The following is a 56,222-nucleotide window of genomic DNA, read 5'->3' on the forward strand; positions in this document are numbered from 1 at the left end:
GCGCCCTGATCAACGACCCGCGCATCCTGCTGATGGACGAGCCCTTCTCCGCCCTCGACGCCATCACCCGCGACGAGATGGGGCTGGCGCTGGCGCGGATCTGGGACACCACCCGCAAGACCGCCATCTTCATCACCCACTCCATCCGCGAGGCCATCTTCCTCTCCGATCGCATCCTGGTGATGGGGCGCCGCCCCTCCACCATCATCGAGGACATCCAGGTGCCGTTCGCGCGCCCGCGCGATCCCGCCGTGGAGGCGGACCCGGCCTTCAACGATCTCTATCTGCACCTGAAGGCCTCGATCCACCGCACCCCGCCGCAGGCCCATTGAGGCCCGCCCGCAGCCCCGGAATGCCCGGCCCATGACGGCGCGCCCATGACGGCGACCAAATCACGGCGACCCAAATGACGGCGACCCATATGATGACTCCGACCCTCGAGCCGCCCCACCCCACCGCGCCGCCCGGCCTCGCCGCCCGCGCCCGTGCCGCGCTGCGGGCGCGCGCCCGGCCGCTGCTGCTGCCGCTGATCACCGCCGCGCTGGTGGTCGCCGCCTGGGAGGCGGTGGTGCGGATCCGGCATATTCCCGACGTTCTGCTGCCCGCGCCCTCGGCGGTGGCGGTGCGGCTGTGGGAGACGCTGCCGTTCCTGCTGCAGCAGGCGGTGCCCACCACGCTGGAAACCATCGCCGGCTTCCTGATCTCGCTGGTGCTGGGCATCTCGCTGGCGGTGCTGGTGAGCGCCTCGCGGCTGGCGCGGGAGGCGCTCTATCCCAACATCGTGTTCTTCCAATTGATCCCCAAGATCGCGCTGGCGCCGCTGTTCATCGTCTGGCTGGGCATCGGCAGCCCGTCGCGGGTGACGTTCAGCGTGTTCATCTCCTTCTTCCCGGTGGTGGTGGCGACGCTCACCGGCCTCACCTCGGTGGATCGCGACCTGCTGCGCCTGTGCCAGGCGGTGGGGGCGCGGGGGTGGAAGGTCTATACCCAGGTGCGCTTTCCCGCCGCCGTGCCGCACATCTTCTCCGGGCTGAAGATCGCCATCACCTTTTCCATGATCGGGGTGATCGTGGGCGAGTTCATCACCGCCCAGGCGGGGCTCGGCTACATGATCCTGTTCGCCGCCTCGCAGGCGGAAATGGCGCTGATCTTCGCCGCCATCGTCCTGCTGTGCGTCATCGGCCTGGCGCTCTATGCCCTGGTGGTGCTGGCGGAATCCATTGCCCTGAAGCGCTACGGAGCCTGACCTCATGACCGCCGTGCCCGTCCCCACCGCCCCCGGCGCAAGCGTGGTGATCGCCGCCGCCCCCGAGCCGCTGGCCATTGCCCCGGCCACCACCGCTCTGGTGGTGGTGGACATGCAGAATGCCTATCTCTCCCCCGGCGGCTATCTGGACAAGGTCGGCTTCGACATTTCCGCCAGCCCGCCGGTGATCGCGGCGGCGGCGCGGGTGCTGGCGGCGGCCCGGGCATGCGGACTGTTCGTGGTGCATCTGCAGAACGGCTTTTCCGCCGACCAGATCGAGGCCGGCGGCCCCACCGCGCCGGTCTATTACAAATCCAACGCCCTGAAGCACATGCGTGCCCATCCGCAGGCGCGCGGCACGCTCATCACCCACGGCACCTGGGACCACGCCATCGTCGATGCCCTGACGCCTTTGCCCGGCGAAGCGGTGGTGCCCAAGGCGCGCTACAGCGGCTTTGCCGGCACCCCTCTGGAGCCCTTGCTGCGGGGGCGCGGCATCACCACGCTGCTGCTGGTGGGGGTGAACACCAATGTCTGTGTGGAATCCACCTTGCGCGATGCCTATCATCGGGAATTCTTCGCCCTGATGGTGCCCGATGCCACCTTGCAAGCCGGCCCGCCGCACATCTTCGCCGCCAGCGTGTTCAATGTGGAGCGGTTCCTCGGCTGGACCGCCTCCACCGATGCGGTGGTCGAGGCGCTCACCGCCCCGTGCCCTGCCCCTTGAGGATCGCCATGCCCACCTTGGATCGCCCGGACGGAGCCCTGGTCTATGACGTTGCCGGCAGCGGCCCGCCGCTGATGCTGGTGACGGGGCTGGGCGGCTCGCGGCATTATTGGGCCAACCTGCTGCCCGCCCTCACCGCCCGCTTCACCGTGGTGACCCACGACCATATGGGCACCGGCGACACCACCAGCCGCCGCACCCACCACACGGTGGAGGCGCTGGCGGCGGACGTGCTGGCGCTGATGGACCATCTGGGCTTCGCCACGGCGGACCTGATCGGCCATTCCACCGGCGCCGCCGTGGGCCAGATCCTCGGCGCGGACGCGCCGCACCGCCTCGGCCGGATGGTGCTGTTCGCCGGCTGGGCGGGGCCGGATCCGCATTTCGACCTGTGCTTCCGCGTGCGCAAGGAGCTGCTGCTGGCGGCGGGGCCGCAGGCCTACCATCGCGCCACGCCGCTGTTCCTCTATCCGCCGCGCTGGATCGGCGCCGATCAGGCGCGCCTCGATGCCCTCATCGCGACCATGATCGCCACCAGCCCGCCGGCGCAGACCATGGCGGCGCGCATCGACATGCTGCTGGCCTTCGACCGCCGGGCCCAGCTGCCGCAGATCCAGGTGCCGACCCTGGTGCTGGTGGCCGATGACGACCAGCTCACCCCGCTGCACCTGTCGCAGGAGATGGCCGCCGCCATTCCCGGCGCCCGGCTGGCGCGGCTGGCATGGGGCGCCCATGCGGCCTCCCAGACCGACCCCGACGCTTTCCTGGCGGCGGCGCTGGACATGCTGGCGTAGGGCGGGCCGCGACCGCCCCCCATCGCCGCGGGCGCCCCCTCCCCGATGCGCCCCTGCATCTGACGCACCCGCACGTTCGGCCTCCGCTACCCCGGTAGCACTCCCGTTTTCGGGCACCCCCGTAATTTGGAGATCGCTCCAAATTGCGGTGCGGCCCGGCTTCAGCCGGCGCAACTAACGCCTTGTAAACACAACAATTTCATATCTGGCACAGGCCTTGCGAAGACAGCTCCATCGTTCGTGGGGACTTTCATGCGCCTGCACTTTGCCCTGGACTTCGACGGCACCATTTGCCCGGTGGACACCACCGATCTGCTGCTGGAGCGGTTTGCCGATCCGGCCTGGGAAGACGTGGAAGCCGAGTGGCAGGCGGGGCGGATCACGTCGCGCGCCTGCCTCGCCCGCCAGGTGGACCTGCTGCGCGCCACGCCCGAACAGATCGCCGCCACCGTGCGCGAACTGCCGCTCGATCCCGCCTTCATCCCGTTCGTGACCCACGCCTGGCTGCGCGGCGCCGGCGTCTCCATCGTCTCCGACGGCTTCGACCAGTCCATCGTGCCCTTGCTGCATGCCAATGGCATCGACCTGCCCTTGTCCTGCAACCGCCTGATCCATCTGGGCGCGGACCGCTGGGCCGCCGGCTTCTCCGCCGACGGCGCGCTCTGCGGCAGCGGCACCTGCAAATGCGCCGTGGTGCCCAAGGACCGCCAGGTGGTCCTGGTGGGCGACGGCCGCTCCGACTTCTGCCTCGCCCGCCGCGCCGACTACGTGCTGGCCAAGGGCCGCCTCGCCGATTTCTGCCGCGAGGAAGGCATTCCCCACCAGCGCATTTCCAACTTCGCCGACGCTTTGCCCTTCATCGCCGCCCAGGGTCAGTTCACCCGCTCCCCCGCGCCTGTGCTGAACACCCGTCACCTTGAGAGTCTCCATGCTTGATCGTCCGCTGATCTCCCTTGCCGACACCGACACCGCCGAAGACCGCGCCGCAGAGCGCACCCGCCTCCTGGCATTGGAAGCGGAATACTGTTCGTTCGGCGATACCGTCCACTACACCGAGACCCCGAAGATCTTCGATCGCTGCGAAGGTTCCTTCATCTATGACGACGACGGCCAGGCGTTTCTGGATCTGCAGATGTGGTATTCGGCGGTCAACTTCGGCTATGCCAACCCGCGCCTGAACGAGGCCATGGTGCGCCAGCTGAACCGCCTGCCCCAGGTGGCCAGCCAGTATCTGCACCGTGAGAAGATCGAACTGGCAGCGGACATCGCCATGGGCGCGCAGGAGCGGTTCGGCCGCAAGGGCCGGGTCCACTTCAATGTGGGCGGCGCCCAGGCGGTGGAAGACTCGCTCAAGCTGGTGCGCAACGCCAGCGCCGGCAAGAGCCTGATGTTCGCCTTCGAGGGTGGCTATCACGGCCGCACGCTGGGCGCCTCGGCCATCACCTCGTCCTATCGCTATCGCCGCCGGTTCGGCCATTTCGGCGACCGGGCGCAGTTCATCGAATTCCCCTATCATTTCCGCGGCCCGCGCGGCATGAGCAAGGAAGAATACGGCCTGCACTGCGTCAAGCAGTTCGAGCGCCTGTTCGAAAGCGAATATAACGGCGTGTGGGACCCCAAGGCCGGCAAGTGCGAATATGCCGCCTTCTATGTGGAGCCGATCCAGGGCACCGGCGGCTACATCATCCCGCCGATGAATTTCTTCCCCGAGCTGAAGCGGGTGCTGGACAAGCACGGCATTCTGCTGGTGGTGGATGAAATCCAGATGGGCTTCTACCGCACCGGCAAATTGTGGTCGATCGAGCATTTCGGCGTAGAGCCGGACGTGCTGGTGTTCGGCAAGGCGCTCACCAACGGCCTCAATCCTTTGTCGGGCATCTGGGCGCGGGAAGAGCTGATCAACCCCACCGTCTTCCCGCCCGGCTCCACCCATTCCACCTTCAACGCCAACCCCTTGGGCACGGCGGTGGCGCTGGAAGCCATGAAGATGATGCGCGAAGAGGACTTCGCCACCAGCGTGAAGGACAAGGGCGCCTATTTCCTCGCCGGTATCCAGGCGCTGAAGGCCAAGCATGCCATCGTCGGCGACGTGGACGGCCTCGGCCTCGCGCTGCGCATCGAGATCTGCGAACCGCACGACAGCTATACCCCCGCCAAGGCCCTGGTGGACCGCATGGTGGACGAGGCCCTGCTGGGCGATCTGGTCTATGGCGGCGAGCGCTTCGGCCTGATCCTGGACATCGGCGGCTATTACAAGAACGTCATCACATTGGCCCCGGCCTTGACCATCTCCCATGGCGAGATCGACATGGCTTTGGCGCTGCTGGACCAATTGTTCCTGCGCGTCGCGCCGCGGTGACGGCCATGCGCGTCCGCATCATCGACCTCGACGGCGCGGTGACCGGGCAGCCGCAAGTGCCGTACTGGCTGCAAGACATGGGTGGCGAGATCATCGCCGCCCAGGATCTGGCCCCCAAGCTGCGCCTGCTGGCGCAGCCCGCCGCTCTGCGCACCCTGGCCGGGCGGCTGGGCCCGGTGTGGGAGCCGGAGCTGGTGTTTTACGGCTCCGGCGATTTCCATCATCTGACTTTGATGCTGGCCCTGCGTCTTGAGCAGAAGGTCAGCATCATCCATTTCGACAACCATCCCGACTGGGTGGGGCTGCCCGCCAACCTCAATTGCGGCTCGTGGGTTTCCCGTGCGCTGACCCACGAGAGCGTGGCACGCATCGTCACCATCGGCCCGGCCAGTGACGACATGCGCGCGCCCCAGCTCAAGGGCGGCGATCTCTCCGGCCTGCGCGCCGGACGCCAGGAGATGCACGCCTTCGCCTCCGGGCGCACCTTCTATGCGGGCACGGGCTTTGACGCGCCCGGCGCCTGCGCATCCCGGGGCATCGGCAGGGACAGCCTGCACTGGCAAGGGCTTGAAGGCGATGATTGGCACGCCCGCATGGCCGCCATCGCCGAGCGACTGCCCGACGCGCCGCTGTGGATCACCCTGGACAAGGACGTATTGACCCCGGACGAGGCGGTGACCAATTGGGACCAGGGCCGGCTGACCTTGGAACAGGTGTTCTTGGCCATCGCTTTGTTCGCCGCCCGGCGCCCGGTGCTGGGCATGGATGTGTGCGGCGACTATTCCCCCGATGCCGGCCTCGGGCTGGTGCGCGCGGTCCTCGCCCATAGCGACCGCGCCCAGCGCCCGGTGCCCGCCGCCCCCGGCACCGCCCTCAACGGCACCACCAATGCCCGCATCGTCCTACGCATGGCGGGGATGCTGCAATGACCCTCGGTCTCATCACTCTGTTCGCCGTCTCGGTGGTCTGCGACGTCAGCGGTCAGATCGCCTTCAAGCGCGGCGCCGATCGCCTGCCGGTTCTCCAGCCGCGCGCGCCGCTGGGCTTTGCCTGGGCGCTGGTCAGCGAGCCGCTGCTGGTGCTGGGCCTTGTCATCTACGCGGTGGAATTCCTGGTCTGGACCCGCATCCTGGCCCAGGTGCCGCTCAATATCGCCTTCCCCATCGCCAGCCTGAACATTCTCGGCATCGCCGTCGCCAGCCGCATCTGGCTCGGCGAGCCCATGGGCCCCCGCCAATATGCCGGCGCGGTGCTGGTCACCGCCGGCGTCGCCCTCGTCGCGACCGGATTATGAGGATCTTGACCATGCCGATCGACCGCAGCCTGCTGATCGAAGGGGGACCCGTGGGCGTGCTGCTCATCCACGGTTTGGGCGGCACGCCCATCGAGATGCGCAACGTGGCCCAGAGCCTGGCTGCCGCCGGCCACACCGTCCTGGCCTGCCAGCTCGCCGGCCATGGCGGCACCGAGGATGATCTGGCGGCGGCCACCCATGAGGACTGGTACGCCAGCGCCGAAGCCGCTCTGGCGCTGCTGGAAACCCGCTGCACCACGGTGCTGGTGGGCGGGCTGTCCATGGGGGCCCTGCTGGCGGCGATGCTGGCGGCGCGCACCGGCGATCGGGTGGCCGGGCTCATCATGCTGGCGCCGACCCTGCGCTATGATGGCTGGTCGATCCCCTGGTATCGCTTCCTGCTGCCGCTGCTGATCCATACGCCGCTGGGGCGCCGCTACCGCTTCGTGGAGGCCGAGCCTTTTGGGCTGAAGGATGAGCGCATGCGCGCGGTGGTGGCCCGCGCCATGCGGCAGGGCGCGCCCGAGGCCGGGCTGCTGGGCACCCCATCCCAGGCCCTGCGCCAATTGTGGCGGCTGGTGGCGGCGCTCAAGCCCCGCCTGCGGGACATCCGCCAGCGCACCTTGCTGGTGCATGCGCGGGAAGACGACGTGGCCAGCCTCTCCAACAGCCTCTATCTGCAACAGCATCTGGGCGGCATGGTGGATGCGCTCATTCTCGATGACAGCTACCATCTGGTCACCCTCGACCGGCAGCGCACCGAAGTGACGGACCGGGTGGTGGCCTTCACCGGCGCCGTGAGCGACGCCGCCCAGCAGCCGGCGCCGCTGGCCAGCGTGGGCGCGCGCCCCGCACGGAGCCAGGCCCGGCGCATCGCCGTGGCGGAGGTGCCCCATGTGGCCTGACACCTTGCGCCTGTCCACGCCCCCCGCCGTGTCGGCGCGGGAGAGCGAACCGGCCCCCGCCCTGCAATCCCGCGCCCTGCCCGGCATGGCCGCCATCGACCGCGCCGGCTGGACCGCCGCTTTGCCCCGCGATGCGGAAGGCTGGGCCTATCTGGCCGCCTGCGAGGCCGGCCCGCCGCCGGGCATGGAGCTGCGGGCGGTGGCCGTGCGCGACCCGCGCGGCTTTGCCGCCGGCGCCCCTTTGTTCGCCCTCAACTACCGCCTCGACACCCCCTTGCAGGGCGGCCCCCTGGAGCGCGTCTGCAACGCCCTCGCCCGCCGCCTGCCCCGGCTGCTGGAATGGCGGATGCTGGGGGTCGGCTCGCCCTTCACCGAGCACTGCCCGGTGGCCGTGCACCCCCGCCTGACGCAGGGGGAACGCGAGACGGCGCTGGCCGCCCTGATCGGCGAAGTGGAGGCGGAAGCGGTTCGTCGTGGCGCCGGGCTGGTGGCGTTCAAGGACATCAGCGCAGCGCGCGCGCCGGGGCTGACCGAGGCGCTGGCGGCGCGGCGCTACTTCCCGGTGGAGAGCCTGCCGCTGGCGGTCCTTGACCTTGCGGAATATCCCGACGCGGAGAGCTATCTGGCCGGCCTGTCCAAGTCCACGCGCAAGGACCTGCGGCGCAAAATGAAGGGGGCCGGATCGGTCACGGTGTCGCAACATTGTGCCATCACCGGAATGGAACACGAATTTGCCGCGCTTTACGCCGAAACCCAGGCCCAGAGCGCGTTGCGCTACAACGCTTTCGAGGACCTGCCGGCGGACTATTTCCAATGGGTGTCGCAAACACTGAAAGAGCGCGCAATTTTCGTATGCTACAGAGTGAATGGCGTCCTGGCGGCGTTCAATCTGCTGTTTGTCGAGCATGATCGGGTGATCGATAAATTCCTCGGCATGCGCTACCCGCTGGCCCGCGAGCATGACCTTTATGCCATCAGCTGGATGTACAATGTGCGCCTGTGCCAGAGCATCGGCCGGCGCTATCTCCAGACCGGCCAGACCGCCTATGCCTCCAAGCTGCGCTTCGGCAGCGGCTTGGTGCCCAGCGTCCATTACGTGAAACACCGCAATCCGTTGCTCCATGGCGCCCTGCGCCAGGCCGCGCCAATGCTGGCTTTCCCCCGCTGGGACCCGGACCTGAAGACCCATCGCGCACGGGCCGCCGCATGACCCGCCGGATCGCCCTCAACCTCGGGCTGGTGGCGCTGATCGCCGCGTTTCTCGGCGCCGATACCCTGACCCAGCTGGCCTTCAAGCTGGCGGCCGACGTGGTGGGCGACGCGCCCATCGGCCTTGCCTTCCTGAAGATCGCCGCCGGCTCGGGCACGGTGTGGACTGCCGCCGCCTTGTATTTCCTCACTTATATCCTCTGGATGCTGGTGCTCCAGCGCACCCCCTTGAGCCGCGCCTTCCCCTTGACCGCGCTCAGCTATGTCACCGTCCCGGCGGCGGCCTGGCTGGTGTTCGGCGAGACCATCGGCCTGACGCCCCTGGCCGGGATCGCCCTGATCCTGGCGGGCGTGTGCCTGATCGGCCACGGGTCATCCGACACCGCCACCGCCCATGCCGTCCCGACGGACGCGCCCAGGAGACCGGTGCCATGCGCCGACTGATCGCCGCCGCCGGCCTCCTGCTCCTCCCCCTCGCCGCCCAGGCCGCCCCCGACATTGCCGGCCCCTGGCTGACCGGCGATGGCGATGCCGCCGTGGACATCCAGCCCTGCGGCGCCAATCTGTGCGGCACCCTGATCTGGCTGCGCGATCCCAAGGATGAGGCGGGCCAGCCCCTGCGCGACGCCAGAAATCCGGACGCCGCACAGCGCGGCAAACCCCTGTGCGGCCTTGCGATTTTCGGTGGCGCGAGCGCTTCCGGCACCACCTGGGAGAATGGCTGGATCTATGATCCGGAGGAAGGGCGCCGCTACAGCCTCTCCCTCGCCGGCAGCGCCGACGGCACCCTGGCGGTGACCGGCTTCGTCGGCCTCAAAGCGCTTGGCCAGCCCCAGGTCTGGCATCGGGCGCCGGCGGACCTGCCGCGCTGCGACGGCCCGCCGCCAAAAAGGCGACCCTGACGCCATGCCGGTTGTGCACCCGATGTCCTGGTGGTCGCGCCTGCCGTTGCGGCTGCGGCTGACGCTGTCGTTTCTGGCGGTCAGCGTGCCGCCGGTGCTGATCGCCAGCTTCATCGCCGCCCAGGCCATCTCCACCGCCTTCGAGCACAATGTGGAACAGTGGATCAGCGAAATCGCCCAGTTCATGGCCAATGAGGCGAACGAGGGCCAGGAGGAGGCCCAGCATGCCACCGCCATCGTCGCCGCTGCGCTCACCCGTGCAGGGCAGGACGCCGTCGGGGCCCCCACTCCGCTGGAGCCGTTCGCGGATCTCCTGACCTCGGTCGGCTATGATTTCGTGCGGCTTTACGACGCCAAGGGGACGGTGCTGTTCGCACGCGGCGAGCTGGAGTTGCAGCAGCCGCTGCCGCTGGAGCCCCTCGCCTCGATCTTCTTCATCCGCCATGCGGGCAAGCCGGCCATGATGGTGGGGGCGGTGCAACCGGTGCAGATCGGCGGTGAGGACCGCTTCCTGTTCGTGGCCAACCTGCTGGACGAGCAATTCTTCAACGCGCCGCAGACCATCCGCTCGCTGGAGGTCCACCTGTTCGAGGTGGTGGACAATGGCACGGCGCTTGCCGACGCCACCATCGGGCGTGCCGGGAAGATGCATGTGCCTGCGGCGATCTTCGCCCGGTTGCGCAATGGCGCCGACAGCGCGACCCTGCCGCATCTGGTGGGCAATGGCACCGCCATCGCCTATGCCGCGTTGCGCGATGATCGGGGGCGGCTGGTGGGCATCATCGCCTGCCGCCTCACCGGCGCCACGGCGGCGTTCGAGCGCCTGGGTTCGTGGTGGCTGTTCATCGCGTTGGCGGGCGTGGCGGGGCTGCTGTCGCTGCTGGTCGGCATCTCCATCTCTCGCCGCATGAGCGAGCCGATCAAGAATTTGACCAGCGGCGTGCGCGCCGTGGCCCATGGCGACTATGCCGCCCGCGTTCCCGAGGAAGGCGGCCGGGAGATCGAGGAACTGGCTGTGGGCTTCAACGCCATGACCGCGCAGCTGGAAAGCCTGCGCCGGATGGAGGCGGTGATGCGCCATCGCGCCCAATTGGCGACGCTGGGGGAAGCCTCGGCGGTAATCGCCCACGAGATCCGCAACCCGCTCGGCATCATCAAGACCGCCAGCGAACTGGTGCGCCGCAAGTCCCCGCTGGCGCCCGCCGAGGATCGGCTGATCGGCTTCGTGCTGGACGAAGTGAACCGGATCGAGCGCCTGGTGCAGGAGTTGCTCGATTACGGCGGTCCGCCCCCCTGCACCCGCGCCCCGCTGGACCTGATGCGCGAGGTGGTGCAGCCGGCGCTGGACTTCGCCGCGCCCGAACTCAAGCGGCGCGGTCTCACCCTGGAGGTGCAGCCCTCGGCGGTGCCGGTGATGATCCTGGGCGACCGCGACCAGTTGCACCAGGTGCTGCTCAACCTGCTGCTCAACGCCATGGATGCCGTGGGCGCGAACGGGCTTGTGGTGGTACGCGTGGTGCGCGGTGAGACCATCGCGCGCATCGATGTGGTGGACAATGGCACCGGCATCGCCCCGGACATGCTGGACCGCCTGTTCGAGCCCTTCGTGACCTCCAAGGCAAAGGGCACCGGCCTCGGCCTTGCCAAGGTGCGCACCACGGTGGAAGCCCATGACGGCACCGTCGAGTGTCACAATGGGCCGGATCGCGGTGCGATCTTCACCATCCACCTTCCCCTTCTGAAACCATCGGAGGCCGCCGGTGGCGCCGACAATTCTGGTCGTTGACGACGAACCCCGGCTTGGCGAGGTGCTGGCGGCGGCGCTGGCGGAGCGCGGCTTCGAGGCCGTGGCCGTGGGCGATGCGGCGGCCGCGCTCGATCATTGCGAGGGCAATGCCGTCGACGCCGTCCTGACCGACTTGCGCATGCCCGGCAGCAGCGGGCGGGATCTGCTGCACAGCTTGCAAAAGACCCGGCCCGACCTGCCGGTGATCATCATGACCGCCTACGCCACCGTGCGCGGGGCCGTGGATCTGGTGAAGGAAGGCGCCTTCGACTATGTGGCCAAGCCGTTCGACATGGACGACGTGGTGGCGACGCTCGAACGCGCGCTGAAGATCCGCGCCGTCGTCGGCGAGAATGCCCGCCTGCGCCGCGAACTGGAAGGGCGCTACCGGTTCGACAATCTCATCGGCGAAAGCGAGCCGTTCCGTGACATGCTGCGGCAGGTGACGGACGTGGCCGCCAGCCGCGCCACCGTGCTGCTCCAGGGCGAGAGCGGCACCGGCAAGGAATTGGTGGCGCGAGCGATCCACTACAACAGTCCCCGCCGCGACATGCCCTTCGTGGCGGTGAACTGCGCCGCCATTCCCGAGCAGCTGATCGAGAGCGAACTGTTCGGCCACATCAAGGGCGCCTTCACCGGCGCCACCGGGCCGCGCGAGGGCCGCTTCACCGCCGCCGATGGCGGCACCTTGTTCCTGGACGAGATCGCCGACATGCCCCTGGCGGTGCAGGCCAAGGTGCTGCGCGCCATCCAGGAACAGAGCTTCGAGCCTTTGGGCAGCAGCAAGAGCGTGAAGGTGGACGTGCGGGTCGTGGCCGCCACCCACAAGGACCTGCAAAAGGCGATCACCGCCGGCAGCTTTCGCGCCGATCTCTACTATCGGCTGGCGGTGTTTCCCATCCATCTGCCGGCCCTGCGGGAGCGCAGCGGCGACATCCCGCTGCTGGCGGCGCATTTCCTCACCCGGGCCGCGCACGACATGGGCAAGCGCATCGTCGGCCTCAGCGCCGACGCGGAGGCGGCGCTGCTGCGCTATGCGTGGCCCGGCAACATCCGCGAATTGCAGAACTGCATGGAGCGCGCCGCCATCGTCACCCGCGGCGATCTGGTGAACGCCGCGGACATCCTGATGTTTGGCGCCGAGGAGCCCCATGCGGCGGCGGACGCACCGCGATCGCTGCCGAACGACCTCGATGCGGAAATCGCCCGGATCGAGCGCGACTTCGTGCTGGCGGCGCTCAAGGAAACCGGCGGGGTGCAGGCGCGCGCCGCCGAGCGCCTGGGCGTGAGCGAGCGCAGCCTGTGGCATCGCATCAAGAAATTCGCCATCAAGATCGATAAGCAGGCGGGCACCGACCATGACTAGATCCAGGCCGGCGCGCCTCTGCGCCGCCGCGGTCCTTTTGGCGCCCCTGTGGGGTACGGCGGTCTGCGCAGCCGACGCGGGGTCCACCAGCGCCATCAAGGCCACCTCCGACGCCGCCTCGGATGACTGGATCGTCACCATCGGCGGCTCCATCGCCACCGCCCCCAACTATGCCGGCTCCAGCCGCTATGGCCCGACTTTCATGCCCAGCTTCGGCTTGCGCAAGGCGGATGAGCCGAACCCGTTCGGCGCCCCGGACGACAATTTCGGCATCACCTTGCTGGAGTTCGGCGGCATCGAACTCGGTCCCCTGGCGGCCATCCGCGGCAGCCGCTCCGGCAGTGCCGTCCTGGGCCTGCCCGGCTATTCCTGGTCGCTGGAAACCGGCATGTTTGCGGAATTCTGGCCCATCGACGGCCTCATCCGCACCCGCGTCGAAGCCCTGTACGGCCTGCGCAGCAATGACGGCCTCACCGTCAATCTGGCGGCGGATGCGGTGACCAAGACCGGCCCTTTCACCTGGGCGCTGGGGCCACGCCTGACCATCGTGGACAATACGGTGATGCAGACCGAATTCGGCGTGGCGCCGACCAGCACGCTGATCAACCCGCTGCTGACGCCCTTCAATGCCCATGGCGGCGTGAAGTCGGCCGGTGCCGCAGGGTCGGTGTCCTATGACTGGTCCAAGGACTGGACGGTGAGCATGTTCGCCAATTACGAGCGCCTGTTGGGCGATGCCGCCGCCAGCCCGGTCACGCGGCAGTACGGCACCGCCAACCAGTTCACGGTCGGGATGGGCCTTGAGTATTCCTTTATCTGGAAACCCTGAGGCGGCGACACCCCTCGCCCACCCGCACCGCGCCGTGCTTGTCCGGTCCGGCCGCCGCCTCTTCTTCGCCTTCGGGGCCAGTCCCCCGTCACGCCTGACGGGGTCCCGCCTCTTCCAGGATGCGGGCCAGAAGGGTGCCCGCCCGCACCGCCTGTTCGGCGCTGACGTCGAGATGGGTCACCGCGCGCATGCGGGTGGCGCTCTCCACACCGAGCCGGATGCCATGGGTGCGCAGGCGCGCAGCAATTTCATGCGCGTCCAGGCTTGAGCCGGACACATCCAGGAACACAATGTTGGTGGCGATCTCGCGCGGGAAGACACTGACGCCAGGGCTATTCGCCACCAGTGCGCCGAAGGCCCGTGCGTTGTCGTGGTCCTGCGCCAGCCGCGCCACATTGTGGTCCAGGGCATAGAGGCCCGCCGCCGCGAGGAAGCCGGCCTGCCGCATGGCGCCGCCCAGGCGGTGCTTCCAGGACCAAGCCTCCTCGATGAAGCCGCGCGACCCGGCCAGGACCCCGCCCACCGGGCAGCCCAGCCCCTTGGACAGATCGATCCAGGCACTGTCGAAGCCGCGCACATGCGCGGCCATGGCCGTTCCAGAGGCCACCGCCGCGTTGGGCAAACGCGCGCCATCCATGTGCGCCGCCAGCCCATTCGCGTGGGCCACGGCGGCGATCTCGCCCAAGGTCTGCGTGGGCCACACGCTGCCGCCGCCGCGATTGGCGGTCTGCTCCACGGCGATCACCCGGCTGCGCGGGGAGCGGTGGCGCGGCGCGCGGATCGCCGCCGCCGCCTGGGCGGCACTGAAGATGCCGTCCTCTGTGTCGATCAAGCGGAACTGCGCCCCCGCCAGGGCCGAGGCCCCGGCGCCTTCGGAGCCAAACACATGGGCACTCTCGGCGGCGATGATCTCGTCCCCCAGGCGGCAATGCACCAGAAAGGCGATCTGGTTGCACATGGTGCCCGACGGCAGGAACAGTGCCGCCTCCAGGCCCAGCAGGTCCGCCACCCGCGCGTTCAGGGCGAGGACGGAGGGGTCTTCGTCGCGCTGCTCGTCGCCGACCTCGGCCGCCAGCATGGCCGCCAGCATGCCGGGGGACGGCTTGGTGGCGGTGTCGGAAACCAGATCGATCTCAATGCTGCCGGTCATGCCCGCGCGCTCTCCAAATGATGACGCAGCCGGTCGAACAGGCGCTGCACGTCATCTTCGTTATTGTAGAAATGCGCCGCCGCGCGCAGATGACCATCCTTGCTGGCGACGCGAATGTCCTCAGCCTCAAGCGCCGCCTCGAGCGCATCGGCGCTCACCCCGTCCAGGTCGAGGCTGACGATGCCGGCGCGCTGATCCCATGGGCGCGGGGTGCGGACCTTGAGGCCGGCGCGGTCCGCCGCCTCCAGGATCAGGTCGGTGAGATGGCGCACCCGCGCCTCGATGGCGGCAAGGCCGATGGCGCCGATGAACTGCGCCGACCGCCGCTGCACCGCCAACCCGAGGAAGTTGGGATTGCCATATTCGAACCGGTGCGCATCCGGCGCCAGGGCCGGCTCGACTTCGGTGCGATCCATGGTGGCAAACGAGTATTTGGCCGCGAACGGCGGGCGAAACCGCTCCAGCGCCTCGGGGGCCACATACATCAGCCCGGCGCCGGCGACGCTCATCTGCGCCTTGTGGCCACCGGAGGCCACCACATGGGCGCCGAGATCGTCGATGCGCCGATCCAGAATGCCGATGGCCTGGATGGCGTCGATCAGGAACAGCACCCCGGCATCGCGGCACAGCTGCGCCAGGGCATCCACATCGGCCCGCTGGCCCGCCCCATAGCTGACCCAGGCCACGGACAGGATGCGGGTGCGTCCATCGATGGCGGCGCGCAAGGCGTCGGTGGAGACCTGGCCATCGCTGTCGCCGGCAACCACCCGCACCTCCACCCCGCGCCGCACCAGCGGGCGCCAGGGGAAGGTGTTGTTCTCATGCTCAGCCACCGAGATGACCACATTGTCGCCCGGCACCCAGTCGAAGCCCTGCGCCACGATATTGATCGCCTCGGAGGTGTTCTTCACCAAAGCCAGCGTCTCCGGCGCGGCGCCGAAGGTGGCGCCGACCGCGCGGCGGGTCTCCTCCACCTCGCCCATGGAGAAGGCCCGGCGGCCGGTCTGGCGGGAGGAGATATCGGCGAACCAGTCCGCCGCCGCCTGCGCGGCGCACCGCGGCAGCAGCGCCTTGCGGGCGATGTCCAGATAGGTCGTGGTCCCGGTGGCGGGAAATTCCAGGCGCAGCGCCGCCCAATCGGGCGTGCCGTCGCTCAGGCGCGGGATCGACGCGGCAGCCGGGTCGTGCGGAAGGGGCATGGTGCGGGTCATGGCGTCCTACGTGGCATGGGAGATCTGCCCGAGGAAGGCCTTGGCCCGGGCGGTGGACGGCGCTTGAAAAAACTGCTCGGGCGGGGCGGCCTCGACGATCTCGCCCTGATCCATGAACACCACCAGATCGGCCACCTTGCGGGCAAAGCCCATCTCATGGGTCACGACGATCATGGACTGGCCGCCGCGGGCCAGTTCCTCCATCACGTCCAGCACCTCATGGACCATTTCCGGGTCCAGCGCCGAGGTGGGCTCGTCGAACAGCATCACCTCCGGCTCCAGCATCAGCGCCCGGGCGATCGCCACCCGCTGCCGCTGCCCGCCGGACAACTGGCCGGGATATTTCTGCGCCTGCGACGTCAGTTGCACCCGCGCCAGCAGGCTATGGGCGCGCGCGATGGCATCGCGCTCCGGCTCGCCCTTGGCGTAGATGGCTCCCAGGGTGAGGTTCTCCAGCACGGAGAGATGCGGGAACAGGTTGAAGCTCTGGAACACCATCCCCGCCGTGCGCCGCACGGCGGCAAGACTGGCCGGCGTGCCATCCAGATGGGTGCCGGACACCACAAGGTCGCCCTGGTGGAACGGCTCCAGGCCATTGATGCAGCGGATCAAGGTGGATTTGCCCGAGCCGGACGGCCCGCACAGCACGATCTTCTCGCCGCGCGCGAGCCCGAGGGTGACATCGCGCAGCACATGGTGCTGGCCGTACCATTTGCTGAGGGCGGACATCTCCACCACCAGATCGCGGGTCGCGGTCATCAAGCGGCCCTCCGCACACGGCTCTGGTTGCCGCGCTCGATGGACGCCCCATAAGCGGACATGGCCGAACAGAGGATGAAATACAGCAGGAACACGAAGATGTAGCCCTCGGTGCCATAGCGCACCCAATTGGGATCCTGCAGCGCCGCCTTGGTGGCGCCGAGCACATCGAACAGGCCGAGGATGCTGAAGAAGGTGGTGTTCTTGAACGCCCGGATGATGTCGTTGAACAGTGCCGGCACCACGATGGCCAAGGCCTGCGGCAGCACCACCTTGACCATGCGCGCCCCATAGCCGAGGCCCAGCGCCTTGGCGGCCTCGTCCTGGCCCTCCGGCACCGCCTGCAGACCGCCGCGCACCACCTCAGCCGCATAGGCGGCGAAGAAAATGATCATGCCGATCTCGGCGCGGATCAGCTTGTCCACGGTGAGGTTGGGCGGCAGGAACAAAGGCAGGATCAAAGCGGCAAAGAACAGCAGCGCCAGCAGCGGTACGCCGCGCACGCCCTCGATGGTGAGGATGCACAGCCAACGCACCACCGGCAGCTCCGAGCGCCGGCCCACCGCCAGCAGGATGGCCAGCGGCAGCCCGCCCGCCACCGTGCCGCCGAAGATGATGAAGGTGAGCGGCAGGCCGCCCCACAGGTCCGTTCCCACCGGCATCAGGCCGAACAGACCGCCCCCCAGCAGCAGGATGGAGAGCACGAACACCCCCGCCCAGCCGGCGAGGCGCCCCCAGACCGGCAATAGGCTGGTGGCGGAGAGCGCGCCCCAGGCCAGCCAGCCGGCGATGATCACCCCGCCGCGCCATTGCTGCTCATAGGGATAGGCGCCGAACAGGATGACGCGATACTTCTCTGCAATCACCGCCCAGCAGGCCCCGGTGGCCACGCGGCAGGCGGCGCCCTTGTCGGGCGCATACCAGACCGCATCGAGAATGCTCCAGCGCAGGATGTGCCAGAGCGCCACGCTCAGCACCGCCCCAAGCAGGAAGGTGAACAGGCCCGCCAGCGGCGACTGGAACAGATGGGTGCGCAGAAAGGCCCGCATGCCGCGCACGGCGGCGGGCGGGCGGCGCGGGGCGACGGCGGAGGGATGGGCGAACGAGCGCGGCGCGGCGGACATCTCAGCGCTCCGGGATCTGCACGAGGCGGTTGAGCACATTGGCCGTGGTGCCGATGGCCAGCGACAGCAGCAGATAGATCAGCGACATGATCACCAGCACTTCGATGGTGCGCCCGCTATAGGTCAGCGCCGTGTTGGAGATGCTGAACAGATCGGGATAGCCCACCGCCACCCCCAGCGAACTGTTCTTCACCAGGCTCACATATTGCGCCGCCAGCGGGGGAATGATCACCCGCAGCGCCTGCGGCACCATCACCTTGCGATAGAGATCGCGCCGGGACAGGCCGATGGCATTGGCCGCCTCGATCTGGCCGGCATCCACGCTCACCAGTCCGCCGCGCACGATCTCGGCGATGAAGGCGGCGATGTAGAGCGACAGGCCGAAATAGATCGCCAGGAATTCCGGCGCCAGCGTCGCCCCGCCTACATAATTGAACCCGCGCAGCTGCGGCACCGACCAGGCCAGCGGCGCGCCGGCGAGCCACCACACCGCAACGGGTGGCACCAGAACCGCCGCCACTTCCAGGCTGGTCAGGCCCCTCCAGCGCCGGCCCGTCCGCCGCCGGCTGCGGTCGGCAACATGGGCGAGGATCAGCGCCAATGCGCTACCCGCCGCTAAGGCGCCCGCCACCAGCAGCAGCACATCGCCGTGCTCCGGGGCCGGCACGGTCAGGCCGCGATTGGAGGCGAAGGCGAAGCCGAAGATGGACCAGGCGGCCCGTGGGGCCGGCAGCAAGGTGAAGAAGATGTACCAGAACACGATCTGCACCAGTTGCGGCGTGTTGCGGAACGCTTCCACATAGGCCTTGGCGAGACCTGAGATCAGCGCATTGCGCGAAAGGCGGGCAAAGCCAAGCCCCACCCCGATGACGGTGGCGGTGAGAATGCTGACGATGGACAGCATCACCGTATTGCCCAGCCCAACGGCAAACGCCGCCAGATAGGTGGAGCCCGGCTTGAAGACGAAGAAGGCCTCGCCCAGGGCGAACTGCGCCGGGTCCAGCAGGAAGCCGAAGCCGGAGGTCATCCCCCGCTCCGCCAGCGCCCGGCGGGCATTGCTCCCCAGCCATGCCGCCGCCGCCAGCAGCACGAGCACCAGCAGCGCCTGCCAGACGATCGCCCGCACGCGCGGATTGCGCCAGGGCGGCACCCGCGGCGCCGCCTCAGGTGATGGGATGAACAGGCTCATGGGCAGGTGCTCAATAACCGCCTGATGTCCGCCCCCCGCTCACAGCGGCGGCGCGTAGATGAGGCCGCCCTTGGTGTAGGAGGCATTCAGGCCGCGCTCCAGCTTCATGGGCGAGCCCATGCCCACATTGCGCTCGAACACCTCGCCGTAATTGCCCACTTGCTTGATGACATTGTAGGCCCAGGCCGGATCGAGCCCCAGGCCCTTGCTGCCGGCATCGTCCACGCCCAGCAGGCGGCGCACCTCAGGATCGGTGCTGGTGGCCTTCACCTGGTCCACATTCTGGGCGGTGATCCCGCTTTCTTCCGCCTGGAACAGAGTGAACACGGTCCACTGCACGATGTCGCGCCACTGGGCATCGTCCTGGCGCACCACCGGCCCCATGGGGTCCTTGCCGAACAGTTCCGGCAGGATGACGTAGTCGTCTGGATTGGAGGCCACCGCCGCGCGGGTGGAACTGAGCCCGGAGGAGGACTGCACCGCCACGTCGCAGCGGCCGCCGAAGAAGGCGGTGTTGATTTCCTTCTGGTCGTCGATCACCACCAGCTTCAGCTTGATCTTGTACTTGCCCTGAATATCCGCCACCACCCGCTCGGAGGTGGAGCCGGGCCGCACGCAGACGCTGGCGCCATCCAGGTCCTTGGCGCTCTTCACCCCCAGCGCCTTCGGCACCATCAGGCCCTGGCCGTCATAGAAGGTGGGGGCGATGAAATCGACGCCGAGGTCGGTGTCCCGCGCCCGGGTCCAGGTGGTGTTGGCCACGGTCACATCCACTTCGCCGGTTTGCAACGCGGTGAGGCGGGTCTGGTTGTTGGTCTTGAGATACTTCACCTTGCTGGCATCGCCGAACACCGCGGCGGCCAAAGCGCGGCAGGTATCGATGTCGATGCCGTTCCAATTGCCCTTGCTGTCCACCGCGGAAAAGCCCGGACGGCTGCCGTTCACCGCGCAAGTGACGACGCCGCGCTGCTTGACGGCTTCCAGCGTGGTGGCGCTGGCCGCGCCGCAAAAGGCCGAGACGACGCCGGCAACAACCAATCCAACCGCAAGATGCTTGTTCATTCGGTGATCTCCAGGCCTCTGGTGGCTTTGTTTGTTTGCGTTTCGGGAACGTCCATGCCGGCGCTGGCGCCGAACTTCAGGCGCATCTCAAGCCCCCGGCGCAGATGGGCACGCATGAGCTTCTTGGCGGTGCGGGGCGCTTGCGCCTCCACCGCGTCGCAGATGGCGATGTGGTCGGGCAGCGTGGCGTGGACCGCATCATGGGAAAAATAGCGCGGCAGATGGAAGGCCAGCCGGAAGCGCAGCCGCAGCAGGCGGACAGTCTCGATCAGCGCGGTGTTGGCGGTGGCCACCATCAACAGTTCATGGAATTCGGTACCGGCATCGTCGATCTCCACCGCCGTGAAGGCGGTGGGATCCTTGGCCATGGTGCGCATCCGTGCGCCGCAGTCCCGCAGCGCCGGGGTCGACCCACGGCTCGCCGCGAGTTCCGCCGCCAGACATTCCAGCACTTCGCGCACCCGGTAGACCTCGGCCAGATCATCCGCCGACACCCGGCGCACGAAGGTGCCGCGCGCCGGCTTCACCTCCACCACGCCTTCCTGCTCCAGTTGGTGGAGCGCCTCGCGGACCGGCATGCGGCCGATGCCCAGCTGCTCAGACAGCTTGCGCTCCGACAAAGGCGCCCCGGCCGCTAGCGCGCCTTCGAAGATCAGGCTGACGATGCGGTGGTAGGCGCGGTCGCGCTCGAATTCCACTGGCGTTCTCATACCGCCAGTCTGGTTGACCGGTATACCAGTGGCAAGATCAAATCGACGCCACGGCTGCGCGATCCGTAGGCACGCATGCCCCTGAAGGCTGACGTTCGGATCAAGTCTGACGGGCGGCAACAGGTTTGCTCGGCGCAGGGAGCGCGGGTGGGAAGCGTCCGCGGCGCGGGCCACCGACACCGCCACCGCCACCGCCACCGCCACCGCCACCGCCACCGCCCGGGTGGCCGATCAGCCACCCGATGGCAAGGAGGCGGAGAGATCCGTGGCGGCGGCGCTCAGGGCATCGCGGATCACCTGCTCCAATGCGGGGTCGAAGCGGCTCATCAGGGTTGAAACCGACAACGCCCCGCGCAGGCGACCCGCGGGATCGATCACCGGAACTGCCACGGCCGCCACGTCGGGATCGCGCTCGCCCCGTGACACGCCGTAGCCAGCACCTCGAATGGCCGCGCCATCGGGGTCGTCAGGGCGGCTGAAGGCGAGCAGCACACGACCGGCGGCGCCGCGCTCCAGGGGCAAGCGGGTGCCCTCATCCAGATGGTGGCGGGCGGCACGGGGGGAATTCAGCCGGTAGAGACACAGCCGATGGTCGCCATCCAGCACATAAAAGGACGCGGTCTCGCGAGTCTCATCCACCAGCTGGCGCAAGATCGGACGGACATAGGCCCCGAAATCCAGCCCGCGGCGATAGAGAGACCCCAGCCGCCAGAGCTCCGAGCCCAGCCGAAAGATCCCATCCCCGTCCCGCTCCAGAAAGCGTTGGGACTCCAGCGACACGGCGATGCGCAGAATGGTGCTCTTGTAGAGACCGGTGCGCCTCGCGATCTCGGCCAGCGGCATGGCCTGCCGATCCTCGCCGAAGGCGCTCAGGATGGCCAGCGCACGCTCAACCGCATCGACACCCTCGCGCTTCTCCCCCGTCGCAACCACCATGACCCGCGCTCGCCCCGCATTGTTCTGTTGAGCAGAACACGATGGCCTGTCGTCGAACAGCTTTCAAGTCACATAGCGCTCTTCGATCAAAATCACGTTCTTCCAAACGGAACAGTGTTGACCACGGCCACCGGCTTCGGTACTCGTACCACTTAACAGAATAATGTTCTATTGGGCGAAACATGCACGAACAGGGCTCGGCAGCGGTAGACCTGCGTGACATTGCGGTGCGCTTCGGCGACTTCACCGCAGTGGGGCAAATGAACCTCACGGTGGGCGCGTCGGAATTTGTCGCGGTGGTGGGCCCCACGGGGTGCGGCAAGTCCACCATCCTGAACGTCGTCACCGGCCTGTTAAAGCCCGCCGCGGGGGAAGTGCGGGTGTTCGGTGAGGTGCTCAAGGGCCTCAATGGCGACAGCGGCTACATGCTGCAACAGGAAGCCATCCTGCCGTGGAAGACCGCCGAAGATAATGTCGGCCTCGGGTTGATCTTCCAGGGCCATGGGAAGACCGAGGCCCGCGAGAAGGCGCGGGCCTGGCTGGCCAAGGTCGGCCTGCGCGGCTTTGAGAAGCGCTATCCCCATCAGTTGTCCGGCGGCCAACGCAAGCGCGTCGCCATGGCCCAGACGCTGATCATGGAACCCAAGATCGTTCTCATGGACGAACCGTTCTCCGCGCTCGATGTCCATACCCGCCGGCTGATGCACCGGATCCTGCTGGACCTTTGGCAAGCGGACCGCCGCTCGCTGATCTTCATCACCCACGATCTGGAAGAGGCCATCGTGCTGGCCGACCGCGTCGTCGTCATGTCCGCCGGCCCGGCGAGCCGCATGGTGGGGTCCGTGGACGTGACCCTGCCGCGCCCCCGCGATGTCTCCGCCTTGGCAAGCTCCGATGAGTTCGTGCGGCTATATCGCGAGATCTGGGGCCTGCTCGGCGCCGAAGTGGAGAAGAGCTATGCCAGCCAGTGAGATCAGCGTGACCGTCTCCGCCCCCACCGAGCGCAGCCGCCCGCGAAAATTCCCATACTGGCTGAAGGTGCGTCTGACACAGGTGGCGCTCATCGGCGGCTTCTTCCTGTTCTGGGAATTGGGCGCCCGCCGAGCCTGGATCGATCCCTTCTTCTTCCCCGCCCCGTCCGCGATCCTCCAGCGCGTCGGCGAATGGTTCTCCAGCGGCGATATCTGGAACGATCTTGGCGTCACGTTGCTGGAAACGGTGCTGTCGTTCGTGCTGGGGGTCGCCGGCGGCACCGCGCTCGGCGTCTGGCTCGGGCTTTCGCGCTTTGCGTCCGATGTGGTCCAGCCGATCATCAAGGTCTTCAACGCCATACCCAGAGTGCTGCTGGCGCCGATCTTCGTGATCTGGTTCGGCCTTGGGCTGGCCTCCAAGGTGGCGCTTGGGCTCGCCATCGTGATCTTCATCGCTTTCTTCAACACCTATCAGGGTGTGCGCGAGGTGAACCCGGTGGTGCTGGCCAATGCCCGCCTGCTGAAAGCGAGCCGGTGGGCGCTGCTGCGCCATGTCTATCTGCCCTCGGCCACCAGTTGGATCCTATCCTCGCTGCGCGTGTCCGTCGGGATGGCGGTGATGGGTGCGGTGGTGGCCGAATATCTGGGCTCATCCGCCGGCCTGGGCCACCTCATCGCCCAAGCGGAAGGGGTGATGGATGCGGTCGGCGTCTTTGCCGGCATCCTGGTGCTCTCGATCTTCGTCGTCGTTCTCGACGCGGCGGTCGATCGCCTTGAAAAGCGCCTTCTGGTCTGGCGGCCACAGACCACCCATGACGACTGACCGCGCCAACGGTCCGGGCCACGCCCTCGGGAGGAAACCACACATGCGCATCTTCATCCGCCTCGCGGCCACCGCTGCCCTTCTCTCCACGCTCGCCTCCGCGAGCCTGGCAGCAGAGCCGGAACAGACCAAGCTTTCCATCGCCGTAGGGTCGCAGATCCTGAACTACATGCCGCTGGCGCTCGGAGAGAAGCTCGGCTTCTTCAAGACCGAAGGACTGGATGTGACGATCCAGAACTTCCAGGCGGGCGGCAGCAAGGCGCTGCAAGCGCTCATCGGCGGTTCGGTGGATGCGGTGGTGGGCTTCTATGACCATACCATCCAGATGCAGGCCAAGGGCAAGGCGGTGCGCTGCGTGTTCCTGCTGAACGAGGTGCCCGGCATCGTGTTCGGGGTGCGCAGCGATCTGGCCGACAAGGTCAAGAGCGGCGCCGACTTGAAGGGCATGCGCATAGGCATCACGACGCCCGGCTCATCCACCGACATGATCGCCCGCTATTATGTGAAGAAGTCCGGCCTCGACCTGAAGGACGTGACCTTCATCGCCGCCGGCAGCGGCGCGCCGGGCATGGTGGCCCTGGAGAACAAGAATGTGGAGGTGCTCGGCTATTACGATCCCACCGCCACCCTGCTCGAGCGCAAGAATGCCGTGAAAGTCCTCTTTGACGGTCGCACCGTGGCCGGCTCGCAGGCCGCATTCGGTGGCATCTATCCCACCGCCTGCCTGTACCTCAACCAGAGTTTCATCGACAAGAATCCCGAGACCGTCCAACGGCTTGCGGATGCGCTGCTGCGCACCGTGCGCTGGATCCACGCCAATCCCACCGAGGTGGTCGTGGACGCCATTCCGGCGGGCTACAAACTTGATGATCGCGCGCTCAATCTCGAAATCATGAAGGCATCGACGGCGCTATTTTCTAAAACCGGCCTGTTCGATGCCGAGGCTGTGAAGACGCCGCTGGCAGTACTGTCGTCTTATGACGACGCCATTGCCAAGGCCAACATCGACCTGAGCAAGACCTACACCAACCGGTTCGCAGAAGAAGCCGCCAAGCGGATTCCGTGACCGCATGCGCCGTAGCGCGGCCTCGCCAACCGCAGCACCGGCGCCACAGGAGCGTTTCACATGACCTTGCCGCTTGCGGGCGTGCGCGTACTCGATCTGTCCAACGTCCTGGCAGGACCATTCTGCGGCTACAATCTGGCCCGCATGGGCGCCGAGGTGATCAAGATCGAAAACCCCAATGGCGGCGATCTGGCCCGCCGCCTGGGTGCCGACCCTGCCATGGCCGCCCGGCTGATGGGCCTGTCCTTCATGGCGGTGAACGCCGACAAGCAGTCGGTCGCGCTCGACTTGAAGAAGACCGAGGGAAAGGAGCTGTTTCTGAAGATGGTGGAAAGGGCCGATGTGGTGCTGGAGAACTTCCGCCCGAAGGTGATGGCCCGCCTCGGCCTCGACTATGCGGTGCTGAAAGCGCGAAACCCGCGCATCATCTACTGTGCCATTTCCGGCTTCGGGCAGGATGGCCCCTGGGCGACCCGTCCGGCCTATGACCAGATCGTCCAGGGCCTGTCAGGGGCCATGAGCGTGACCGGCGATGCCCAAAGCGCGCCGCTGCGCACCGGCTTTCCCATCTCCGACACCATCGCCGGCCTCACCGCCGCCTTCGCCATCGCCTCGGCTTTGGTGGAGCAGCGCCAGAATGGGCGCGGCCGCATGATCGACGTGTCGCTGCTGGAATCTACCCTGGCCGCCATGGGCTGGGTGGTGTCCAACCATCTCAATGCCGGCGTCGTGCCCCAGCCCATGGGCAATGAGAACTTCACCGCGGCCCCGTCCGGCACCTTTGCCACCGCCACCGGCCCGCTCAACATTGCCGCCAACGAGCAGCGCCAATATGAAACCCTGTGCCGCCTGATCGGCCGCGAGGATCTGGCCTGCGACAGCCGCTTTGCGGATCGCCAGGCCCGCAAGCAGCACCGGACCGCCTTGAACCGGGAGATCAATGCCGCCCTCGCCGCCCGGCCGGCGGCGGAGTGGGAGGCCATGTTCAATGCGGCGGGCGTGCCGGCGGGGTGCGTGCTCACGGTGCCGGAAATCCTGCGCGAACCGCATATCGTCGGGCGGGGCTTCGTGGAGAGCATTTCGGGGACGCACGAAGACGGCGCGCTCAAGGTCACCAGACCGGGCTTTCGGCTGGACGAACCGTTTGCGGTGCCCATGGCACCCCCCGAACTCGGGGCGGATACGCGCAGCTGGTTGCGCGAGCTGGGGCTGGACACCGCCACCATCAACCGCCTTGCCAGCGACAAGGTGGTGGCTTGCGCGACCCTGCCGGATCTGGGGCCGCTTGCCGAAGCAGCCCAGTAGTCAAGCTCCAATGGCGGCGCCCGACCCGTGGATGCCGCCCTTCCAATGACCGCCAGAGAGGCCATGATGACCCACTCCCCCGAGCGCACGGCGATCGCGGACTATTGGAGCACCGCGATCTGCAACATCGCGCCCTCGCGGATCGCCTTTCGGGGCTATCCGATCGAGCAGTTGATCGGCGCCGTGTCCTTTCCGGCCATGATCTGGCTGATGCTGCGCGGCGACCTGCCGACGCCGGCGCAGGAGGCCTTACTGGAGGCGGCGCTGGTCGCTTCGGTGGATCACGGGCCTCATGCGCCATCCATCGCCATCGCCCGCATGTCTGTGTCCTGCGGCCTGCCGCTGAACGGGGCCATGGCCTCCGCGCTCAATGCCCTGGATGACGTGCATGGTGGCGCGGGCGAGCAGGCGGTGGAGCTCTATGACGACGTCCTGGCCCGGGCCGACGCGGGGCTTGCGCTGGATGACGCCGCAGCCGCGGCCATTGATGCCTTCATCGTCGCCAAAGGCGCCTATCTTCCCGGCTTCGGACATCGCTTTCATCCGGTGGATCCCCGCTCCGGCCGGCTCCTGGACTTGGTTGAGAACGCACGGTCGGAAGGGGCCGTATCCGGCAGCTATGCGGAAGCAGCGCGCGCCATCGAGCGGGTTTTGCATTGCCGCAAGGGCAAGCTGATCCCCATGAACATCGATGGCGCCTCGGCGGTGATCTACGGCGAACTGGGCTTCGCCGCGCCGCTGGCACGCGGCATTTTCTGCCTCTCCCGCGCCGTCGGCATCCTGGCCCATGCCTGGGAGCAGACCGGGCGCAAGGAGCGCAACAAGGGGCCGATCCCGCGCAGCTTCGCCTATGGCTACACCGGCGTCGCAACCCGGGACGTGCCGCAGCCATGATGTATCTCGCAACCCCACCGGAGGTGATCGAGACCCGCGTCGTCACCACCATGCCGAAGCGCTTTCGCCGGACCGGCGTGCGCAGCGCCTGGGCCGATGCCAACAAACAGGGCACGCCGGTGGATGGCTTCATCGAGGGGCCGGCATTCGATGCTGACGGCAACCTCTACATCGTGGACATCCCGTTCGGTCGCATCTTCCGGATTACCCCCACCGGGGACTGGGCATTGGTGGCGGAGTATGACGGTGAGCCGAACGGACTGAAGTTGCATCAGGACGGGCGAATCCTCATTGCGGACTATCGCAACGGCCTGCTGGCGCTGGATCCTGGGTCGGGTGCTGTGAACACGGTGCTGGGTCGGCGCAATTCGGAAGCCTTCAAGGGGCTCAACGATCTCGCCATTGCCGCGAACGGCGATATCTATTTCACCGATCAGGGCCAGACCGGGCTGCATGATCCCACCGGCCGGGTGTTTCGACTGAGCCCGAATGGGCAACTCACCTGCCTGATGGCCAACCTGCCCAGCCCGAACGGACTGGTGCTCGGCCCGGATGACACGGTGCTGTTCGTGGCCATGACCCGCGACAATTCTGTGTGGCGCGCCCCATTGCAGCGCGATGGGTCGGTCTCGAAGGTCGGGCGATTCTGCACGCTGTTCGGCACCAGCGGACCGGACGGGCTGGCCATGGATCAGGCCGGCCGGCTGGTGGTGGCCCATGCCTCCCTGGGGCAGGCGTTCATCTACGCCCCTGATGGCGCGTGCGTGGCGCGGATCGCATCCTGTGCCGGCCCCAGCTGCACCAATGTCGCCTTCGGCGGGCCCGACCGGCGGCAGCTCTTCATCACCGAATCCGCCACCGGAACCGTTCTGGTGGCGGACATGGAGCATCCCGGCGTGGTGCTCCCGCGGTCCTAGCCCCACGTCGCCTTCGCTCGGCAGGAGGCTTGCCCTCACACCAGCATCTGCATATCGCCATCCACCGCGATGGCCTGGCCGGAGATCGTCGCCGCCATGGGGGACGACAGGAACACCGCCATATTGGCCAGATGCTGGGGCGGGATCAGACACTTCAGTGATGTAGCGGACAGGGCAAGCGCCTGAACCTCAGCCATGGACACGTTGCGCTCACGGGCCTTGTTCTCGAACACCGAGCGGATGCGCGGTCCATCCACCGAGCCCGGGAGGATGGCATTGGCGCGGATGCCGAACTCGCCCAATTCCATGGCGAGCGACTTGATGAAACCCACCACGCCCCATTTGGCCGCGGCATAGGGTGTGCGCAATGGAAAGCCGAACCGGCCGGCCGCCGAGGAAATGCCGATGATGGAGGGATTGGTGCTGGCTTTCAGCGCCGGCACCGCAAGACGCGTGACATTGAAATGCCCGGTAATGTCGACCGCCAAAGTCCGATCCCAGTCGGCGGGATCGATCTGATCGACGCGGCCCGTGGGGCCGGCGATGCCGGCATTGTTCACCAGTACGTCCAGACCGCCAAGGCGAGACAATGCGCCGTCCATGAAGCGCTGGACCGACGCGCGATCAGAGACGTCACAGAGCGTTCCCGTGAGACTGGGGTCGTTCTGCGGGAGCAGCGCCAAGGCGGCCTCATCCACGTCACACACTTCCACCCGCGCCCCTTCGCGGGCAAACGCGCGGGCGATCTCCAGCCCAATCCCCCCAGCACCCGCGGTCACGATGGTGCGCAAGCCGGCAATTCCCAGGTCCATGGCGTTTCTCCCTCGGCATTCGCCGTTTTCTCTTGTGGCTCACGCGGGCCCCGGTTCAGTCCGGCAGGATCCCGCGTGAGAGAATGAAGTCGCCGGCATGCCAGATGTCGGCAAGGAGGGCTTGGCGCACCGCCGGGCCATCGCGCCGGTGGAGCGCTTCCACCAGCGCGGCGTGGTGGATATGGGCCTCGCCGCCGCGCACCCGCTCCGGGCCGGCCTGGAAGTCCAGATTGAGCACCGGGCCGATCTGGAGCCACAGGCTCTCGATCATGCCGAACAAGATCGGCATCCGGGCCGCGCGATAGAGGGCGAAATGCAGATCCTTGTTGAAATGCATCGCCGCCGCCCCATCGGGCCGCGGCTTCTCGCGCTCGGCGGCGAACAGGCGTTCGCAGCGGTTGATTTCCGCAAGATCCGACGCATCGGCGTTCAGGGCTGCGGTCTCGGCCGCAAGCCCTTCCAGACTGGAGCGGATCAGCCGCAGTTCGATGAAGCGGGCCCGCGACATCAGCGGCACCCGCACCGCCCGGTTGGGCAGCACCTCCAGGGCATTCTCCGCCGCCAGGCGCGAGACCGCTTCGCGCACCGGCATGGCGCTGGTGCCTATGGCGGCGGCGAGGCCGCGCAGCGTGAAGCGTTCTCCCGGCGCCGCACGCCCCGCGAGCAGCAACTCCTTGAGATCGCGATAGACCGTATCCGCCAACGTGAGGCGCACGATCTTGCCCATGCGGTCGCCGAGCGTGGGATCAAGCGCCTGTGCGGGGTCTTCGGGGAGTGACTTGTCTTCCATCACCATCGTCTGCTATGTGTGATCACAGATAACAGATTGCCGAGCCAATCGGCAACCATTCCGTTGAAGGATGCAAGGAGGAGCCGCCGGCCTCGGCGTCAACCTGCTGCAAATCCAGCGCGGAGCCATAGGGAAGACGCCACGCCATGACCGACACGCCCACCACTACGATTCTGTCTGCGTCCCTTCCGCGCCGCCGGGTCCTCCAGGGGCTCGGCGCCGCTGCCTTTGCCGGCGGCCTCGGCATGCCGGCCATCGTCCAGGCCCAAGCCGACACCATCACCTTTGGTCACTTGACCCCGCTCACCGGCTTCCTCGGGCCGCTGGGCGCCTATGGGCAGATGGGCGTGCAATTGGCGGTGGAAGAGATCAATGCGGCCGGCGGCGTGAATGGCCGCAAGGTCAATCTGATCATGGAAGACAGCGTCAATCCCGCCACCGCCTCAGCAAAAGCCGAGCGCTATATCGAGCGCGACAAGGCAGCGGTGATCATCGGCGAGATTTCGTCCGCCTCCTGCCTCGCCATCGCCCAGGTGGCGGCCCGCAATAAGATCGTGTTCGTGAATACCGGCGGCAATTCCGATGCCCTGCGCGGCAAGGACTGCAGCCGCTACATGTTCCATGTGGAAGGCGCCAACACCCAATATGTGAAGGCGGTCGGCGCCGCCATGGTTCGCGACGGCCTGGTGAAGGGCAAGAAGTTGTTCTTCCTCACCGCCGACTATGCCTTTGGCCACGATCTGTCCCGCGTCGCCAAGCTCTATATCAATGCCAATGGCGGCCAGGTGATCGCCGACGAACTGGTGCCCACCGACGCATCGGATTTCTCCGGCTACATGCTGAAGATCCGCCAGGCCAAGCCCGACGTGGTGATCTCCAATCTCGCCGGCAACCAGATCACCAACTTCATCAAGCAATATGCGGAATTTGGCCTGCCCTACCCCTATGGCGGGTTCGGCTTCGACACCGCCGTGGCCTGGGGTGCCGGCAAGGGCAATTTCGGCGGCCTGTGGCCCTGCATCTGGCACCATGACGTGGCAGCCCCCGCTTCGAAGGCCTTCGTCGCCGCCTTCGTGAAGAAGTTCGGCAAGCCGCCGGAGAACCAGGCCTGGGGCGACTATGTGGCCACCAAGACGGTCGCCCGCGCCATGACTGAGACCAAGAGCACCGACAGCGCCCAGATCATCGGTTTCTTCGAAAAAGAGCCGAAGCTGGACATCCTGAAGGACCGCCAGGGCTATTATCGCGCCTGGGATCACCAGTTGATCCAGGAGATGTACACCATCACCGCCAAGCCCGTGGCCGAGGTGAAGGACCAGTGGGATCTCATGGTGCTCGGCAAGGCCGTCCCCGGCCCCAATGACGCGCTGGATGCCATCGCCCCCACCCCGTCGGAAAACGCCTGCACCTTCCCCACCTGAGCGCCATCGGCGCCCCCTTGCCCACAAGGGGGCGCCCCAACGCCTCGCATCCTGCGCCTCCCGAGCCGGCGGCGCAGCATGTCGCTTGCAGCAGCCCCGCGCACTGGCCGCCCTCAGGACGGAAATCGTCATGCCCGTTGAACTCGTCTTTATGATTGAGCAGCTGCTCAATGGTTTGCTGGTGGGCGTCGCCTATCTGTTGATTGCGCTCGGCCTGTCGTTGATTTTCTCCCTCGGCGGCATCGTCAATCTGGCGCATGGGGGCTTTTATGCCATCGGCGCCTATATCGCCGTCGAGGTCGGCAACCGCTTCGGCTTCGCCGCCGCCTTCATCGCAGCGCCCCTGTCGGTGGCGCTGATCGGCGTGGTGGTGGAGCGAGTGCTGTTCTCCCGCTTCTACCGCGCTGATCCGATCCTGAGCCTGCTGCTCACCTTCGGGCTGGCCATGGTGATCGAACAGGGGCTGCGCATGGCCTTCGGCGCCACGCCGATCCCCTTTGCCATACCGCCCTTCCTGCGCGGACAGGTGTTCATCGGCGAGTTCATCTATTCCCGCTACCGCATCGCCATTCTGGTGGTGGCCGCCGTGGCGGTGCTCGGGCTGTGGCTGCTGCTCCAGCGCACCGCCTTCGGGCGCGTGGTGCGGGCGGGGGTCCAGAACCCAGACATGGTGGGCGCCCTCGGCATCTCGCTCACCCCCTACATGACCGCGGTCGCCGCCATCGGCATCGGCCTGGCGGGGCTGGCCGGCGTCATGCTCGCGCCCATTTCCGGCGTGCATCCGGCCATGGGGGTGGAGATCCTGACCGCCTCCTTCGTGGTGGTGGTGATCGGCGGGCTCGGCTCGTTCTGGGGCGTGGTCGCCGCCGGCCTCCTGGTGGGGGTGGTGCGCGGGCTCACCGTCTATTTCATCCCCCCCGCCGCCGAGGCCTCCATGTACCTGCTCATGCTGCTGGTTCTGCTGATCCGGCCGCGCGGATTGTTCGGCGAACGCATTCTGCGGTTCGAGTGAGGAGGCGACCATGCTTCAGCCCAGCACCAGCCTCAAAGCCCTGCCCGCCAGCCCCGCCAAAGGGAGCACGATGCTCGCGCGCCATGCCAATCTGCTCATCGCCGTCGCCGGCCTGATCCTGCTGCCGCAATTGGTCTCGGCCTTCGGACTGACCCTGACCTCGGCCACCGACATCACCATCCTGGCTTTGGCCTGTATGGCTCTCAATCTGCTGGTGGGCTACACCGGCCTCGTCTCCTTCGGACACGGCGCCTGGTTCGGCCTCGGCGCCTATGGCGCGGCACTGCTGCAGCGCCACATCTTCCCCGATGCCGGACTGATCCTCGCCCTGCCAGCCGCCGCCCTGGTAACGCTGGCCGCCATCCCCATTGGATTTGTGGTGCTGCGGCGGCGCGGGGTCTATTTCTCCCTCCTCACCCTCGCTTTCACCGCCCTGCTCTACACCGTCGCCTTTCGCTGGACCGACTTCACCGGCGGCGAAAACGGCCTCGGCGGCGTCAAGCGCGGTGCCGCATTCGGGGTGGATCTGGAACAGGCGTGGCCGTTCTATCTCGTCGTCGCCGGTCTGGCGCTGGCGGTGGTCTATGCGTTGCAGCGCTTCGTGCGCTCGCCGCTGGGCTCCGTGCTGGTGTCGATCCGCGAGAACGAGCAGCGCGCCCGCTTCATCGGCTACAACACCACCCTCTACAAATTGGCCTGCTTCGTCCTGTCTGCGGGCATCACCTCGTTTGCGGGCGCGATGATGGTGTTCCACCATCGCTTTGCGTCCGCCGACCCGGTGAGCATCGCCTTTTCCGGCGAATTGCTGGCCATGGTGGTCATCGGCGGCATGCGCTCCTTCCTCGGCCCGGCGCTGGGTGCGCTGTTCTTCGTGCTGTTCCGCGAATGCCTGTCCATGTGGACGCCCAACTGGCTGTTCTGGTTCGGCCTGCTGTTCGTGGGTTTCATCGTCTTCTCGCCCACGGGCCTGGTGGGCGTGGCCGCCCGCCTCCTGGCGCCGTTACGCAAGAAGCGCGAGGAAGACGCCGCCATGGGCCAGCGCGTGGGCGCCGAGCTGCGGCCCCTGCCCGCGTCCCTCACCGCCCACGCGCCCTGGCGTGAGGCCACCCCGATCCTGGTGGCGGAAGGCCTTGCGCGATCCTTCGGCGGCATCAAAGCGGTGCAGGCCGGCGCGGTCGCGGTTCGGGACAAGACCCTGCATGCCCTGATCGGCCCCAACGGCGCCGGCAAGACCACCGCCTTCAACCTCATCTCCGGCATGTTCCGCCCCGATGCGGGCGAGATCCGCCTTGCCGGCGAGCGGATCGATGGGCTTGCCCCGCATCAGGTCTGCGCAAAGGGATTGGCGCGCTCGTTCCAGATCACCAATCTGTTCCCCACGCTCTCGGTCTACGAAAACCTGCGCCTCGGCGTGCAGGCCACCCATGCCCGGCGGTTCGATCCCTGGACGGACGCCGGCTCGATCCGCGAGATCGATGCCGATACGCGGGAAATGATCGCCTTTCTCGGCGTCACCGGCATGGAGAAGGCTGAAGCCGGCGCCCTGTCCTATGGCGGGCAGCGCCTGCTGGATATGGGCCTGGCCCTGACCGCGCGCCCCCGCGTCCTGCTGCTGGACGAGCCTCTGGCGGGCTTGGCCGCCGCCGAGCGCACGCGGGTGTCGAACCTCATCAAGCAGATTTCCGGCGCGGTGCCGGTGCTGCTGGTGGAACATGACATCGACCGGGTGTTCGAATTGGCGGACGCCGTCACCGTGATGGCCGACGGCGCGGTGCTGGTGGACGGCACGGTGGAAGAGGCCCGCTCCGACAAGCGGGTGCAGGAGGTTTATATCGGCTCCGGCGCCGCAGCTCTTGCTGCCCGGGATCTGGCCTCGGCCGCGACCGATCAGGTGATGCTCAAGCTGTCCAAGGTGGACGCCTTCTACGGCAAGAGCCGCATCCTCACCGAAATCTCGCTCGAAGCGCGCGAACACGAAATTCTCGCCCTGCTGGGTCGCAATGGCGCGGGCAAGTCCACCTTGCTCAAGACGATTGTCGGCACGGTGAGGCCCGCCAGCGGCTCGGTGAAACTTGCGGGGCAGGAATTGGCCGGCCTCTCCTCGGCAGCCGTGGCCCGCCGAGGCGTCGGCTACGTCCCGCAGGGCCGCGCCTTGTTCCACGGCATGAGCGTGCGCCACAATCTGGAGCTGGGACGGCTCAAGCGCATCACCGGTGCCGGACGCCACTTCAGCGAAGAGGAAGTGCTGGACCTGTTCCCCCGCCTCAAGGTGCGCCTGGATACGGCGGCGGACCTGCTCTCCGGCGGCGAGCAGCAGATGGTGGCGGTCGCCCGCGCTCTCATGGGCGACACCCGCGTGCTGCTGCTGGATGAGCCGTTCGAGGGGCTGTCCCCGGCGGTGACGGAGGAATTGTTCGATGCCTTCGACCGGCTGCGCCATCAGCTTACGCTGATCATCGTCGATCATCATCTGGACGTGGTGCTCAATCTCGCCGATCGCGCCGTGGTGCTGGAGCGTGGACAGGTCATGCACGAGGGCCCTGCCCGCCCGCTCGCCCGCGATCTGGATCTGCGCCGCAAGGTGCTGTGGCTGTGAGCCCCACTGACCGCAGCCGCCCCTCTCCTTCCCGTTGAAAGGCGTTTCATGACCAAGATTGCCATCATCGGCTCCGGCTTCATCGGACGGGCCTGGGCCATCACCTTCGCCCGCGCCGGTTTCGACGTGGCGTTGGCCGACCAGGCCACAGACGCGCCCGAGGCGGCGCTGAGCTATATCGAAGGCGTCCTGCCCGCCCTTGCGGACAATGACCTGCTCAACGGCCACAGCCCGGCGGCTGTACGCGCCCGCCTATCCGCGGCGCCCTCCTATGCGGCGGCACTGGATGGGGCGGTCCACGCCCAGGAAAATGCCCCGGAGGTGCTGGCGATCAAGCTGGCCCTGTTCGCGGAGCTCGACCGTCTCGCGTCACCGGAGACGGTGCTGGCCAGTTCCACCTCCGCACTGCTCCCATCGGCGTTCTCGGAAGCCCTCCCGGGCCGGCATCGGGTGTGCGTCTGCCACCCGATCAATCCGCCCTATCTGATCCCGGCGGTGGAAGTGGTGCCCGCCCCCTGGACCAGCGCCGAGACCATGACCCGTGCCGGCGATCTCATGCGCGCAGCCGGCCAGTCGCCCATCGTCATGAAGCGGGAACTGGACGGCTTCGTCATGAACCGCATGCAGGGCGCCTTGCTGGAGGAGGCATTCCGGCTGGTGGCCGAGGGCTATGCCAGCGTCGAGGACATCGACGTGGGCATCCGCGAGGGGCTGGCGCTGCGCTGGTCGTTCATGGGTCCGTTCGAGACCATCGATCTTAACGCTCCCGGCGGGGTCGCGGACTATGTGGCCCGCTATCAGCAGATTTACGAGCGCATTTCGCCCAGCCAGTGGCACCGGGTGGATTGGGCCGGCGACGTGCTCGGCACCGTTCTGGCAGAACGCCGCAAGCGCCTGCCGGAAGAGGAGCTGCAGGCCCGCCAGGTATGGCGCGACCGCCGGCTGATGGCCCTCGCCGCGCACAAACGCAAAGCCGACCAGGACTTCGGCGCCTGACGCCCCCTCCCCGCCATTCCAAGAAAGGTTGTTCCCCATGACCGAGACCTCAGCCCCGTCCAAGTCTGCCCGCAAGGTGGTGATCACCTGCGCCATCACCGGCGCCATTCACACCCCCACCATGTCGCCGCATCTGCCCATCACCCCCGACGAGATCGTCGCCGATGCCCTGGCGGCGGCGGAGGCCGGCGCGGCGATCCTGCATCTGCATGCCCGTAATCCGGAGACCGGCCAGCCGGACCAGACCCCGGAAGCGTTCGGCCGCTTCCTGTCGCGGATCAAGCAGGCCACCAATGCGGTCATCAACATCACCTCTGGCGGCAGCCCCTATATGAAGGTGGAGGAGCGGGTTCTGCCCGCTGCCACCTTCAAGCCGGAAGTGGCATCGCTGAACATGGGCTCGATGAATTTCGGGCTCTATCACCTGCTGGACAAATATAAGGACTTCAAGTTCGGCTGGGAGCGCACCCATCTGGAGAACACCCGCGATCTGGTGTTTCGCAATACCTTCAAGGATATCGAATATATCCTGCACACCTGCTACGACAATGGCACCCGCTTCGAGTTCGAGTGCTACGATATCGGCCATCTCTACAATCTGGCCCACTTCCTGGATCGCGGCCTGGTGAAGCCGCCGCTGTTCGTGCAGTCGGTGTTCGGCCTGCTGGGAGGCATCGGCCCGCATCCAGAAGACGTGATGCACATGAAGCGCACCTGCGACCGGCTGTTCGGCGATCAGTATCGCTGGTCGGTGCTGGGGGCGGGGCGCAATCAGCTGCCGATCGCCGCGATGGCCGCCTCCATGGGCGGCAATATCCGGGTGGGGCTGGAGGATTCCCTATGGGCCGGGCCGGGCAAGCTCGCCACATCCAACGCCGATCAGGTGAAGCTCGCCCGCAAGATCATCGAGGGCCTCGGCCTCAACGTGGCGACCCCCGATGAAGCGCGCGAGATCCTCGCCCTGAAGGGCGCCGACAAGACCAATATCTGAGGGACATCGCCGTCCCGGCACCACGATAACCGGCTGGCCTCTCGCGCCCGCCGGTCATCGGCTCATGCCCGGCCGACAGAAACCGTCCTTCCGCCCCGGCTCAGCTGCGCAGGCCGGGGGCCTCCTGGCCGGTGCGGGCGACATATTCGGTATAGCCGCCGCCATATTGGTGGATGCCGTCCGGGGTCAGTTCCAGCACCCGGTTGGACAGGGCCGCCAGGAAGTGGCGGTCATGGGACACGAACAGCATGGTGCCCTCATAGCTCGCCAGAGCGGCGATGAGCATTTCCTTGGTGGCCATGTCCAGATGGTTGGTGGGCTCGTCCAGCACCAGGAAATTCGGCGGATCATAGAGCATCTGCGCCATCACCAGCCGCGCCTTCTCGCCACCCGAGAGCACCCGGCAGCGCTTCTCCACATCGTCGCCCGAGAAGCCGAAGCAGCCGGCCAGCGCCCGCAAAGAGCCCTGCCCCGCCTGGGGAAACGCCTGTTCCAGCGACTGGAAGATGGTGAGGTCGCCATCCAGCACTTCCATGGCGTGTTGGGCGAAATAGCCCATCTTCACGCTGCCCCCGACCGCAACCGAGCCATCATCGGGCTTGGTGGACCCAGCCACCAGCTTGAGCAGGGTCGACTTGCCGGCGCCGTTGACGCCCATCACGCACCAGCGCTCCCGGCGGCGCACATGGAAGTCCAGCCCTTCATAGATGGTGCGGCTGCCATAGCTTTTGTGCACATTCTTGAGGCTGACCACGTCCTCGCCGGAACGCGGGGCCGGCTGGAATTCGAACGACACCGCCTCGCGGCGCTTGGGCGGCTCCACCCGGTCGATCTTGTCCAGCTTCTTCACCCGGCTCTGCACCTGCGCCGCATGGGAGGCCCGGGCCTTGAAGCGCTCGATGAACTGGATTTCCTTGGCCAGCATGGCCTGCTGGCGCTCGAACTGCGCCTGCTGCTGCTTCTCGGCCTGGGCGCGCTGCTGGGCGTAGAATTCGTAGTCGCCGGAATAGGTTGTGAGCGAGCCGCCGTCGATTTCGATGATCTTGGTGACGATGCGGTTCATGAATTCGCGATCATGGGAGGTCATGATCAGCGCGCCTTCATAGCCCTTCAGGAAGGACTCCAGCCAGATCAGGCTTTCCAGATCCAGATGGTTGCTCGGCTCGTCCAGCAGCATGGCATCGGGGCGCATGAGCAGGATGCGGGCGAGCGCGACGCGCATCTTCCAGCCGCCCGAGAGCTTGCCCACGTCGCCGTCCATCATCTCCTGGCTGAAGCCCAGGCCTGCCAGAACCTCGCTGGCCCTGCCCTCCAGGGCATAGCCGCCCAGTTCCTCGAACCGGCCCTGGACCTCGCCATAGCGCTCGATGATCTGGTCCATCTCGTCGAGCCGGTCGGGGTCGCCCATGGCGATCTCCAGCTCTTTCAGCTCGGCGGCAACACTGCTCACCGGCCCTGCCCCGTCCATCACTTCGGACAAGGCGCTGCGGCCGGCCATGTCGCCCACATCCTGGCTGAAATAGCCGATGCTGATGCCGCGGTCGGTGGAAACCTGGCCCTCATCGGGCGGCTCCTGGCCGGTCATCATGCGGAACAGCGTGGTCTTGCCGGCGCCATTGGGGCCGACGAGGCCAACCTTCTCGCCCCTCAGCAGGGCCGCGGAGGCCTCGATGAAGACGATCTGCTTGCCATTCTGCTTGCCAATGTTGTCGAGACGAATCATGCGGGCACGGACCTGAGGATGTTGCCGGGGGACTTAAGCCATGTGGCGCCGCCACGGAAGAGGTTGCACCGCACTGCCGTCTCAGCGCATTGACCGGGCGCCGACGTAATCCTACTCAAGAGATCCGGGAACGGCTCGAAGCAGCCGGCCGGGAGGGAACGCCGCCAGGAGAGGCCCATGGTCGCTCACCATCTCATGCTGGCCCATGATCCGTGGCTGGTTGGCCTTTCGCTGCTGATTGCGGCCCAGGGCAGCTACGTCAGTCTCCTGCTGGCGGATCAGGTCGATCGGACCGTCGGACTTCACCGCCGGCTGGCCTTGGCGGCGGCGGCGATGACCCTGGCGGTCAGCATCTGGTCCATGCATTTCGTCGGCATGCTCGCCGCCCGCTTTCCGGTGACGGTCGAGTTCCTGATCCTGCCGACCCTGATCTCGTTGCTGATCTGCATCCTCATGGTGGGAGCGGGCGTGCTGATCGTCCACGCGCCGCTGCCGCGCGCGCTGCGCATCGGCGGCGGCGCCCTGGCCATGGGGACAGGCGTCACGGTGATGCACTATGTGGGCATGTCCGCCATCGACATGGCCGGACACATGCACCACTCGCTCGGCTATGTGGTGGGCGCCGCGGTGATCGCGGTCGCGGCCAGTGCGCTCGCCTTGTGGCAGATTGAGCGGCCGATGGTGGCGGCCTCGCGCATGGCGTCGGCCATCATTCTCGGCCTGGCCATTTCCGGCATGCATTATACCGCAATGGCGGGCATGAGCGTGATGCCCGATGCCGTCGGTGGGGCCGGCACCGCCTTGCCGAGCCTCTCCCACGACGTGATGGCCATGACCGTCGTCGTGGTGTCGTTCTTGATTTCCGGCGGCTTCCTGGTGTCGCTGATGCCGGAGCGCGTGCCGGCCGCCGCCTCCGCGCTGGCCCCCGCCGGCCCGCTGGCGCCGCTGCACCACCGCCAGATCCCGCCGCAGGTGCCCCATTCGGCAGTGAGGGGCAGCACCGCGCCTCAGCTGTCCCCGGTGGCGATTCCCCCGCCGGAGGGCGACGGGACCGAGCCGATTGCCTCCGGCACCATTAGCCCGCCCGCCCCGCCCTCAGGCTGGCCGGCCTTTGCCTCCGAGATCGAGGTCGAGAAAGATGGGCACCGCCGCGCGCTCCCGGTGGGCGCCATCGTGTTCGTGCGCGCCAATGCCCGCTACACCTACATTTCCGATGGCGCGCATGAGTTCTTTTGCCCCTCGACCATTGGCGAGGTCGAGGCGCTGCTGGATCCTGCATGCTTCATGCGGGTCCACCGCAGCTACATCGTCTCCCTCCCCCACGTCGAAGCCGTACGCCGCGTGGGCGATGCCGGCGCGGCGGAGATCGATGCGGCCGTGCAGCGCAGCATCCCGGTGGCCCGCGCCCGCTTCTCCTCGCTGAAGCAGCGGGTGCAGGCCACAAAGGCCTGAAGCGGCGCTTCAGCAGCCGCATTTCATGTCGATGAGACAGCGGACCTTACGCACTTCGTGCACCGGAAGCGGCGGTTCGTGCGCGACCTAAGCATTTGATTCCTTTCCCCTTGTTGCTGCATCGCACCCCCGGCGAGCCTTGTTGGAACAAGCCCAATGTGGCGCCAGGGAGGGGAAGGCATGATTCCCGGATCGTTCGAATATTACCGGCCCGCGAGCCTCTCCGAGGCAGTCGGCCTGCTCGCCCGGCTGGGCGAAGAAGCCCGGCCGCTGGCCGGCGGGCACAGCCTGATTCCCATGATGAAGCTGCGCATGGCCACGCCCGAACATCTGGTGGACCTGCACGGCATCGCCGACCTCAAGGGCATCCGCCAGGAGAACGGCCAGGTGGTGATCGGCGCCATGACCACCCAGGCCGAACTGATCGCCTCGGACCTGCTGGCGACCCACCTGCCGCTGCTGCGGGAAACCGCTTTGCTCATTGCCGATCCGCAGGTCCGCTATCTCGGCACGCTGGGCGGCAACGTCGCCAATGGCGATCCCGGCAACGACATGCCGGCGGTGATGATGGCCCTTGATGCCAGCTATCAGGCCGTCGGGGTCGGCGGCGCGCGCGATATTCCCGCCCGGTCCTTCTATCAGGGCGCCTATTTCACCGCGCTGGAGCCCGGCGAGATGATCGCCTCGATCTCGATCCCACAGCCGCAGGCCGGCAACGGCGCGGCCTATGAGAAGCTGAAGCGCAAGATCGGCGACTATGCCACCGCGGCGGCAGCCGTGGTGCTCACCCGGAGTGAGGGCCGCATCACCTCCTGCGCCATCGCCCTCACCAATGTGGCCGACACCCCGCTGCTGGCGGAGGAGGCCGCGCAGATCCTCATCGGCTCGGCCCTGGATGCCGAAAGCGTCGCCAAGGCCGTGGCCGCCGCGGAGACGATCACCAATCCAGCCACCGACGGCCGCGGCACCGCGGCCTATCGCACCAAGATGGCCGGCATCATGCTCCGGCGCGCCCTGGCGCGCGCCTTCGAGCGCGCCGCCGCCTGACCCCCTTCCCCCCTGCGAGGACGCGACATGGCGAAAGTCCACGTTTCCATGACGGTGAACGGCGAAGCGGTGGAGGGGCTCACCGAGCCGCGCACGCTGCTGATCCATTTCATCCGTGAACAGCTCCTGCTCACCGGCGCCCATATCGGATGCGAGACCTCCCATTGCGGCGCCTGCACGCTGGATATGGACGGCATGTCGGTGAAAAGCTGCACCCTGTTCGCCGTGCAGGCCCAGGGCGCCCATATCACCACCATCGAAGGAGTGGCGAGCGCAGACGGCACGCTCAGCGCGCTCCAGGAAGGCTTCCGCATGATGCACGGGCTGCAATGCGGCTTCTGCACCCCCGGCATGATCCTGCGCGCCCACCGACTGCTGCAGGAGACTCCCGATCCCACCGAGGCGGAGATCCGCTTCGGCATCTCCGGCAACATCTGCCGCTGCACCGGCTACCAGAACATCGTCAAGGCCATTCAATACGCCGCCGCCAAGATCAACGGCGTGCCGTTCCAGGAGGCTGCGGAATGAACGACCAGACCCCGACACGGGAACAGCGCGAAGCCCGCCTGGAAGGCATGGGCTGCAAACGCAAGCGGGTGGAAGACGTCCGCTTCACCCAGGGCCGCGGCAATTATGTGGACGATATCAAGCTGCCCGGCATGCTGTTCGGCGATTTCTGCCGCTCGCCCTATCCCCATGCCCGCATTGTGCGCATCGACACCAGCAAGGCCAAGGCGTTGCCCGGCGTGCGGGCGGTGCTCACCGCCGCGGATCTCAAGCCGCTGAACCTGCATTATATGCCCACCCTCGCCGGCGACGTGCAGGCGGTGCTGGCGGACGAAAAGGTGCTGTTCCAGAACCAGGAAGTGGCCTTCGTCATCGCCGACGACCGCTATATCGCCGCCGACGCCATCGAATTGATCGAGGTGGACTACGAGCCGCTGCCGGTGCTGGTGGACCCGCACCTCGCTTTGGCCCCGGATGCGGTGATCCTGCGGGACGACATCGCCGAGAAGACCGTCGGCGCCCACGGCCCCCGGCGCCATCCCAACCACATCTTCAACTGGCAGATGGGCGACAAGGACGGCACCGACACCGTCTTCGACACTGCGGCCGTCACCGTGAAGGAGACGTTTTACTATCACCGCACCCACCCCTCGCCCCTGGAGACCTGCCAGGCGCTGGCCTCCATGGACAAGATCAAGGGCGAACTGACCCTCTACGGCACCTTCCAGGCGCCACATGTGGTGCGCACGGTGGTGTCGCTGATCTCGGGCCTGCCGGAGCACAAGATCCACGTCATTGCCCCGGACATCGGCGGCGGGTTCGGCAACAAGGTGGGCGTCTATGCCGGATATGTCTGCGCCGTGGTGGGATCCATCGTGCTCGGCAAGCCGGTGAAATGGGTGGAAGACCGGATGGAGAACCTCTCCACCACCTCGTTCGCCCGCGACTACCACATGACCACGGAACTGGCCGCCAGCGCCGAGGGACGTATCCTCGCCATGCGCTGCTATGTGCTGGCGGACCATGGTGCCTTCGATGCCTGCGCCGACCCGTCCAAATGGCCGGCCGGCTTCATGAACATCTGCACCGGCTCCTACGACATACCGGTCGCCCATCTGGAAGTGGATGGCGTCTATACCAACAAGGCGCCCGGCGGCGTCGCCTATCGCTGCTCGTTCCGGGTCACGGAGGCGGTCTATGCCATCGAGCGCGCCGTGGAGGTTCTGGCCCAGAAGCTGGGCATGGACAGCGCCGACCTGCGCCTGAAGAACTTCATCCGCCGGGAGCAGTTTCCCTACCACGCCGCATTGGGCTGGGAATACGATTCCGGCGACTATCACCTGGCCATGGACAAGGCCATGGCGGCGGTGGATTACCGCGGCCTGCGGGCCGAGCAGACCGCCGCCCGCGCCGCGTTCCAGCGCGGGGAAACCCGCCAGATCATGGGCATCGGCGTTTCGTTCTTCACCGAGATCGTCGGGGCCGGGCCGTCGAAGAATTGCGACATCCTGGGCGTTGGCATGTTCGACAGCTGCGAGATCCGCATTCATCCCACCGGCTCGGTCATCGCCCGCATGGGCACCAAGAGCCAGGGCCAGGGGCATGAGACCACCTACGCCCAGATCCTGGCCACCGAACTGGGCATTCCCGCCGACGACATCATGATCGAGGAGGGCAACACCGACACCGCCCCCTATGGCCTGGGCACCTATGGCTCCCGCTCCACCCCCACCGCGGGCGCCGCCACCGCCATGGCGGCGCGGAAGATCCGCGCCAAGGCGCAGATGATCGCCGCCCATCTGCTGGAAGTGCATCACAATGATCTGGAATGGGACATCGACGGCTTCCAGGTGAAGGGCCTGCCGGAGCAGCGCAAATCCATGAAGGAGATCGCCTGGGCCTCCTACAACCAGCCGATCCCCAATCTGGAGCCGGGCCTGGAGGCGGTGAATTATTATGATCCGCCCAACATGACCTATCCGTTCGGCGCCTATTTCTGCGTGATGGACATCGATGTGGACACCGGCGTCGCCAAGATCCGCCGCTTCTTTGCCCTGGATGACTGCGGCACCCGCATCAATCCGATGATCATCGAGGGCCAGGTGCATGGGGGCCTCACCGAGGCGTTCGCCGTCTCCATGGGGCAGGAAATCCGCTATGACGAGATGGGCAATGTGATGGGGGCGTCCTTCATGGACTTCTTCCTACCCACGGCGGTCGAGACCCCCCATTGGGAAACCGACTACACCGAAACCCCCTCACCCCATCACCCCATCGGGGCCAAGGGCGTGGGCGAGAGCCCCCATGTGGGCGGGGTGCCGTGCTTCTCCAACGCGGTGAACGACGCCTTCTCCTTCCTCGGCACCACCCACATCAACATGCCGCACGACGCCTGGCGGATCTGGGAGGTCGGCGAGAGACTGGGCCTGCACCGGTCATGACGACGGGCGTGGGCGCGTCCAAGCGCCCACGCTTTCGAGAGTTTTGGGCGCACGCGCGCGCCCTCCCCTCGCGGCCCCTGGTGAGGCGATGACCCACACTTCCCCATCCGACCCCACCGCCGACCGCGCCGCCATTGCCCGGCGGCTCGCGGATGCCGGCTATGTGGCCGACCGCGACCTCGCCACCGCCTTGTGGTTGATGGACCTGCTCCATCGCCCGCTGCTGCTGGAAGGCGCGGCCGGGGTGGGCAAGACCGCGGTGGCCCAGGCGCTCGCCATCGTCCACGACACCCGCCTCATCCGCCTGCAATGCTATGAGGGCCTCGACCAGAACGCCGCCCTCTATGAATGGAACTACCAGCGCCAGATCCTCGCCCTGAAGGCCCGGGAGGCCAGCGGCGACAGCCCCGACGTTATCGAGGCGCAAATCTTCTCGCCCGCCTATCTGCTGGAGCGCCCGCTGCTGGCGGCGATCCGCGCCGAGCGCTCGGTGGTGCTGCTGATCGACGAGGTGGACCGCGCCGACGAGGAGTTCGAAGCCTTCCTGCTGGAGATTCTGTCCGACTTTCAGGTCACCGTGCCGGAGCTGGGGACGCTGGCGGCCCGCTCCATCCCGCGGGTCATCCTCACCTCCAACGGCACGCGCGAAATCTCCGATGCGCTGCGCCGGCGCTGCCTCTACCATTTCGTCGACTTTCCCGCCGTGGACCGGGAGGCGGCGATCCTGAAGGCCCGGCTGCCGGGCATCGACACCGCATTGGCGCTGCAGGTGGCCCGGTTCGTCCAGGCGGTGCGGCGGGAGGATCTGCGCAAGGCCCCCGGCGTCGCCGAAACGCTGGATTTCGCCGCGGCGCTGACCGGTGTCGGCCTTGCGGACCTGCGCGGCGACCGCGAACTGGTGCACGACCTGCTCGCCACCTTGCTGAAGACCCAGGAAGACCGCAACGCGCTGCCGCGCGAAGTGGTCGATCGCCTGCTGACCCAGGTGGCCTGACCCATGCCTCACGCCCAAGGCCGCCCCGCCTCCGATCCAACCCACCCGGCCCCGCCCGCCGGGGAAAGGGTGCGGGCGCGGCTGGCGGGCTTCGTCCGCGCGCTGCGCGACAATGGCTTTGCCACCGGGCTCAGCGAGAGCGCCGACGCGCTGCGCCTACTTGCCCATCCAGGCCTGACGGATGCCGCCACCTTGCGCTCCGCCCTCCGGGCGCTGTTTGCCTCCCGCCACGGGGATTTGGCGCGCTTCGATGCGGTGTTCGACGCCTATTGGTTCGAACGCAACCTCAAGCCGGCGGTGCGCATGGCGGACACGCGGCGCTTGCCCAGCAGCGCCCCCGGCCTCCCCGGCGCCAACCCGGCCGGAACGGGTAGCGGACCGCCCCAGCGGGTCGACCGCAGTCCCGCAGCCATGGACACCGCGACACAAGGCGATGGCCGACAGGGCGGGGCGAGCGCCGACGCCGTTCTGACTGCCACCGACTTCCGCCATCTGGTCGATCCCGCGGAACTGGCCCGCGCCTATGCGCTGGCGCAGCGCCTTGCCGGGGCCATGCGCGCTCGGCTGACCCGTCGTCACCGCGCCGCCCATTCCGGCTCAAGGCTCGATCTGCGCCGGACCCTCCATCGCAGCGTCGCCCGCGGCGGGGTGCCGGTGGATCTCGTCCGTCGGCGGCGGCGGGATCAGCCGCTCAAATTGGTGATCCTGCTGGATACGTCGGGGTCCATGAGCCCCTATATCAGCGTGTTCGTGCGCTTCATGCACGGGGCGCTGGACAGCTTCCGCCAGGCCTCCGCCTTCGTATTCCACACCCGCCTGATCGATGTCACCGACGCCCTGAGAGAGAAAGACCCGCAGCGGGCCGTGGACAGCCTCGGCCTGATGGCCCAGGGCATGGGCGGCGGCACCCGGATCGGCGAGAGCCTCGCCACCTTCAACCGCTGGCATGCGGCGCGCACTTTGCGCGGGCGCACCGCCCTGCTGATCGTCTCTGACGGCTACGACACCGGCGCGCCGGATCTGCTCGCCCGCGAGATGGCCCAGGTGCGGCGGCGCTGCCGGCGGATCGTCTGGCTCAATCCCATGATCGGCTGGCGGGACTACAGCCCCGAGGCCGCCGGGATGAAGGCGGCGCTGCCGTATGTGGACCTGTTCGCCCCCGCCCATTCCATCGAGAGCCTGGAAGCCCTCGAACCCTATCTGGCCCGATTGTGACCGCGCCGGCCGTGACCGAGGAGGTTGCCATGACCCTGCCGCTGGAGACGTTCGCCATCATTCGCGCCATGCAAGAGCGCGAGCAGCCGTTTGCGGTGGCCACCGTGGTGCGGACGGTGGCGGTCACCGCCGCCAAGGCGGGGGCCAAGGCGGTGATCCTGCCGGACGGAACGGTGCTGGCCGGCTGGATCGGCGGCGGCTGCGCCCGGGGCGCCACGTTGAAGGCGGCGCGAGAGGCCATCGCCGATGGCCAGCCACGGCTGGTTTCGGTGCAGCCGGAGGATCTGCTGGCGGACCTCGGCGTGCATCCGGGCGAGACCCGTGGCGGCATCCGCTACGCCAGCAACATGTGCCCCAGCCAGGGCTCGATGGACATCTTCGTGGAACCCGTCCTGCCGCGCCCGGAACTGGTGGTGATGGGCGCCTCGCCGGTGGCCATCGCCTTGGCGAGCCTCGCCCCGCAGTTCGGCTTCCAGGTCACCGTCGCCGCCCCCGCCGCCGACCACGGGAAATTCGCCGGCGCCGACCGAATGATCACCGACTTCGCCCTGCCCACCGCCAACGGCCTGCGCCTGATCGTGATTTCCACCCAAGGCTCCGGCGATCTGCCCGCGCTCACCGCAGCGCTGGCAGCGGACGCCGCGCATGTGGCGTTCGTCGGCTCGCGCCGGAAGGCGGCGACGCTCGGCGAGAAATTGCAGGCGGCCGGCGTTCCGCAGGAGCGCATCGCCGCCATCAAAGCCCCGGCGGGGCTCGACCTCGGGGCCATCACGCCGGAGGAAATCGCCTTGTCCATCCTGGCCGAGCTGGTGCGGGTCCGTCGCGGCCGCCAGCGCGACCTCACTCAATAGCAGCGGAGACGTTCCCATGGATATGACCGGTTCACAGCTGATCGCCGCCTCACCGGCGACGGCCTGGGCGGCCCTCAACGATACCGAGGTGCTGCGCCGCTGCATCCCCGGATGCGAGAGCATCGAGAAGCTGTCCGACACCGAGATGACCGCCGCGGTGGTGCTGCGGGTCGGGCCGGTGAAGGCCGCGTTCAAGGGCAGCGTGACCTTGTCCGACATCGTGCCGGCGCAGGGCTACACCATCACCGGCGAAGGCTCCGGCGGGCTGGCGGGCTTTGCCAAGGGGGTGGCCAAGGTCGCCCTCGTCCCGGAAGGCGAGGGCACCATGCTCAGCTATGAGGTGCGCGCGGACGTGGGCGGGAAGATCGCGCAACTGGGCGCCCGCCTCATCGACGCCACCGCCAAGAAGCTGGCGGGCGAGTTCTTCGCCACCTTCGGCGAGATCGTCGCGCCAAGCCCGGCGGCCCCGCCGGTGGATGAGGCTCCCGCTGAAGCCAGCGCGGACGGGGCGCCAGCGGCCGGCGGCAAAGGGTGGCTGGGCGGGCTGTTCGGCAAGGCGACCACCGCCACCCTCCTGGCCGGCGCGCTGCTGCTGCCGCCCTGCTGCCTCAGCTTCAGCCATGCCCATGCGGCCGGCGAACGGGCCTTCCCCATCTGCTATGGGCTGCGCTGACCGGCGCGGGGGAGGCGGCCGACCGCATGGTCCCGTCGCCTCCCGGGGCGCCCGATGCGTGTCACTGGCGCATGGGGCATGGCTTATGGACACGAAGTTTCCCATTGTGCATTGACAGTGTGTCATACGCGCAGCGCACGTACCCGTATGGCACACACGCGGATGGCACACAGGCGGGTGCGGGGAGGCAGCGGCGGATGGCCCTCATCAATTGCGACATGGGCGAGAGCTTCGGCATCTGGCGGCTGGGGGATGACGCCGGGCTGATGCCCTCCATCCACCTCGCCAATGTGGCCTGCGGCTTCCATGGCTCCGACTTCAACCATATGCGCGCCACGGTGCGGCTGGCCAAGGCGCATCAGGTGCGCGTCGGCGCCCACCCCTCGCTGCCGGACCTCCAGGGCTTCGGCCGCCGCGAGATGAAGATCGCCCGCGAAGAGATGGCCAATTGCCTGATCTACCAGATCGGCGCCCTCACCGGCTTCCTGGCGGCGGAGGGCGTCGCGCTCTCGCACATCAAGCCCCATGGCGCCCTCTATGGCATGGCGGCGCGGCAGGCGGAGATCGCCCATGCCATCTGCGATGCCGCCGACGTGTTCAAGGTGCCACTGCTGGGTATGGCGGGCACCCTGCATGAGACCATCTATGCCGCCCGCGGCCACGCCATGGTCAGCGAATTCTATGTGGATCTCGACTATGCCGATGACGGCAGCCTGATCATCACCCGCGAGCATCCCGCCGTGGATGCCGAGGCCGCCGCCGCGCGCTGCGTGCGGGCGGTCCGGGACGGGGTGGTGGAGACCGTCGGCGGCAAGACCGTGCCGGTCACGGCGCAGAGCCTGTGCGTGCATTCCGATACGCCCGGTGCGGCGCAGGTGGCGCAGGTGCTGCGGGCGACCCTGGCGGCGGAGGGGCTGCTGCCGACCGGCGCGGCGGGCTGAGGCTCATTTTACGCCAGATGCCCATCCCGCAGGCAGCGCCCGGCCGCCGGGTGAGGCCGGCGCGCCACAGCCCCGCCGGAAAGCGCGGTCTGGCGCCGGCATGCTGGACCAATCCGGACCGTGGGGCCACTCTGCCCCCGCTCGGCGCAGGGCACCTCGAGTCGTCCTGCCGCCGCATCCATCCCTTATTCCTAGGGCCTTATCCCGCATTCAACCCCGGTGCCGTGCCAAAGCACCTCGCCGCAAACCAGATGATCGGAAGCTGACTATGTCCCCGCTGGCCAATTCGCTGCATGCCCGCGATGTCGCGTACCAGATCCACCCTTATACCAATGCCCGCCGCCATGAGCGCATGGGGCCGCTGGTGATCGACCGCGGCGAGGGCATCTATGTGTTCGATGACGAGGGCAAGGAATATATCGAGGCCATGTCCGGCCTGTGGTGCGTGGGCGTGGGCTTCGGCGAGCAGCGGCTGGTGGATGCCGCCACCCGGCAGATGAGCAAGCTGCCCTTCTATCATACCTTCACCCACAAGTCGCACGAGCCCTCCATCGACCTGGCCGAGAAGCTGGTGAAGATGACGCCGGACGGGTTGGACCATGTATTCTTCACCAACTCCGGCTCCGAGGCCAACGATACCGTCGTCAAGTTCGTCTGGTACTATAACAACGCCCTCAACCGCCCCGAGAAGAAGAAGTTCATCGCCCGCAACGGCGGCTATCACGGCATCACCATCGCCTCCGGCAGCCTCACCGGCCTGCAGGTGAACCAGCGCGGCTTCGACCTGCCGCTCTCCTTCGTGCGCCATGTCACCTGCCCGCATTTCTACCGCTTTGCGGAAGAGGGCGAGACCGAGGAGGCGTTCGCCGACCGCCTCGCCGCCGAACTGGAAGCCACCATCCTGGCGGAAGGCCCCGAGACGGTGGCCGCCTTCATCGGCGAGCCGATCATGGGCGCCGGCGGCGTGATCGTGCCGCCGCGCACTTATTGGGAGAAGGTGCAGGCGGTGTGCCGGCGCTATGACGTGCTGGTGGTGGCGGACGAGGTCATCAACGGCTTCGGGCGCCTGGGCACCATGTTCGCCTGCGAATACTTCGGCATCCAGCCGGACATGCTGGTGGTGTCCAAGCAGCTCACCTCCTCCTACCAGCCTCTGGCGGCGGTGGTGATGAGCGATGCCATCTATCAGGCGGTGGCGGACCAGTCCGAGCGGCTGGGCACCTTCGGCCACGGCTTCACCGCCAGCGGCCATCCGGTGGCCACCGCAGTGGCGCTGGAGAACCTCGCCATCATCGAGGAGCGCGATCTGGTGGGTAATGCCGGCCGCATGGGCGCCTATCTCCAGGAGAAGCTGAAGGCGTTTGCCGATCATCCCTTGGTGGGCGAAGTGCGCGGCGTCGGCCTGATCGCCGCGGTGGAACTGGTGGCGGACAAGGCCACCCGCGCCAAATTCGATCCGCCGGGCAAGGTGGGGCTCTATTTCATCGAGCACGCCCAGGCCCATGGCCTGATCATGCGGGCGGTGCAGGACTCCATCGCCTTCTGCCCGCCCATGATCATCACCGAAGCGCAGATCGACGAATTGCTGGCCCGCTTCTCCGCCGCTCTGGCGGACACCAAGGCCTGGGTCGACGCGGGCATGCCCGCCGCCTGATCGCCGCTCGCGTCCTGCGCAAAAAAGCCAACGCCGGGCAATTGCCCGGCGTTGGTCGTTTCAGGGCCTGTCTTCCTGGCGGGGCGGGGTGAGCGGGGCTCGCGCCGGCCTTCAACTGGCGCACCTTCAACAATGCCTGTCGGCAAGGGATGCCTTCGTCGTGGCTGCCGTTACCAGAAGCCCACCCCGGTATCCGTCGCATAACCCGTTACGACATCATAGGTCGTTTTGAGAGCGCCTGCGTCGTTATACTTACGAGCTGTTCCTGAACCGTCATGTTCCATGTAGGTTTTACCATCATAGGCGACGGAAAACGCGCCAACCTTGAACGTTCCGTCATCTTGAGCTTCCACCAGAGTTCCAGCAATCGGCATGCCACTCGTGGTCTGGAAAGCAGCTATCTGCCTTCCGAGCTCCTGATATTTTTCCGCATCCCGCGGAATAATCTCTTGTATTTCCCCAACGATTTGCGTCAGCCGCTCCTGCTGCGTCGAATCCGTCGCTACTTCCAACTGCGCCTTATAAGACGCAAGAGATTTCTGGACGCCCGCCTGATTGGTAAGCCAGTGATTATAGATGGCGACGGACGAGAAAATATCGTCGACCGCACTGATCATAATCTCCTTCGTTCCGCTGGCAGTCCCTTTCGTCGCCGTTGCAGCCGAGTCTGCGGCTGTCGCCTTAGGGGCCGATGAAGAGGCCTCTTCCGTCGAACTGCCAATCCACGCATCCGTGGCGAAGCTCGACGCCTGGAGGTAGGCGGGGCTCGACGCTGCCTTGAGCTGGCGCACCTTTTCGATGATGGCGTCCACCGCCTCCGGCTTCGCGGTCGACGGACTGCCGGTGCCGGTCTGAAACAGCGTCAGCACATTGTAGGACGACCCAACGCTCGCAACCATGTGTCCCGCCCAATCATGGGAAACCACGGGATCACATCATGTGAGCGGGGCTTCGGGAGAGGACGACCTCATGTCGGCCTGGGATGAATTCTACATAGCCAGAAATACAACCTGACCTATGGGCAAGTCTATCAAACTATAACCCCGCGGGGCAAGGCGCTTTTAGGTGTGGTGGATCCAGGCCAGGGCCGGCGCTGCACCATGCGGGGCGGCAGCGCCGCCTCTCTACAGGCGCAGGCGCGTGCAGCACCTGCCGCCTCGCGCGCCGATGGCGCCCCCTCCCGGCGTCCGCAGCGGCGTCTCAGCCCTTGAAGCGCTCGAAGGCGGTGAGCTTCTGCACGAACGGCTCCACGTCGCGCAGGTAGATCTCGCTGCGCAGGAAATCCAGTTCCGGCTCCAGCCCGTCGTCGTCCACTTCCCGCCACCAGGATTTCGGCCGCCCGTCGGAGCCGTCGTTCCAGCGATAGCCGCGGGCTTTCAGGGCATCCTTCATCTCGAACGGGCTGCTCTCCGCCCACACCCGATGGCGGGCCTTGCGGGCGGTGGCCAGCAGGCGCTCGAAGCCGGTGCCCTGGCCGTCCTTGAGCGGGGCGGCCAGCACTTCCAACAGGGCGTGGCAATCATCCACGGCGCGATGGCCGTTGTGGAACAGCCCGCACTGGCCCACCAGGTAGCCCAGCTTCACCCCCTCGAACCCGTAGTCGGACCACGTCACCTCGGAGGCGGAGCAGGCCCAGGCCTTCAGGTCGAACCCCTCCACCAGCCGCTCGCAGAACGGGCGATCGAAGCGGGCGTTATGGGCGATCACCAGCGAGGCCGGGGCGACGAAGCGGGCCACCGCCTCCAGATCGATGCTGTGCCCGGCCACCATCTCCGGGGTGATGCCGGTGAGCTTGGTGATCACCGGGCCGATGGGCACGGCGGGTTCGCGCAAGGCGCTGAAGGTGTCGATCACATCGCCGATGACGCCGCCTTCGCCATAGGTGAAGGCCACCATGCCCAGCTCGATCACCTCGTCCTTGCCGTGGTCGAGGCCGGTGGTCTCCACGTCCACGATCACCGCAATCTTCTCATCCAGGCGCAGGGTGCGGGGCACCACCTTGCGCGGCTGGAGCTTGCGCAGCACCCGATAGAGGCCGGAGGCTTCCAGTTCGCAGGCGGCGGCCTCCTGGCGGGCGTCATAGGCCACCGCTGGGCCGGTCTTGGCCAAGGCCTTGGCCCGGACCTTGCGCCGGGGCTTGGCGATGGCTTCCATCTCCTCCGCCGCCAGCAACTCAAAGAAATCGGCCTGTAGTGCCATGGCCCGGTCTCCCAGATCCGCCGTGCGGACGATGCGGGCCGCTGCGCGCGACTCACCGCGATGTGCGCGAACCATAGCAAACCCGCGCCTCCCACGCCGCAGCGGCGGCGGTTAGGGGGCGGCGGCGGGCAGAAATCTGCGTCAGGCTTTGGCAGGCGGCGGCAAAGGGTGTAGGGACAGCCCGCCCGCGGCGGATGGCCATGTCCCGGCCCCGCCCCCGGTTTGCCGGCACCCCGCCGGCCCCGGCTTTTCGCCGCGCATCCTCCCCGCGCCGGCGCTGTCACAGTGATGGAGACGCATCATGCCGACCTCAGCCCATGCCTATCCGGACACCCAGCTTCTGATCGACGGCGCCTGGCGCCCGGCCGCGGAAGGCCGCACCATCCCCGTGGTGGACCCGGCCACCGGCGAGACCATCGGCACGGTCGCCCACGCCACCCGCGTGGATCTGGATGCGGCGGTGGCCGCGGTGGAGAAGGCCGGGCCGCAATGGGCCGCCACTTCGGCGTTCGCCCGCTCCAAGATCATGCGCCGCGCCGCCGAGCTGCTACGCGCCCGCAAGGATGCCATCGCCTGGATCATGACCCGCGAGCAGGGCAAGCCCTTGCCCGAGGCCGCCGGCGAGATCCTGGCCGGCGCCGATGTGATCGACTGGTTCGCCGAAGAGGCGCGCCGCACCTATGGGCAGGTGATCCCCGCCCGCGAGCCCGGCGTGATGCAGACCGCCATCAAGCTGCCCGTCGGCCCGGTGGCCGCCTTCACGCCCTGGAATTTCCCCATCAATCAGGTGGTGCGCAAGCTCTCCGCCGCCCTCGCCGCCGGCTGCCCGATCATCGTCAAGGCGCCGGAAGAAACCCCGGCCGCCCCGGCCGAACTGCTGCGCGCGTTCGTGGACGCGGGCGTGCCGGCGGGCGTGATCAATCTGGTCTATGGGGTGCCGGCGGAGATCTCGGAATATCTCATCGCCCATCCCACCATCCGCAAGATCTCCTTCACCGGCTCCACCCCGGTGGGCAAGCATCTGGCGGCCCTGGCGGGCACCCACATGAAGCGCGCCACCATGGAACTGGGCGGCCATGCCCCGGTGATCGTGTGCGGCGATGCGGACGTGGCCAAGGCGGTGAAGGTGATGGCCTTCTCCAAGTTCCGCAATGCGGGCCAGGTCTGCGTCTCCCCCACCCGCTTCCTGGTGCAGGACGAGGTATTCGACGCGTTCCTGGACGGCTTCACCACCGCCGCCAAGGCGATCCGGGTGGGCAATGGCCTGGACGCGGACACCCAGATGGGGCCGCTGGCCAATGCCCGCCGCATTCCCGCGCTGGAGCCGCTCATCGCCGATGCGGTGGCCCAGGGCGGACAGCTGAAGACCGGCGGTCGCCGCATCGGCAATACCGGCAATTTCTTCGAGCCGACGGTTCTCTCGCACGTGCCGACCCAGGCGCGCATCATGAATGAAGAGCCGTTCGGGCCGGTGGTGATCATCAACCCGTTCACCAGCCTGGACGAGGCCATCACCGAGGCCAACCGGCTGCCGTTCGGCCTCGCCTCCTACGCCTTCACCCGCTCGGCGGAGAATGTGCATGAGCTCAGCCGGCGGGTCGAGGCGGGCATGCTGACCATCAACCACAACGGCCTGGCCCTGCCGGAAGTGCCGTTCGGCGGCGTGCGGGATTCCGGCTATGGCACCGAGGGCGGGTCCGAGGCCATCGAGGCCTATCTGGTGACCAAGTTCGTCACCGTCGCCGCCAGCTGAGCGGAACCACACCGGCGCCTGCGCGGGTCGCAGGCGCCGCCTTTCAGGCGGTGGCGAGCCAGATCATGTGGCGCGCCCCTCCGCTGCGGCCATTGGCGCGCACCGGGGTCTCCTCGACCGCGAAGCCCGCCTTGCGCAGGCGCTGGGTGAAACGGGCATCGGGCGCCGACGACCACACCGACAGCACGCCGCCGGGGTTCAGCGCCGCCTTGGCCGCACCGAGCCCGCGCCCGTCATAGAGCCGGTCATTGGCCTTGACGGTGAGGCCCTCGGGGCCATTGTCCACGTCCAGCAATATGGCGTCGTACTTCTCGCGCCGGTCGTCGATCATTGCCCGCACATCGCCGACCGCGATCCGCACCCGCGGGTCGTCCAGGCTGCCGGCGAAGATCTCCGCCATGGGGCCGCGCGCCCAGTCCACCACCGCCGGAATGAGTTCGCCCACCACGATCTGCGCGTCCGGTCCGCAGGCGGCCAGTGCCGCGCGCAAGGTAAAGCCCATGCCCAGCCCGCCGATCAGCAGGCGCGGCGCGGGGCGATCGGCGATGCGGGCGCAGGTGAGCCGCGCCAGCGCTTCCTCCGAGCCGCTGAGGCGGCTGTTCATCAGCTCATTGGTGCCGAGCATGATGGAGAATTCGGCGCCGCGCCGCTTCAGGCGCAGGTCGCCGCCATCGGGCAAGGTGGCGGTGTCGATCAGGGACCAGGGGATCACGGACGCAGGTTCCAAACGGGGCTGAGGGCGAGGGGCGGCGGCGGGCCGAGGTCCGCCCGCCCCATATACACCCCCGCCGCCGTCGCGACAGGCGCCGGGATCGCCGCCCCGGCGGTGCTACGCCTGCGCGGCGTGGGAGCGCGGGTCGAAGATGCGCAGGCGCAAGTCTTCCAGCACATTGCCCAGATGCCGTTCCATGGCCTGCGCGGCGGCGGCGGGATCACCGGTGGCCAGGGCGTCCAGAAGCGCCAGATGCTCGGCCCCGATCTGCTGAATGCGGGTGGGCCGCCGCTCCAACCCGAACAGGCGCGAGCGCAGGCGCACCTGGCGGATCAGATCCGCCAGCAGGGGATTGCCGCTGGCGCTCGCGATGGCGTCATGCAGCATGTCGTCCACCTCGTCGAGATCGGCGCGGGTGGGGTGCGGGCCGTCCGGCGCATCGGCGGCGGCCAGGATGGCATCGATGCGGGCGCGGATGGCGGCGAGGCGGGCGGCGGGCAGATTGCCGGCGGCGAGGCGCGCGGCTTCCCGCTCCAGGGTGATGCGCACCCGCAAAGCGTGGCTGTAGTCCTCCAGGGTCACGGTCTTGACCTGCAGGGCGCCCTCGCCGCGGCGGATCAGAAAGCCTTCGCCCTCCAGCCGGAACAGCGCATCGCGCAGCGGCGTGCGGGACACCGACAGCGCCTTGGCCAGGCGCCGCTCCTGCACGATGGCGCCGGCCTCCAGCGTGCCGTTGAGGATCATCTCCAGCAATTGGCGATAGGCCACTTCGGTCAGCCGTGGGGAGCCCGTACCGGTGCCCGTGGGCTCATCCGCCGTCCCCATGCCGCCTCCTTGCTGCTCAGTTACCGGGCAGAATTTGCCCAAGAAATCTACATGCCGAGCGATTGACCAACATGGAATACCACCGGCATACTCACTCCAGCAACCCCCTCGGCGCCTTGGCTGGCGGGGCGGGAGAAACCGGCGGGGCAAGGGGGCGGTCCTCTCTGTCCGCGTCCATGCACAGGACGGTCTGATCGATGCGCCATCTTTTCGCTTTTCCCCGCAGCGCCGCCCGGGCGGCCACCCTCGCGGCCTCGCTTGCCGCTTTGATCGCGCTGCCGCTGGCGGCGCAGGCGCAGGATCTGAAGACCGGCGTGGACGGCACGTTTGCGCCCCACGCCATGCCGAACATGGCCGGCGGGGTGCAGGGCTTCAACATCGATCTGGCCAACGAACTGGCCAAGCGCCTGGGCGCCAAGATCACCATCGATGCCACCCAATTCTCCGGCCTCGTTCCGGGCCTCCAGGCCGGCACCTATGATTTCATCGCCGCGCCGGTGACGGTAAACAAGGATCGTGCCGAGACCTTGCTGTTCACCGAGGGCTATCTCAACACCGACTTCCAGTTCGTGGTGAAGAAGGACACGCCCGACATCACCAAGCTGGAGGATCTCAAGGGCAAGGTGATCGCGGTCAACAAGGGCTCGGCCTATGACAGCTGGGCGCGCGAGCTGGCGGACAAGATCGGCTGGACCGTGGAATCCTACGGCACCAATACCGATGCCGTGCAGGCGGTGCTGACCGGGCGCGCCTATGCCAATGTGGCCGGCAACACGGTCGCCGCCTGGGCGGTGAAGAACAATCCGGCCATCAAGCTGTCCTATCTGCACTCCACCGGCTTCGTGTGGGCGATCCCGGTGCGCAAGGACAATGTGGCCCTGCGCAACAAGCTGGATGGCGCCATTGAATGCATGAAGAAGGACGGCACTTTGGCCGCCATGCATGAGAAGTGGTTCGGCGCCAAGCCCGCCGCGGGCTCTGCGGCCGCCACCATCTTCCCCGGCTATGGCGTGCCCGACATGCCCGGCTATGACGCCACCGCGCACCCCCTCACCTGCTCCTGACATCACGCCCGCGCGGCGC

General features: G+C 67.5%; 52 protein-coding genes and 1 pseudogene. 38 read left to right on the forward strand and 15 right to left on the reverse strand.

What is annotated here, in order from left to right:
* From AAG816_RS12880 to AAG816_RS12950, 15 genes and pseudogenes are all read left to right on the forward strand, one after another.
* Positions 1–332 (forward strand): annotated as a pseudogene (locus AAG816_RS12880) (ABC transporter ATP-binding protein); the annotation flags it as partial.
* A gap of 89 nt (positions 333–421) precedes the next feature.
* Positions 422–1,246 (forward strand): ABC transporter permease, encoded by an 825-nt coding sequence (locus AAG816_RS12885; RefSeq protein ID WP_341990045.1) that lies wholly within the window; start codon positions 422–424, stop codon positions 1,244–1,246.
* Positions 1,247–1,250: 4 nt separating this feature from the next.
* Entirely contained in the window at positions 1,251–1,973 is a 723-nt protein-coding gene (locus tag AAG816_RS12890) for a cysteine hydrolase family protein (protein ID WP_341990046.1), read from the forward strand.
* 8 nt (positions 1,974–1,981) lie between these two features.
* Positions 1,982–2,767: an alpha/beta fold hydrolase gene (locus tag AAG816_RS12895; protein WP_341990047.1), complete on the forward strand. Its 786-nt coding sequence runs from the start codon at positions 1,982–1,984 to the stop codon at positions 2,765–2,767.
* A gap of 252 nt (positions 2,768–3,019) precedes the next feature.
* Positions 3,020–3,703 carry an HAD-IB family phosphatase gene (locus tag AAG816_RS12900; protein WP_341990048.1) on the forward strand — a complete coding sequence of 228 codons (684 nt, stop codon included), beginning with the start codon at positions 3,020–3,022 and terminating at the stop codon, positions 3,701–3,703.
* Positions 3,696–5,126 (forward strand): aminotransferase class III-fold pyridoxal phosphate-dependent enzyme, encoded by a 1,431-nt coding sequence (locus AAG816_RS12905; RefSeq protein WP_341990049.1) that lies wholly within the window; start codon positions 3,696–3,698, stop codon positions 5,124–5,126. The genes AAG816_RS12900 and AAG816_RS12905 overlap by 8 nt, the downstream gene beginning before the upstream one ends.
* Positions 5,127–5,131: 5 nt before the next feature.
* Positions 5,132–6,055 (forward strand): hypothetical protein, encoded by a 924-nt coding sequence (locus AAG816_RS12910; RefSeq protein WP_341990050.1) that lies wholly within the window; start codon positions 5,132–5,134, stop codon positions 6,053–6,055.
* On the forward strand, positions 6,052–6,420 hold the full coding sequence (locus AAG816_RS12915; RefSeq protein WP_341990051.1) for an EamA family transporter: 369 nt from the start codon (positions 6,052–6,054) through the stop codon (positions 6,418–6,420). The genes AAG816_RS12910 and AAG816_RS12915 overlap by 4 nt, the downstream gene beginning before the upstream one ends.
* Before the next feature lie 11 nt (positions 6,421–6,431).
* On the forward strand, positions 6,432–7,325 hold the full coding sequence (locus AAG816_RS12920) for an alpha/beta fold hydrolase (RefSeq protein WP_341990052.1): 894 nt from the start codon (positions 6,432–6,434) through the stop codon (positions 7,323–7,325).
* Complete coding sequence (locus tag AAG816_RS12925) at positions 7,315–8,535, forward strand: GNAT family N-acetyltransferase (protein ID WP_341990053.1); 1,221 nt, start codon at positions 7,315–7,317, stop codon at positions 8,533–8,535. Before AAG816_RS12920 ends, AAG816_RS12925 begins: the two co-directional genes overlap by 11 nt.
* Positions 8,532–8,978 carry an EamA family transporter gene (locus AAG816_RS12930; RefSeq protein ID WP_341990054.1) on the forward strand — a complete coding sequence of 149 codons (447 nt, stop codon included), beginning with the start codon at positions 8,532–8,534 and terminating at the stop codon, positions 8,976–8,978. Before AAG816_RS12925 ends, AAG816_RS12930 begins: the two co-directional genes overlap by 4 nt.
* Entirely contained in the window at positions 8,966–9,436 is a 471-nt protein-coding gene (locus AAG816_RS12935) for a DUF2147 domain-containing protein (protein WP_341990055.1), read from the forward strand. The genes AAG816_RS12930 and AAG816_RS12935 overlap by 13 nt, the downstream gene beginning before the upstream one ends.
* 4 nt (positions 9,437–9,440) lie before the next feature.
* Complete coding sequence (locus AAG816_RS12940; RefSeq protein ID WP_341990056.1) at positions 9,441–11,222, forward strand: HAMP domain-containing sensor histidine kinase; 1,782 nt, start codon at positions 9,441–9,443, stop codon at positions 11,220–11,222.
* Positions 11,197–12,588: a sigma-54 dependent transcriptional regulator gene (locus tag AAG816_RS12945; protein WP_341990057.1), complete on the forward strand. Its 1,392-nt coding sequence runs from the start codon at positions 11,197–11,199 to the stop codon at positions 12,586–12,588. The genes AAG816_RS12940 and AAG816_RS12945 overlap by 26 nt, the downstream gene beginning before the upstream one ends.
* Positions 12,581–13,417, forward strand: a complete 837-nt coding sequence (locus AAG816_RS12950; protein ID WP_341990058.1) for a MipA/OmpV family protein — start codon at positions 12,581–12,583, stop codon at positions 13,415–13,417. The genes AAG816_RS12945 and AAG816_RS12950 overlap by 8 nt, the downstream gene beginning before the upstream one ends.
* Before the next feature lie 88 nt (positions 13,418–13,505).
* Here the strand turns inward: AAG816_RS12950 and AAG816_RS12955 are convergent, their stop codons facing one another.
* The 8 genes from AAG816_RS12955 to AAG816_RS12990 form a co-directional block, all read right to left on the reverse strand.
* Entirely contained in the window at positions 13,506–14,567 is a 1,062-nt protein-coding gene (locus AAG816_RS12955; protein ID WP_341990059.1) for a GntG family PLP-dependent aldolase, read from the reverse strand.
* A complete protein-coding gene (locus AAG816_RS12960; RefSeq protein WP_341990060.1) occupies positions 14,564–15,766 on the reverse strand; it encodes an aminotransferase class V-fold PLP-dependent enzyme in 1,203 nt (400 codons plus the stop codon). The genes AAG816_RS12955 and AAG816_RS12960 overlap by 4 nt, the downstream gene beginning before the upstream one ends.
* A gap of 18 nt (positions 15,767–15,784) precedes the next feature.
* A complete protein-coding gene (locus AAG816_RS12965) occupies positions 15,785–16,537 on the reverse strand; it encodes an amino acid ABC transporter ATP-binding protein (RefSeq protein ID WP_341990061.1) in 753 nt (250 codons plus the stop codon).
* Entirely contained in the window at positions 16,537–17,661 is a 1,125-nt protein-coding gene (locus AAG816_RS12970; RefSeq protein ID WP_341990062.1) for an amino acid ABC transporter permease, read from the reverse strand. Before AAG816_RS12970 ends, AAG816_RS12965 begins: the two co-directional genes overlap by 1 nt.
* Before the next feature lies 1 nt (position 17,662).
* On the reverse strand, positions 17,663–18,850 hold the full coding sequence (locus AAG816_RS12975) for an ABC transporter permease subunit (RefSeq protein ID WP_341990063.1): 1,188 nt from the start codon (positions 18,848–18,850) through the stop codon (positions 17,663–17,665).
* Between the two features lie 39 nt (positions 18,851–18,889).
* A complete protein-coding gene (locus tag AAG816_RS12980) occupies positions 18,890–19,912 on the reverse strand; it encodes an amino acid ABC transporter substrate-binding protein (RefSeq protein ID WP_341990064.1) in 1,023 nt (340 codons plus the stop codon).
* Positions 19,909–20,610, reverse strand: a complete 702-nt coding sequence (locus AAG816_RS12985) for a GntR family transcriptional regulator (protein WP_341990065.1) — start codon at positions 20,608–20,610, stop codon at positions 19,909–19,911. The genes AAG816_RS12980 and AAG816_RS12985 overlap by 4 nt, the downstream gene beginning before the upstream one ends.
* 243 nt (positions 20,611–20,853) lie before the next feature.
* Positions 20,854–21,558 (reverse strand): IclR family transcriptional regulator, encoded by a 705-nt coding sequence (locus AAG816_RS12990; RefSeq protein ID WP_341990066.1) that lies wholly within the window; start codon positions 21,556–21,558, stop codon positions 20,854–20,856.
* Between the two features lie 182 nt (positions 21,559–21,740).
* On the opposite strand from AAG816_RS12990, the gene AAG816_RS12995 reads away from it, so the two are divergent.
* The 6 genes from AAG816_RS12995 (at position 21,741) to AAG816_RS13020 (ending at position 27,534) form a co-directional block, all read left to right on the forward strand.
* On the forward strand, positions 21,741–22,529 hold the full coding sequence (locus AAG816_RS12995; protein WP_341990067.1) for an ABC transporter ATP-binding protein: 789 nt from the start codon (positions 21,741–21,743) through the stop codon (positions 22,527–22,529).
* Positions 22,516–23,352, forward strand: coding sequence for an ABC transporter permease (locus tag AAG816_RS13000; protein WP_341990068.1), 837 nt, complete (start codon positions 22,516–22,518; stop codon positions 23,350–23,352). Before AAG816_RS12995 ends, AAG816_RS13000 begins: the two co-directional genes overlap by 14 nt.
* Positions 23,353–23,395: 43 nt before the next feature.
* Entirely contained in the window at positions 23,396–24,418 is a 1,023-nt protein-coding gene (locus AAG816_RS13005; RefSeq protein WP_341990069.1) for an ABC transporter substrate-binding protein, read from the forward strand.
* A 60-nt stretch (positions 24,419–24,478) separates the two neighbouring features.
* Positions 24,479–25,723: a CoA transferase gene (locus AAG816_RS13010; protein WP_341990070.1), complete on the forward strand. Its 1,245-nt coding sequence runs from the start codon at positions 24,479–24,481 to the stop codon at positions 25,721–25,723.
* Positions 25,724–25,789: 66 nt separating this feature from the next.
* Positions 25,790–26,617 carry a citryl-CoA lyase gene (locus AAG816_RS13015; RefSeq protein WP_341990131.1) on the forward strand — a complete coding sequence of 276 codons (828 nt, stop codon included), beginning with the start codon at positions 25,790–25,792 and terminating at the stop codon, positions 26,615–26,617.
* On the forward strand, positions 26,614–27,534 hold the full coding sequence (locus AAG816_RS13020; protein WP_341990071.1) for an SMP-30/gluconolactonase/LRE family protein: 921 nt from the start codon (positions 26,614–26,616) through the stop codon (positions 27,532–27,534). Before AAG816_RS13015 ends, AAG816_RS13020 begins: the two co-directional genes overlap by 4 nt.
* Positions 27,535–27,569: 35 nt before the next feature.
* Here the strand turns inward: AAG816_RS13020 and AAG816_RS13025 are convergent, their stop codons facing one another.
* Both AAG816_RS13025 and AAG816_RS13030 read right to left on the reverse strand, forming a co-directional pair.
* Positions 27,570–28,346: an SDR family oxidoreductase gene (locus AAG816_RS13025; protein WP_341990072.1), complete on the reverse strand. Its 777-nt coding sequence runs from the start codon at positions 28,344–28,346 to the stop codon at positions 27,570–27,572.
* 55 nt (positions 28,347–28,401) lie between these two features.
* Complete coding sequence (locus tag AAG816_RS13030; protein ID WP_341990073.1) at positions 28,402–29,136, reverse strand: GntR family transcriptional regulator; 735 nt, start codon at positions 29,134–29,136, stop codon at positions 28,402–28,404.
* A gap of 146 nt (positions 29,137–29,282) precedes the next feature.
* Here AAG816_RS13030 and AAG816_RS13035 point away from each other — a divergent pair, with 146 nt between their 5' ends.
* The 5 genes from AAG816_RS13035 (at position 29,283) to AAG816_RS13055 (ending at position 36,152) form a co-directional block, all read left to right on the forward strand.
* On the forward strand, positions 29,283–30,557 hold the full coding sequence (locus AAG816_RS13035) for an ABC transporter substrate-binding protein (protein WP_341990074.1): 1,275 nt from the start codon (positions 29,283–29,285) through the stop codon (positions 30,555–30,557).
* 130 nt (positions 30,558–30,687) lie between these two features.
* Positions 30,688–31,569 carry a branched-chain amino acid ABC transporter permease gene (locus tag AAG816_RS13040; protein ID WP_341990075.1) on the forward strand — a complete coding sequence of 294 codons (882 nt, stop codon included), beginning with the start codon at positions 30,688–30,690 and terminating at the stop codon, positions 31,567–31,569.
* A 70-nt stretch (positions 31,570–31,639) separates the two neighbouring features.
* Positions 31,640–34,165 carry a branched-chain amino acid ABC transporter ATP-binding protein/permease gene (locus AAG816_RS13045; RefSeq protein ID WP_341990132.1) on the forward strand — a complete coding sequence of 842 codons (2,526 nt, stop codon included), beginning with the start codon at positions 31,640–31,642 and terminating at the stop codon, positions 34,163–34,165.
* A gap of 48 nt (positions 34,166–34,213) precedes the next feature.
* The gene (locus tag AAG816_RS13050; RefSeq protein ID WP_341990076.1) at positions 34,214–35,161 is read left to right on the forward strand and encodes a 3-hydroxyacyl-CoA dehydrogenase; all 948 of its coding nucleotides are present in this window, start codon (positions 34,214–34,216) and stop codon (positions 35,159–35,161) included.
* Between the two features lie 37 nt (positions 35,162–35,198).
* Positions 35,199–36,152 carry a 3-keto-5-aminohexanoate cleavage protein gene (locus AAG816_RS13055; protein ID WP_341990077.1) on the forward strand — a complete coding sequence of 318 codons (954 nt, stop codon included), beginning with the start codon at positions 35,199–35,201 and terminating at the stop codon, positions 36,150–36,152.
* 100 nt (positions 36,153–36,252) lie between these two features.
* Here the strand turns inward: AAG816_RS13055 and AAG816_RS13060 are convergent, their stop codons facing one another.
* Entirely contained in the window at positions 36,253–37,875 is a 1,623-nt protein-coding gene (locus AAG816_RS13060; RefSeq protein WP_341990078.1) for an ABC-F family ATP-binding cassette domain-containing protein, read from the reverse strand.
* 177 nt (positions 37,876–38,052) lie between these two features.
* On the opposite strand from AAG816_RS13060, the gene AAG816_RS13065 reads away from it, so the two are divergent.
* From AAG816_RS13065 to AAG816_RS13110, 10 genes are all read left to right on the forward strand, one after another.
* A complete protein-coding gene (locus tag AAG816_RS13065; RefSeq protein WP_341990079.1) occupies positions 38,053–39,327 on the forward strand; it encodes an MHYT domain-containing protein in 1,275 nt (424 codons plus the stop codon).
* 180 nt (positions 39,328–39,507) lie between these two features.
* On the forward strand, positions 39,508–40,374 hold the full coding sequence (locus tag AAG816_RS13070) for a xanthine dehydrogenase family protein subunit M (protein WP_341990080.1): 867 nt from the start codon (positions 39,508–39,510) through the stop codon (positions 40,372–40,374).
* A 27-nt stretch (positions 40,375–40,401) separates the two neighbouring features.
* Positions 40,402–40,902: a (2Fe-2S)-binding protein gene (locus AAG816_RS13075; protein WP_341990081.1), complete on the forward strand. Its 501-nt coding sequence runs from the start codon at positions 40,402–40,404 to the stop codon at positions 40,900–40,902.
* Positions 40,899–43,322, forward strand: a complete 2,424-nt coding sequence (locus AAG816_RS13080) for an aerobic carbon-monoxide dehydrogenase large subunit (RefSeq protein ID WP_341990082.1) — start codon at positions 40,899–40,901, stop codon at positions 43,320–43,322. Before AAG816_RS13075 ends, AAG816_RS13080 begins: the two co-directional genes overlap by 4 nt.
* Before the next feature lie 88 nt (positions 43,323–43,410).
* The gene (locus AAG816_RS13085; protein WP_341990083.1) at positions 43,411–44,316 is read left to right on the forward strand and encodes a MoxR family ATPase; all 906 of its coding nucleotides are present in this window, start codon (positions 43,411–43,413) and stop codon (positions 44,314–44,316) included.
* Between the two features lie 3 nt (positions 44,317–44,319).
* Positions 44,320–45,531: a VWA domain-containing protein gene (locus tag AAG816_RS13090; RefSeq protein ID WP_341990084.1), complete on the forward strand. Its 1,212-nt coding sequence runs from the start codon at positions 44,320–44,322 to the stop codon at positions 45,529–45,531.
* Between the two features lie 29 nt (positions 45,532–45,560).
* Positions 45,561–46,382 carry an XdhC/CoxI family protein gene (locus tag AAG816_RS13095; protein ID WP_341990085.1) on the forward strand — a complete coding sequence of 274 codons (822 nt, stop codon included), beginning with the start codon at positions 45,561–45,563 and terminating at the stop codon, positions 46,380–46,382.
* 16 nt (positions 46,383–46,398) lie between these two features.
* The gene (locus AAG816_RS13100) at positions 46,399–47,055 is read left to right on the forward strand and encodes a carbon monoxide dehydrogenase subunit G (RefSeq protein WP_341990086.1); all 657 of its coding nucleotides are present in this window, start codon (positions 46,399–46,401) and stop codon (positions 47,053–47,055) included.
* A 197-nt stretch (positions 47,056–47,252) separates the two neighbouring features.
* Positions 47,253–47,996 carry a 5-oxoprolinase subunit PxpA gene (pxpA, locus tag AAG816_RS13105; protein WP_341990087.1) on the forward strand — a complete coding sequence of 248 codons (744 nt, stop codon included), beginning with the start codon at positions 47,253–47,255 and terminating at the stop codon, positions 47,994–47,996.
* A 268-nt stretch (positions 47,997–48,264) separates the two neighbouring features.
* Entirely contained in the window at positions 48,265–49,650 is a 1,386-nt protein-coding gene (locus tag AAG816_RS13110) for an aspartate aminotransferase family protein (RefSeq protein ID WP_341990088.1), read from the forward strand.
* 170 nt (positions 49,651–49,820) lie between these two features.
* Here AAG816_RS13110 and AAG816_RS13115 read toward each other — a convergent pair whose 3' ends face one another.
* Together AAG816_RS13115 and AAG816_RS13120 are read right to left on the reverse strand one after the other, a co-directional pair.
* A complete protein-coding gene (locus tag AAG816_RS13115; RefSeq protein ID WP_341990089.1) occupies positions 49,821–50,549 on the reverse strand; it encodes a hypothetical protein in 729 nt (242 codons plus the stop codon).
* Positions 50,550–50,850: 301 nt separating this feature from the next.
* Positions 50,851–51,849, reverse strand: coding sequence for a 3'-5' exonuclease (locus AAG816_RS13120; RefSeq protein WP_341990090.1), 999 nt, complete (start codon positions 51,847–51,849; stop codon positions 50,851–50,853).
* A gap of 301 nt (positions 51,850–52,150) precedes the next feature.
* On the opposite strand from AAG816_RS13120, the gene AAG816_RS13125 reads away from it, so the two are divergent.
* Positions 52,151–53,602: an NAD-dependent succinate-semialdehyde dehydrogenase gene (locus tag AAG816_RS13125; protein ID WP_341990091.1), complete on the forward strand. Its 1,452-nt coding sequence runs from the start codon at positions 52,151–52,153 to the stop codon at positions 53,600–53,602.
* Positions 53,603–53,645: 43 nt separating this feature from the next.
* Here AAG816_RS13125 and AAG816_RS13130 read toward each other — a convergent pair whose 3' ends face one another.
* Together AAG816_RS13130 and AAG816_RS13135 are read right to left on the reverse strand one after the other, a co-directional pair.
* Complete coding sequence (locus AAG816_RS13130) at positions 53,646–54,314, reverse strand: MnmC family methyltransferase (protein WP_341990092.1); 669 nt, start codon at positions 54,312–54,314, stop codon at positions 53,646–53,648.
* A gap of 117 nt (positions 54,315–54,431) precedes the next feature.
* Positions 54,432–55,139, reverse strand: coding sequence for a GntR family transcriptional regulator (locus AAG816_RS13135; RefSeq protein ID WP_341990093.1), 708 nt, complete (start codon positions 55,137–55,139; stop codon positions 54,432–54,434).
* 197 nt (positions 55,140–55,336) lie between these two features.
* Between AAG816_RS13135 and AAG816_RS13140 the strand changes: the two genes are divergently transcribed.
* On the forward strand, positions 55,337–56,203 hold the full coding sequence (locus AAG816_RS13140; protein ID WP_341990094.1) for a transporter substrate-binding domain-containing protein: 867 nt from the start codon (positions 55,337–55,339) through the stop codon (positions 56,201–56,203).
* The last annotated feature ends 19 nt before the right edge of the window (positions 56,204–56,222 follow it).

This window comes from Azorhizobium sp. AG788 (assembly GCF_943371865.1).
Classification (GTDB): Bacteria; Pseudomonadota; Alphaproteobacteria; order Rhizobiales; family Xanthobacteraceae; genus Azorhizobium.

Excerpts from the sequence above, each read along its gene's own strand:
- AAG816_RS12890 (WP_341990046.1), top strand. The coding sequence starts at position 1,251 with ATGACCGCCGTGCCCGTCCCCACCGCCCCCGGCGCAAGCGTGGTGATC.
- AAG816_RS12980 (WP_341990064.1), bottom strand. The coding sequence starts at position 19,912 with ATGAACAAGCATCTTGCGGTTGGATTGGTTGTTGCCGGCGTCGTCTCG.
- AAG816_RS12970 (WP_341990062.1), bottom strand. The coding sequence starts at position 17,661 with ATGTCCGCCGCGCCGCGCTCGTTCGCCCATCCCTCCGCCGTCGCCCCG.
- AAG816_RS13000 (WP_341990068.1), top strand. The coding sequence starts at position 22,516 with ATGCCAGCCAGTGAGATCAGCGTGACCGTCTCCGCCCCCACCGAGCGC.
- AAG816_RS12960 (WP_341990060.1), bottom strand. The coding sequence starts at position 15,766 with ATGCCCCTTCCGCACGACCCGGCTGCCGCGTCGATCCCGCGCCTGAGC.
- AAG816_RS12915 (WP_341990051.1), top strand. The coding sequence starts at position 6,052 with ATGACCCTCGGTCTCATCACTCTGTTCGCCGTCTCGGTGGTCTGCGAC.
- AAG816_RS12990 (WP_341990066.1), bottom strand. The coding sequence starts at position 21,558 with ATGGTGGTTGCGACGGGGGAGAAGCGCGAGGGTGTCGATGCGGTTGAG.
- AAG816_RS13035 (WP_341990074.1), top strand. The coding sequence starts at position 29,283 with ATGACCGACACGCCCACCACTACGATTCTGTCTGCGTCCCTTCCGCGC.
- AAG816_RS12920 (WP_341990052.1), top strand. The coding sequence starts at position 6,432 with ATGCCGATCGACCGCAGCCTGCTGATCGAAGGGGGACCCGTGGGCGTG.
- AAG816_RS13005 (WP_341990069.1), top strand. The coding sequence starts at position 23,396 with ATGCGCATCTTCATCCGCCTCGCGGCCACCGCTGCCCTTCTCTCCACG.
- AAG816_RS12940 (WP_341990056.1), top strand. The coding sequence starts at position 9,441 with ATGCCGGTTGTGCACCCGATGTCCTGGTGGTCGCGCCTGCCGTTGCGG.
- AAG816_RS13095 (WP_341990085.1), top strand. The coding sequence starts at position 45,561 with ATGACCCTGCCGCTGGAGACGTTCGCCATCATTCGCGCCATGCAAGAG.
- AAG816_RS12965 (WP_341990061.1), bottom strand. The coding sequence starts at position 16,537 with ATGACCGCGACCCGCGATCTGGTGGTGGAGATGTCCGCCCTCAGCAAA.
- AAG816_RS13085 (WP_341990083.1), top strand. The coding sequence starts at position 43,411 with ATGACCCACACTTCCCCATCCGACCCCACCGCCGACCGCGCCGCCATT.
- AAG816_RS13115 (WP_341990089.1), bottom strand. The coding sequence starts at position 50,549 with ATGGTTGCGAGCGTTGGGTCGTCCTACAATGTGCTGACGCTGTTTCAG.
- AAG816_RS12900 (WP_341990048.1), top strand. The coding sequence starts at position 3,020 with ATGCGCCTGCACTTTGCCCTGGACTTCGACGGCACCATTTGCCCGGTG.
- AAG816_RS12995 (WP_341990067.1), top strand. The coding sequence starts at position 21,741 with ATGCACGAACAGGGCTCGGCAGCGGTAGACCTGCGTGACATTGCGGTG.
- AAG816_RS13010 (WP_341990070.1), top strand. The coding sequence starts at position 24,479 with ATGACCTTGCCGCTTGCGGGCGTGCGCGTACTCGATCTGTCCAACGTC.
- AAG816_RS13135 (WP_341990093.1), bottom strand. The coding sequence starts at position 55,139 with ATGGGGACGGCGGATGAGCCCACGGGCACCGGTACGGGCTCCCCACGG.
- AAG816_RS13020 (WP_341990071.1), top strand. The coding sequence starts at position 26,614 with ATGATGTATCTCGCAACCCCACCGGAGGTGATCGAGACCCGCGTCGTC.
- AAG816_RS13140 (WP_341990094.1), top strand. The coding sequence starts at position 55,337 with ATGCGCCATCTTTTCGCTTTTCCCCGCAGCGCCGCCCGGGCGGCCACC.
- AAG816_RS12885 (WP_341990045.1), top strand. The coding sequence starts at position 422 with ATGATGACTCCGACCCTCGAGCCGCCCCACCCCACCGCGCCGCCCGGC.
- AAG816_RS13100 (WP_341990086.1), top strand. The coding sequence starts at position 46,399 with ATGGATATGACCGGTTCACAGCTGATCGCCGCCTCACCGGCGACGGCC.
- AAG816_RS12910 (WP_341990050.1), top strand. The coding sequence starts at position 5,132 with ATGCGCGTCCGCATCATCGACCTCGACGGCGCGGTGACCGGGCAGCCG.
- pxpA (WP_341990087.1), top strand. The coding sequence starts at position 47,253 with ATGGCCCTCATCAATTGCGACATGGGCGAGAGCTTCGGCATCTGGCGG.
- AAG816_RS12955 (WP_341990059.1), bottom strand. The coding sequence starts at position 14,567 with ATGACCGGCAGCATTGAGATCGATCTGGTTTCCGACACCGCCACCAAG.
- AAG816_RS13080 (WP_341990082.1), top strand. The coding sequence starts at position 40,899 with ATGAACGACCAGACCCCGACACGGGAACAGCGCGAAGCCCGCCTGGAA.
- AAG816_RS13055 (WP_341990077.1), top strand. The coding sequence starts at position 35,199 with ATGACCGAGACCTCAGCCCCGTCCAAGTCTGCCCGCAAGGTGGTGATC.
- AAG816_RS12925 (WP_341990053.1), top strand. The coding sequence starts at position 7,315 with ATGTGGCCTGACACCTTGCGCCTGTCCACGCCCCCCGCCGTGTCGGCG.
- AAG816_RS13025 (WP_341990072.1), bottom strand. The coding sequence starts at position 28,346 with ATGGACCTGGGAATTGCCGGCTTGCGCACCATCGTGACCGCGGGTGCT.
- AAG816_RS13045 (WP_341990132.1), top strand. The coding sequence starts at position 31,640 with ATGCTCGCGCGCCATGCCAATCTGCTCATCGCCGTCGCCGGCCTGATC.
- AAG816_RS13015 (WP_341990131.1), top strand. The coding sequence starts at position 25,790 with ATGACCCACTCCCCCGAGCGCACGGCGATCGCGGACTATTGGAGCACC.
- AAG816_RS13120 (WP_341990090.1), bottom strand. The coding sequence starts at position 51,849 with ATGGCACTACAGGCCGATTTCTTTGAGTTGCTGGCGGCGGAGGAGATG.
- AAG816_RS12930 (WP_341990054.1), top strand. The coding sequence starts at position 8,532 with ATGACCCGCCGGATCGCCCTCAACCTCGGGCTGGTGGCGCTGATCGCC.
- AAG816_RS13050 (WP_341990076.1), top strand. The coding sequence starts at position 34,214 with ATGACCAAGATTGCCATCATCGGCTCCGGCTTCATCGGACGGGCCTGG.
- AAG816_RS13070 (WP_341990080.1), top strand. The coding sequence starts at position 39,508 with ATGATTCCCGGATCGTTCGAATATTACCGGCCCGCGAGCCTCTCCGAG.
- AAG816_RS13075 (WP_341990081.1), top strand. The coding sequence starts at position 40,402 with ATGGCGAAAGTCCACGTTTCCATGACGGTGAACGGCGAAGCGGTGGAG.
- AAG816_RS12905 (WP_341990049.1), top strand. The coding sequence starts at position 3,696 with ATGCTTGATCGTCCGCTGATCTCCCTTGCCGACACCGACACCGCCGAA.
- AAG816_RS13065 (WP_341990079.1), top strand. The coding sequence starts at position 38,053 with ATGGTCGCTCACCATCTCATGCTGGCCCATGATCCGTGGCTGGTTGGC.
- AAG816_RS13125 (WP_341990091.1), top strand. The coding sequence starts at position 52,151 with ATGCCGACCTCAGCCCATGCCTATCCGGACACCCAGCTTCTGATCGAC.
- AAG816_RS12935 (WP_341990055.1), top strand. The coding sequence starts at position 8,966 with ATGCGCCGACTGATCGCCGCCGCCGGCCTCCTGCTCCTCCCCCTCGCC.
- AAG816_RS13030 (WP_341990073.1), bottom strand. The coding sequence starts at position 29,136 with ATGGAAGACAAGTCACTCCCCGAAGACCCCGCACAGGCGCTTGATCCC.
- AAG816_RS12975 (WP_341990063.1), bottom strand. The coding sequence starts at position 18,850 with ATGAGCCTGTTCATCCCATCACCTGAGGCGGCGCCGCGGGTGCCGCCC.
- AAG816_RS12950 (WP_341990058.1), top strand. The coding sequence starts at position 12,581 with ATGACTAGATCCAGGCCGGCGCGCCTCTGCGCCGCCGCGGTCCTTTTG.
- AAG816_RS13060 (WP_341990078.1), bottom strand. The coding sequence starts at position 37,875 with ATGATTCGTCTCGACAACATTGGCAAGCAGAATGGCAAGCAGATCGTC.
- AAG816_RS12895 (WP_341990047.1), top strand. The coding sequence starts at position 1,982 with ATGCCCACCTTGGATCGCCCGGACGGAGCCCTGGTCTATGACGTTGCC.
- AAG816_RS13110 (WP_341990088.1), top strand. The coding sequence starts at position 48,265 with ATGTCCCCGCTGGCCAATTCGCTGCATGCCCGCGATGTCGCGTACCAG.
- AAG816_RS13040 (WP_341990075.1), top strand. The coding sequence starts at position 30,688 with ATGCCCGTTGAACTCGTCTTTATGATTGAGCAGCTGCTCAATGGTTTG.
- AAG816_RS13090 (WP_341990084.1), top strand. The coding sequence starts at position 44,320 with ATGCCTCACGCCCAAGGCCGCCCCGCCTCCGATCCAACCCACCCGGCC.